57 protein-coding genes, 1 tRNA gene and 1 pseudogene (1 of these 59 cut by a window edge) are annotated in these 46585 nt (G+C 69.8%); 41 read left to right on the top strand and 18 right to left on the bottom strand.

The features are described from left to right. The first annotated feature begins 321 nt into the window (after positions 1-321). The 24 genes and pseudogenes from NV401_RS11935 (at position 322) to NV401_RS11820 (ending at position 18555) form a co-directional block, all read left to right on the top strand. Positions 322-665, top strand: a pseudogene (locus tag NV401_RS11935) (GIY-YIG nuclease family protein). 291 nt (positions 666-956) lie between these two features. Then, entirely contained in the window at positions 957-1196 is a 240-nt protein-coding gene (locus tag NV401_RS11930; RefSeq protein WP_261294645.1) for a hypothetical protein, read from the top strand. A gap of 178 nt (positions 1197-1374) precedes the next feature. After that, the gene (locus tag NV401_RS11925) at positions 1375-1917 is read left to right on the top strand and encodes a hypothetical protein (protein ID WP_261294644.1); all 543 of its coding nucleotides are present in this window, start codon (positions 1375-1377) and stop codon (positions 1915-1917) included. Positions 1918-1961: 44 nt separating this feature from the next. After that, positions 1962-3254 carry a DNA-packaging protein gene (locus NV401_RS11920; protein ID WP_261294656.1) on the top strand — a complete coding sequence of 431 codons (1293 nt, stop codon included), beginning with the start codon at positions 1962-1964 and terminating at the stop codon, positions 3252-3254. A 48-nt stretch (positions 3255-3302) separates the two neighbouring features. Next, the gene (locus NV401_RS11915) at positions 3303-3488 is read left to right on the top strand and encodes a hypothetical protein (protein WP_261294643.1); all 186 of its coding nucleotides are present in this window, start codon (positions 3303-3305) and stop codon (positions 3486-3488) included. Beyond that, the gene (locus NV401_RS11910) at positions 3488-3694 is read left to right on the top strand and encodes a hypothetical protein (protein WP_261294642.1); all 207 of its coding nucleotides are present in this window, start codon (positions 3488-3490) and stop codon (positions 3692-3694) included. Before NV401_RS11915 ends, NV401_RS11910 begins: the two co-directional genes overlap by 1 nt. Positions 3695-3763: 69 nt before the next feature. Continuing rightward, a complete protein-coding gene (locus NV401_RS11905; protein ID WP_261294641.1) occupies positions 3764-4462 on the top strand; it encodes a spermidine synthase in 699 nt (232 codons plus the stop codon). Between the two features lie 221 nt (positions 4463-4683). Next, positions 4684-5790, top strand: a complete 1107-nt coding sequence (locus NV401_RS11900) for a phage portal protein (RefSeq protein ID WP_261294640.1) — start codon at positions 4684-4686, stop codon at positions 5788-5790. Further along, positions 5787-6104 carry a DUF6127 family protein gene (locus NV401_RS11895; protein WP_380817326.1) on the top strand — a complete coding sequence of 106 codons (318 nt, stop codon included), beginning with the start codon at positions 5787-5789 and terminating at the stop codon, positions 6102-6104. The genes NV401_RS11900 and NV401_RS11895 overlap by 4 nt, the downstream gene beginning before the upstream one ends. Continuing rightward, the gene (locus NV401_RS11890; RefSeq protein ID WP_261294639.1) at positions 6101-6496 is read left to right on the top strand and encodes an HK97 family phage prohead protease; all 396 of its coding nucleotides are present in this window, start codon (positions 6101-6103) and stop codon (positions 6494-6496) included. Before NV401_RS11895 ends, NV401_RS11890 begins: the two co-directional genes overlap by 4 nt. Before the next feature lie 176 nt (positions 6497-6672). Next, positions 6673-7716: a phage major capsid protein gene (locus NV401_RS11885; RefSeq protein ID WP_261294638.1), complete on the top strand. Its 1044-nt coding sequence runs from the start codon at positions 6673-6675 to the stop codon at positions 7714-7716. A 214-nt stretch (positions 7717-7930) separates the two neighbouring features. Then, the gene (locus NV401_RS11880; protein ID WP_261294637.1) at positions 7931-8479 is read left to right on the top strand and encodes a head-tail connector protein; all 549 of its coding nucleotides are present in this window, start codon (positions 7931-7933) and stop codon (positions 8477-8479) included. Continuing rightward, entirely contained in the window at positions 8476-8682 is a 207-nt protein-coding gene (locus NV401_RS11875) for a hypothetical protein (RefSeq protein WP_261294636.1), read from the top strand. The genes NV401_RS11880 and NV401_RS11875 overlap by 4 nt, the downstream gene beginning before the upstream one ends. Continuing rightward, positions 8679-9074: a DUF3168 domain-containing protein gene (locus NV401_RS11870; protein WP_261294635.1), complete on the top strand. Its 396-nt coding sequence runs from the start codon at positions 8679-8681 to the stop codon at positions 9072-9074. The genes NV401_RS11875 and NV401_RS11870 overlap by 4 nt, the downstream gene beginning before the upstream one ends. A 105-nt stretch (positions 9075-9179) precedes the next feature. Continuing rightward, the gene (locus NV401_RS11865; RefSeq protein ID WP_261294634.1) at positions 9180-9587 is read left to right on the top strand and encodes a phage tail protein; all 408 of its coding nucleotides are present in this window, start codon (positions 9180-9182) and stop codon (positions 9585-9587) included. Then, positions 9584-9895: a gene transfer agent family protein gene (locus NV401_RS11860; RefSeq protein WP_261294633.1), complete on the top strand. Its 312-nt coding sequence runs from the start codon at positions 9584-9586 to the stop codon at positions 9893-9895. The genes NV401_RS11865 and NV401_RS11860 overlap by 4 nt, the downstream gene beginning before the upstream one ends. A gap of 185 nt (positions 9896-10080) precedes the next feature. Then, positions 10081-10224, top strand: a complete 144-nt coding sequence (locus NV401_RS18785; protein ID WP_380817329.1) for a phage tail assembly chaperone — start codon at positions 10081-10083, stop codon at positions 10222-10224. After that, complete coding sequence (locus tag NV401_RS11850; RefSeq protein WP_261294632.1) at positions 10217-10789, top strand: tail tape measure protein; 573 nt, start codon at positions 10217-10219, stop codon at positions 10787-10789. The genes NV401_RS18785 and NV401_RS11850 overlap by 8 nt, the downstream gene beginning before the upstream one ends. A gap of 151 nt (positions 10790-10940) precedes the next feature. After that, a complete protein-coding gene (locus NV401_RS11845; protein ID WP_261294631.1) occupies positions 10941-13229 on the top strand; it encodes a DUF2460 domain-containing protein in 2289 nt (762 codons plus the stop codon). A 152-nt stretch (positions 13230-13381) separates the two neighbouring features. Next, positions 13382-14191, top strand: a complete 810-nt coding sequence (locus tag NV401_RS11840) for a DUF2163 domain-containing protein (protein ID WP_261294630.1) — start codon at positions 13382-13384, stop codon at positions 14189-14191. Beyond that, a complete protein-coding gene (locus NV401_RS11835; RefSeq protein ID WP_261294629.1) occupies positions 14188-14622 on the top strand; it encodes an NlpC/P60 family protein in 435 nt (144 codons plus the stop codon). Before NV401_RS11840 ends, NV401_RS11835 begins: the two co-directional genes overlap by 4 nt. Beyond that, positions 14623-16779: a phage tail protein gene (locus tag NV401_RS11830; protein WP_261294628.1), complete on the top strand. Its 2157-nt coding sequence runs from the start codon at positions 14623-14625 to the stop codon at positions 16777-16779. Positions 16780-16789: 10 nt separating this feature from the next. Continuing rightward, the gene (locus tag NV401_RS11825) at positions 16790-17290 is read left to right on the top strand and encodes a DUF2793 domain-containing protein (protein ID WP_261294627.1); all 501 of its coding nucleotides are present in this window, start codon (positions 16790-16792) and stop codon (positions 17288-17290) included. Positions 17291-17421: 131 nt separating this feature from the next. After that, positions 17422-18555, top strand: coding sequence for an OmpA family protein (locus tag NV401_RS11820; protein WP_261294626.1), 1134 nt, complete (start codon positions 17422-17424; stop codon positions 18553-18555). Between the two features lie 293 nt (positions 18556-18848). Here the strand turns inward: NV401_RS11820 and ygfZ are convergent, their stop codons facing one another. Beyond that, complete coding sequence (gene ygfZ / locus NV401_RS11815; RefSeq protein ID WP_261294625.1) at positions 18849-19550, bottom strand: CAF17-like 4Fe-4S cluster assembly/insertion protein YgfZ; 702 nt, start codon at positions 19548-19550, stop codon at positions 18849-18851. A gap of 79 nt (positions 19551-19629) precedes the next feature. Here ygfZ and pyrC point away from each other — a divergent pair, with 79 nt between their 5' ends. Further along, positions 19630-20667 carry a dihydroorotase gene (pyrC, locus tag NV401_RS11810; protein ID WP_261294624.1) on the top strand — a complete coding sequence of 346 codons (1038 nt, stop codon included), beginning with the start codon at positions 19630-19632 and terminating at the stop codon, positions 20665-20667. A 9-nt stretch (positions 20668-20676) separates the two neighbouring features. On the opposite strand, the gene NV401_RS11805 is transcribed toward pyrC, so the two are convergent. Beyond that, the gene (locus NV401_RS11805; RefSeq protein WP_261294623.1) at positions 20677-21108 is read right to left on the bottom strand and encodes a DoxX family protein; all 432 of its coding nucleotides are present in this window, start codon (positions 21106-21108) and stop codon (positions 20677-20679) included. A 115-nt stretch (positions 21109-21223) separates the two neighbouring features. Further along, complete coding sequence (locus NV401_RS11800; protein ID WP_380817335.1) at positions 21224-21997, bottom strand: DUF1134 domain-containing protein; 774 nt, start codon at positions 21995-21997, stop codon at positions 21224-21226. Positions 21998-22168: 171 nt separating this feature from the next. On the opposite strand from NV401_RS11800, the gene NV401_RS11795 reads away from it, so the two are divergent. The 3 genes from NV401_RS11795 (at position 22169) to NV401_RS11785 (ending at position 23446) form a co-directional block, all read left to right on the top strand. Then, a tRNA-Ser gene (locus NV401_RS11795) sits at positions 22169-22260 on the top strand. Positions 22261-22343: 83 nt separating this feature from the next. Then, positions 22344-22961 carry a hypothetical protein gene (locus NV401_RS11790; protein WP_261294622.1) on the top strand — a complete coding sequence of 206 codons (618 nt, stop codon included), beginning with the start codon at positions 22344-22346 and terminating at the stop codon, positions 22959-22961. Further along, complete coding sequence (locus tag NV401_RS11785) at positions 22958-23446, top strand: hypothetical protein (protein ID WP_261294621.1); 489 nt, start codon at positions 22958-22960, stop codon at positions 23444-23446. Before NV401_RS11790 ends, NV401_RS11785 begins: the two co-directional genes overlap by 4 nt. A 22-nt stretch (positions 23447-23468) precedes the next feature. Here the strand turns inward: NV401_RS11785 and NV401_RS11780 are convergent, their stop codons facing one another. Further along, the gene (locus NV401_RS11780) at positions 23469-23966 is read right to left on the bottom strand and encodes a hypothetical protein (RefSeq protein WP_261294620.1); all 498 of its coding nucleotides are present in this window, start codon (positions 23964-23966) and stop codon (positions 23469-23471) included. Between the two features lie 170 nt (positions 23967-24136). Here NV401_RS11780 and NV401_RS11775 point away from each other — a divergent pair, with 170 nt between their 5' ends. Next, positions 24137-24910: a DUF1206 domain-containing protein gene (locus NV401_RS11775; RefSeq protein WP_261294619.1), complete on the top strand. Its 774-nt coding sequence runs from the start codon at positions 24137-24139 to the stop codon at positions 24908-24910. A 77-nt stretch (positions 24911-24987) separates the two neighbouring features. Here the strand turns inward: NV401_RS11775 and NV401_RS11770 are convergent, their stop codons facing one another. Then, positions 24988-25761 (bottom strand): SDR family oxidoreductase, encoded by a 774-nt coding sequence (locus NV401_RS11770; protein WP_261294618.1) that lies wholly within the window; start codon positions 25759-25761, stop codon positions 24988-24990. A gap of 161 nt (positions 25762-25922) precedes the next feature. Between NV401_RS11770 and NV401_RS11765 the strand changes: the two genes are divergently transcribed. Beyond that, entirely contained in the window at positions 25923-26744 is an 822-nt protein-coding gene (locus NV401_RS11765; protein ID WP_261294617.1) for a helix-turn-helix domain-containing protein, read from the top strand. A 115-nt stretch (positions 26745-26859) separates the two neighbouring features. Here the strand turns inward: NV401_RS11765 and NV401_RS11760 are convergent, their stop codons facing one another. Further along, on the bottom strand, positions 26860-28512 hold the full coding sequence (locus tag NV401_RS11760) for a sulfatase-like hydrolase/transferase (RefSeq protein ID WP_261294616.1): 1653 nt from the start codon (positions 28510-28512) through the stop codon (positions 26860-26862). A 290-nt stretch (positions 28513-28802) separates the two neighbouring features. Between NV401_RS11760 and NV401_RS11755 the strand changes: the two genes are divergently transcribed. From NV401_RS11755 to NV401_RS11735, 5 genes are all read left to right on the top strand, one after another. Next, entirely contained in the window at positions 28803-29105 is a 303-nt protein-coding gene (locus tag NV401_RS11755) for an SCP2 sterol-binding domain-containing protein (RefSeq protein WP_261294615.1), read from the top strand. A gap of 118 nt (positions 29106-29223) precedes the next feature. Then, positions 29224-30123: a formylglycine-generating enzyme family protein gene (locus tag NV401_RS11750; protein WP_261294614.1), complete on the top strand. Its 900-nt coding sequence runs from the start codon at positions 29224-29226 to the stop codon at positions 30121-30123. A 49-nt stretch (positions 30124-30172) separates the two neighbouring features. Next, positions 30173-31087 carry a haloalkane dehalogenase gene (locus NV401_RS11745; RefSeq protein ID WP_261294613.1) on the top strand — a complete coding sequence of 305 codons (915 nt, stop codon included), beginning with the start codon at positions 30173-30175 and terminating at the stop codon, positions 31085-31087. Continuing rightward, entirely contained in the window at positions 31084-31494 is a 411-nt protein-coding gene (locus tag NV401_RS11740) for a DUF1330 domain-containing protein (RefSeq protein ID WP_261294612.1), read from the top strand. The genes NV401_RS11745 and NV401_RS11740 overlap by 4 nt, the downstream gene beginning before the upstream one ends. Further along, on the top strand, positions 31491-32141 hold the full coding sequence (locus tag NV401_RS11735) for a 2-hydroxychromene-2-carboxylate isomerase (protein WP_261294611.1): 651 nt from the start codon (positions 31491-31493) through the stop codon (positions 32139-32141). Before NV401_RS11740 ends, NV401_RS11735 begins: the two co-directional genes overlap by 4 nt. Positions 32142-32183: 42 nt before the next feature. Here the strand turns inward: NV401_RS11735 and NV401_RS11730 are convergent, their stop codons facing one another. Both NV401_RS11730 and NV401_RS11725 read right to left on the bottom strand, forming a co-directional pair. Beyond that, positions 32184-33959: a sulfatase-like hydrolase/transferase gene (locus NV401_RS11730; RefSeq protein ID WP_261294610.1), complete on the bottom strand. Its 1776-nt coding sequence runs from the start codon at positions 33957-33959 to the stop codon at positions 32184-32186. Further along, a complete protein-coding gene (locus NV401_RS11725; RefSeq protein ID WP_261294609.1) occupies positions 33956-35005 on the bottom strand; it encodes an MBL fold metallo-hydrolase in 1050 nt (349 codons plus the stop codon). Before NV401_RS11725 ends, NV401_RS11730 begins: the two co-directional genes overlap by 4 nt. Positions 35006-35140: 135 nt before the next feature. Here NV401_RS11725 and NV401_RS11720 point away from each other — a divergent pair, with 135 nt between their 5' ends. Continuing rightward, positions 35141-35572 carry a DUF4345 family protein gene (locus NV401_RS11720; protein ID WP_261294608.1) on the top strand — a complete coding sequence of 144 codons (432 nt, stop codon included), beginning with the start codon at positions 35141-35143 and terminating at the stop codon, positions 35570-35572. Positions 35573-35582: 10 nt separating this feature from the next. Here the strand turns inward: NV401_RS11720 and NV401_RS11715 are convergent, their stop codons facing one another. Next, the gene (locus NV401_RS11715) at positions 35583-35825 is read right to left on the bottom strand and encodes a hypothetical protein (RefSeq protein ID WP_261294607.1); all 243 of its coding nucleotides are present in this window, start codon (positions 35823-35825) and stop codon (positions 35583-35585) included. Between the two features lie 173 nt (positions 35826-35998). Here NV401_RS11715 and NV401_RS11710 point away from each other — a divergent pair, with 173 nt between their 5' ends. Continuing rightward, a complete protein-coding gene (locus NV401_RS11710; protein ID WP_261294606.1) occupies positions 35999-36634 on the top strand; it encodes a TetR/AcrR family transcriptional regulator in 636 nt (211 codons plus the stop codon). Between the two features lie 45 nt (positions 36635-36679). Here the strand turns inward: NV401_RS11710 and NV401_RS11705 are convergent, their stop codons facing one another. The 6 genes from NV401_RS11705 to NV401_RS11680 form a co-directional block, all read right to left on the bottom strand. After that, positions 36680-37825 carry a DUF1501 domain-containing protein gene (locus NV401_RS11705; protein WP_261294605.1) on the bottom strand — a complete coding sequence of 382 codons (1146 nt, stop codon included), beginning with the start codon at positions 37823-37825 and terminating at the stop codon, positions 36680-36682. Between the two features lie 4 nt (positions 37826-37829). Further along, positions 37830-39227, bottom strand: coding sequence for a DUF1800 domain-containing protein (locus NV401_RS11700; RefSeq protein WP_261294604.1), 1398 nt, complete (start codon positions 39225-39227; stop codon positions 37830-37832). A gap of 70 nt (positions 39228-39297) precedes the next feature. Next, positions 39298-39744 carry a periplasmic heavy metal sensor gene (locus tag NV401_RS11695; RefSeq protein WP_261294603.1) on the bottom strand — a complete coding sequence of 149 codons (447 nt, stop codon included), beginning with the start codon at positions 39742-39744 and terminating at the stop codon, positions 39298-39300. A gap of 3 nt (positions 39745-39747) precedes the next feature. Next, positions 39748-40155, bottom strand: a complete 408-nt coding sequence (locus tag NV401_RS11690; RefSeq protein WP_261294602.1) for a hypothetical protein — start codon at positions 40153-40155, stop codon at positions 39748-39750. Further along, positions 40152-40703 (bottom strand): RNA polymerase sigma factor, encoded by a 552-nt coding sequence (locus NV401_RS11685; RefSeq protein ID WP_261294601.1) that lies wholly within the window; start codon positions 40701-40703, stop codon positions 40152-40154. The genes NV401_RS11690 and NV401_RS11685 overlap by 4 nt, the downstream gene beginning before the upstream one ends. Before the next feature lie 84 nt (positions 40704-40787). Then, positions 40788-41039, bottom strand: a complete 252-nt coding sequence (locus NV401_RS11680) for a GCG_CRPN prefix-to-repeats domain-containing protein (RefSeq protein WP_261294600.1) — start codon at positions 41037-41039, stop codon at positions 40788-40790. Between the two features lie 178 nt (positions 41040-41217). On the opposite strand from NV401_RS11680, the gene NV401_RS11675 reads away from it, so the two are divergent. From NV401_RS11675 to NV401_RS11660, 4 genes are read left to right on the top strand one after another with little or no spacing between them, the layout of a single operon-like run. Continuing rightward, positions 41218-41739 (top strand): DUF1993 domain-containing protein, encoded by a 522-nt coding sequence (locus NV401_RS11675; protein ID WP_261294599.1) that lies wholly within the window; start codon positions 41218-41220, stop codon positions 41737-41739. A gap of 43 nt (positions 41740-41782) precedes the next feature. After that, the gene (locus NV401_RS11670; protein WP_261294598.1) at positions 41783-42169 is read left to right on the top strand and encodes a thiol-disulfide oxidoreductase DCC family protein; all 387 of its coding nucleotides are present in this window, start codon (positions 41783-41785) and stop codon (positions 42167-42169) included. Further along, a complete protein-coding gene (locus NV401_RS11665; RefSeq protein WP_261294597.1) occupies positions 42166-42660 on the top strand; it encodes a DUF427 domain-containing protein in 495 nt (164 codons plus the stop codon). Before NV401_RS11670 ends, NV401_RS11665 begins: the two co-directional genes overlap by 4 nt. 7 nt (positions 42661-42667) lie before the next feature. Beyond that, positions 42668-44002, top strand: a complete 1335-nt coding sequence (locus NV401_RS11660) for an ABC1 kinase family protein (RefSeq protein WP_261294596.1) — start codon at positions 42668-42670, stop codon at positions 44000-44002. A gap of 25 nt (positions 44003-44027) precedes the next feature. On the opposite strand, the gene NV401_RS11655 is transcribed toward NV401_RS11660, so the two are convergent. From NV401_RS11655 to nagA, 3 genes are all read right to left on the bottom strand, one after another. Beyond that, positions 44028-44600, bottom strand: a complete 573-nt coding sequence (locus NV401_RS11655; RefSeq protein WP_261294595.1) for a hypothetical protein — start codon at positions 44598-44600, stop codon at positions 44028-44030. A gap of 34 nt (positions 44601-44634) precedes the next feature. Then, positions 44635-45369, bottom strand: a complete 735-nt coding sequence (locus NV401_RS11650; protein WP_261294594.1) for a glycoside hydrolase family 16 protein — start codon at positions 45367-45369, stop codon at positions 44635-44637. A gap of 138 nt (positions 45370-45507) precedes the next feature. Beyond that, on the bottom strand, positions 45508-46585 hold the 3' portion of the coding sequence (gene nagA / locus NV401_RS11645) for an N-acetylglucosamine-6-phosphate deacetylase (protein ID WP_261294593.1). It continues 83 nt past the right edge of the window; only the last 1078 of its 1161 coding nucleotides appear in the window; the start codon falls outside the window, past its right edge — the gene reads right to left on this strand; its stop codon occupies positions 45508-45510.

Below are 46585 nucleotides of genomic sequence, written 5' to 3'. Positions count from 1 at the left end.
GCCGACCACACACCGTCGATCACCGATGCCATCGCACACGAGAAGCGGCTCAAACGCTGGCGGCGTGCGTGGACGTTCGCGCTGATTGAACGCGGCAATCCCGCGTGGCGGGATCTGTTCGACACGCTGGCTTAGGCCGGGAAGCGGGACCCCGGGTCAAGCCCGGGGTGACGGGAGGTTGGGGCGCTCGACGTCCGCAACTGGGCGAAGCGGAACGCACGCTCAGGTTGCGCGACCGACCATGCCGAATGTCCGAACGTGGGTAATTGGCTGCCTTTTCATTGATCGTCACCCCGGGCTTGACCCGGGGTCCCGCTTCTCATCTTCTGCCGCCATGGGCATCGTGGCGGGCGGATCTATATCGTGGCCGATCGTTATCGCGGCACCCTGTATGTCGGCGTTACCCCCGACCTGGCGGCACGCATCCGGCAGCACCGGAGCGGCGACGGATCGGACTTCTGCCGGGGCGCTATGGTCTGCATCGCCTGGTTTGGGCCGACCACACCCGGTCGATCACCGATGCCATCGCGCACGAGCAGCGGCTGAAACGCTGGCGGCGTGCGTGGACGTTCGCGCTGGTCGAACGCGGCAATCCCGCGTGGCGCGACCTGTTCGACACGCTGGCCAAGGCCGAGAAGCGGGACCCCGGGGCAAGCCCGGGGTGACGGACGGTCGGGGCGCACGATGACTGCTTGGGGCGACCGCCGTCGATCGCCGAGGCCATCGCTCATGAGAGGCGACCCAAACGATCGCTGAGGGCGGACGGTCGCACTGATCGAGCATGGCAATTCCGTGAGACGGGATCGGTTCGACACGCTGGCTCAGACCGGGAAGCGGGACCCCGGGTCGAGCCCGGGGTGACGGCGGGAGGGGCGTAGGGGAGCGTCGCCGGCATTGGCGTTGTACGCGGCGGCGATTGTCTGTCAGGGCCGGGCTCGTTTTCAAAAAGGGTCGTGATGCAGAAAATCGTTCAGGTCGTGTGTGTCGTGCTGGTGGGCGCCGTGGTGATGTTCGGCGGGCGCTGGTACATGTATGTCGCGCAGGGCGAGAGCCCGTATGACGAGGTCGGCATCGCGCTCAACGGCTATATGCCGGCACCGCTGCGGCGCTGGGGCTGCGGAAAGATGGAGCAGCGCTTTCCGGGGAAATTGCCGCCTTATGGCTGCGCCGGGCCGGATGGTCGCGGCTGGATGTGAGCGCGACAGATAACCAGATGGGATAAAATTCCTTGACAGCGTCACGCTGTTCGGGTACATATCAGGAACGATGACGGATTGCGAGTCGGGCGGTGCGGGGGCCGCTTCGCCGCGGACGGGATGGAAGAGAAGGGCCGGGGCGGGGACGCTTTCCGGCCCTTTTGCGTGGGAGAGCGATATGACCACCTCGGGGCCGGACGGGCGGATCATCGCGGCGGACCGACGCACCGCCTATACCGGGCGGAAATGGGTGCGCTGGAGCAAGCGCATGAAGAGCGATTTCCTCGATCATCTGGCCGCCACCGGCAGCATTGCCGGGGCGGCGGCGGCGATCGGCGTGGTGCCGAGCTCGGTCTATCAGCTGCGGCGGCGCGATGCGGCGTTCGCCGCGGCGTGGCGCGAGGCGGTGGTGCTGGCCTATGACGTGCTCGAGACGCTCGTGCTCGGCCATGTGCTCGGCGGGGGCGAAGGCGGGGGCGGGCGGGGCGAGCGCACGATCGTCGAGGGCGCGTACGGGCCGATCGATATCGACCAGGCGCTGCGGCTGCTCGCACGGCACCGTGCGGCGCTGCGCGGCACGAAGACCACCGGCGGCGCGCGGATCCGCTATGCCACGCGGGTCGAGACCGATGCGGCGATCCTCACGGCGCTGGACGCGCTGGCGCGGCGCCCGGCGGGTACCGGTTCGGCGCCGGGTGCGTCGCCGGGGGCGGGGGCGTGAGCGGGGCGGACGAGCCCGCGATCGGCAGCGCGGCGTGGCACGCGATGGTCGCGGCGCGGCTGGCGGCGCTGGACGAGGATGCGCGGCGCGCGCTGCTGCGGTCGCTCGGCGCGGCCGCGCGGCGCGAATATGACGCGCGCTGGCAGCGGCACGCGCATGACGGGCAATTGCCGCCGGTCGGCGACTGGCGCGTGTGGCTGATCCAGGCCGGACGCGGCTTCGGCAAGACGCGCGCCGGGGCGGAATGGGTCAGCGAGCTCGCGCGCGCCGTGCCCGAGGCGCGGATCGCCCTGGTCGGCGCGACCGCCGAGGACGTGCAGCGCGTGATGATCGAGGGGCAGTCCGGGCTGGGCGCGGTGGCGCGCGCGGGCGAACCGATCGTCTATCGCCGCACCTCGGGCGAAGTGACGTTCGCCTCGGGCGCCAAGGCCTATGTCTATTCGGCGGAAGCGCCGGAGAAATTGCGCGGGCCGGAACATCATGCGGCGTGGTGCGACGAACTGGCGAAATGGCGCTACGGCGATGCGGCGTGGGACAATCTGGTGCTCGGCCTGCGGCTGGGCGACCGGCCGCGCGTGCTGGTGACGACGACGCCCAGGCCGGTGCTGCTGCTGCGCCGCGTGCGGGCGCTGGCGGGCGAGCACGTCACCGGCGGGCGTACGGCGGACAATAAGCATCTGCCGGCGAGCTTCGTCGCCGACGTGACGGCGCTGTATGGCGGCACGCGGCTCGGGCGGCAGGAGCTGGACGGCGAGTTGATCGACGAGATCGACGGCGCGCTGTGGACGCGCGGGATGATCGAGGCCGGGCGGGTGGCGGCGGCGCCGGCGCTGGTGCGCGTGGTGGTGGCGGTGGATCCGCCGGCCGGGGTGGACGGCGATGCTTGCGGCATCGTGTGCGTTGCGCTCGGGGCGGACCAGCGCGGCTATGTCCTCGCCGATGCCAGCGTGGCGGGCCTGTCGCCCGAGCGCTGGGCGCGCGCGGTGGCCGAGTGCGCGGCGCGGCACGGCGCGGACCGGGTGGTGGCGGAGAAGAACCAGGGCGGCGAGATGGTGCGCAGCGTGCTGCTGGCGGCCGATGCCGGGCTGCCGCTCAGGCTGGTCCATGCCGCGCGCGGCAAGATCGCGCGCGCCGAGCCGGTGGCGGCCTTGTACGAGGCCGGGCGGGTCAGCCATGTCGGCGCGTTGCCGGCGCTGGAGGACGAATTGTGCGGGATGGTGGTCGGCGGGGTCTATCACGGCCCGGGACGCTCGCCGGACCGCGCCGACGCGCTGGTCTGGGGGCTGAGCGAGCTGATGCTGGGCCGCCAGCGACAGGCGGCGGTGCGCGGGCTGTGACCTTCCGCGCGCTGGTGCGTTGTGCCGCTGCCAGATCAGGAGAATGTGATGAGCGACCAACGCACCCCCCCTAAGGACCTGCCGGTCGGCGCCGTCGATGCGTCGGGTGAAGCGATCGACCCGGGGGCAAACGACCCGGGCGCGATCGACCCGGACGCAATCGACGATGCGGCCGAGCAACGCGATATCGACGAGACGTCGGTCGACGATCTCAGCGTGCAGGGCGGCGAATGATGGCGGAAGACCAGCGCGCGGCGCCCCGCCCGGATGTGTCGGGGCACGACTATGACGCGGCCGGCGAGGCCGAACAGCGCCGCGAGGCGGAACGGCAGGCGCTGGAGCGGGACGATGCGGCGCGCGACGCGCGCGCTGCAGACGATGGCGCACCGGGCGGTGATCGCAACGGCACCGCGACCGCGCCGCCACCGGCGGGGACGTGACGGCGCGCGCGACGGTAGCGTTCGGGCGGTGATCTGCGTATCGCGGCGGCGCTAGACAAGGACAGGCCGATGGTACCGCGTGAATTGATCGATGTGGCCGAGGTGCCGGGGGGCGAGCCCTTGCGGCTGTTCCGGCGCGGCGCGGATCATATGATCGTGCTCGAGCGCAACGAGCTGATGAACAGCCGGATGAGCGGATCGGAGGAGGCGCTGGCGGTGATGACGTGCGAACGCCTGCGCACGCGCGCCGGCGGGCTGCGCGGCGTGCGCATGCTGATCGGCGGCTATGGCATGGGCTTCACGCTGCGCGCGGCGCTGGCGGAGCTCGGGCCGGATGCGCGGATCGAGGTCGCCGAGCTGGTGCCCAAGATCATCGAATGGGCGGAGGGGCCGATGGCCGAGCTGACCGCCGGCTGCCTGGACGACCCGCGCGTGCGCCTCGTGATGGAAGATGTCGCGGCGCCGATCTTCGATGGCACGGAGACCTATGATGCGATCCTGCTCGACGTCGACAACGGCCCCGACGGGCTGGTGCGGCCGAGCAACGGGCGGCTCTATTCGGCGCGCGGCCTGGCGGCGGCGAAGAATGCCTTGTCGCCGGGCGGCGTGCTGGCGGTGTGGTCGGCGGCGTCGGACCCGAAATTCCTGAAGCGGCTGGGCGATGCCGGGTTCGTCGTGGACGAGGTGGCGGTGAAGGCGAGGAGCAACGGCAAGGGGCCGCGGCACGTGATCTGGTTCGCGACGAAGCGGGAGGATGATCGCAGGTGAGCGGCGGGGCCTGAGGTAGTGAAAGTACGGCACGCTATTCTTCGTCACCCCGGCCTTGAGCCGGGGTCCCGCTTTTCCTCGGGCTAGAAGCAAGAAGCGGGACCCCGGGTCAAGCCCGGGGTGACGGGCTAGGGGGGGGCATTTCCCCGGGCGTTCGAGGTTATGGGTCCCCGCCTGCGCGGGGATGACGGTTGGCGCGCGGCGCTTTTCAGGAGCACGACATGAAACTCTTCGGCTGGAAATCGGCCGGGCGCGAGGATTTGCGTCCGGCTTTGTCGCGTGTCGGCGGCGCGCGGGTGATCGGGGACTGGCCGGTGCGGTACGAGGCGCAGGTGCGCGAGGCGTATCTCGGCAACGCCATTGCGCAGCGTGCGGTGCGGGTGGTGGCGGACGCGATCGGCGAGGCGCCGCTCGCCGTGTCGTCACCGGAGCTGGCGCGGCTGGTGCGCGCGCGATCGGGCGGGCAGGCATTGCTGGCGACGGTGGCGGCGCAGCTGTTGCTGCACGGCAATGCCTATGTGCAATTGCTCACCGACGCCGACGGGGCGTTGCGCGAGCTGTTCGCGCTGCGCCCCGAGCGGGTGACGGTGGAGCCGGATGCCGGCGGGTGGCCGGCGGCCTATGCCTACCGCGTCGGCGAACGGGTGGCGCGGCTGCCGGCGGAGGATGGCGGCGGGCGACCGGCGGTGGTGCATATCAAGGCGTTCAACCCGGGCGATGATCATTATGGGCTGGGCTGCCTGGGCGCGGCGGCGGGGGCGGTGGCAGTGCACAATGCCGCCGCGCGCTGGAACAAGGCATTGCTCGACAATGCCGCGCGGCCGTCGGGCGCCTTGGTCTATGATGCGGGCGACGGATCGGCGCTGTCGGGCGAGCAGTTCGCGCGGCTGAAGGCGGAGATGGAGGCGGGGTTCGCTGGCGCAGGCAATGCCGGGCGGCCGATGCTGCTGGAAGGCGGGCTGACATGGCAATCCTTGTCGCTGTCGCCCGCCGACATGGATTTCGCCGCGACCAAGGCGGCGGCGGCGCGCGAGATCGCGATGGCGTTCGGCGTGCCGCCGATGCTGCTCGGGCTGCCGGGCGACGCGACCTATGCCAATTACCGCGAGGCGAGCCGGGCCTTGTGGCGGCTGACGATCCTGCCGCTGGCGGGATCGATCCTGGGCTCGCTGGCGCAGGGGCTGCGCGGCTGGTTTCCGGACGCGGCGCTCGCCATCGATCTCGACCGGGTGACCGCGCTGGCGGAGGATCGCGCGGCGCTCTGGTCCCTGGTCGCGGGGGCGGATTTCCTGAGCGCGGAGGAAAAGCGCAATATGGTGGGGCTATGATGGGCGGCGGGCAGAATGCGGTGCTGGCGCAGTTGCTGGCGCAGGCCGAGGGGCAGGCGGCGGACCTGATCGCGCTGCGCGCGATCGTCGAGGAAGCGGGCACGCTCGGCGCGACGCGCGCGCTGGCGCGGCTCGGGCTCGAGGATGCGCAGGCGAGCAAGGACATGGCCGAGCTGCGCGAATTGCTCGCCGCCTGGCGCGAGGCGAAGAAATCCTTGTGGAAGGCGGTGTTGGGCTGGATCGCCAAGACCGCGCTGGTGCTGATGCTGGCCGGGCTGGCGGTGAAACTGCGGCTGTGGGAGCTGCTCAAGTGAGCGTGCGCTTTGCCGGCTATGCCGCGGTGTTCGATGTCGCGGATCGCGGCGGCGACGTGGTGCGCAGCGGCGCGTTCGGGGCGGTGCGTGCGGGCGTGCCGTTGCTGTGGCAGCATCGCGGGTGCCCGGTCGGCGTGATCGAACGGGTGGCCGAGGATGCGCGGGGCCTGCGCGTGATCGGGCGGGTCGAGGAGCCGCACCTGGCCGGGCTGGTGGCGTCGGGCGCGGTGGCGGGCCTGTCGTTCGGCTATCGGGTGCGCGCGGCCAAGAGCGGGCGGGTGCGCGAACTGACGGCGCTCGAACTGGTCGAGATCAGCCTGGTGGCGCAGCCGATGCAGTGGCTGGCTGTGGTTCATGCGGTGGTGCCAGACCCGCCGGTGTCGTCATCCTGAACTGGGTTCAGGATCCACCGGGCGGCTGGGTCCAGCGCTTCGGGGTGAGCGTCTTCCTTGCGGCATGATGGATCCTGAATCGAATTCAGGATGACGGGTTTGGGGTGAGGGCAGGTGACTTTTTTGGGCGCGTCCTTGCCGGGCGCGCCTTTTCTTTTGGGGCGAAGGAGACGGACATGACGGACACGATGGATGCGCTCGAGGCGAGCTTCGAGACGGTGGAACTGGCGGCCGTTTCGCGGCCGATGCTGGAGGGCGCGCGGCCGGGCGGGGCGGCGTTCGAGGGGTTTCTGCGCAGCGGCGCCAGCGTCGAGATGAAGTCGTTTACGGGCCTCACCGGCGACGCCGGCGGCTATGCCGTGCCGCGCGAGATCGATGCGGTGATCGATGCGACGCTGAAATCGGTGTCGCCGATCCGCTCGGTGGCCAATGTCGTCAATGTCGGCAGCGCCGGTTATCGCAAGCTGGTGACGACCGGGGGCACGCCGTCGGGCTGGGCGGCGGAGACGGCGGCGCGGCCCGAGACGGCGACGCCGGTGTTCACCGAACTGGTGCCGCCGATGGGCGAGCTCTACGCCAATCCGAGCGCGAGCCAGGCGATGCTCGACGATGCCGCATTCGATGTCGAGCAATGGCTGGCGGGGGAGATCGCGACCGAATTCGCCAAGGCGGAAGGGAGCGCGTTCATCAACGGCAGCGGCGTCAACCGGCCCAGGGGCTTCCTGACCTATACCACCGCGGCGACCGCGGATGCGACGCGCGCGTTCGGGCAGTTGCAGCATCTCGCCAGCGGCGTGGCGGGGGATTTCGGGACCAGCCCGCAGGACAAGTTGATCGACCTCGTGCAGGCACTGCGCGCGCCGTACCGCCAGGGCGCGGTGTTCGTGATGAACGCGGCGACGGTATCGCGGATCCGCAAGTTCAAGACGACGGACGGGCAATTCCTGTGGACGCCGTCGATGAGCGCGGGCGTGCCGGCAACCTTGCTCGGCTATCCGGTGATCGAGGCCGAGGACATGCCGGATATCGCGGCGAACGCGCTGGCGATCGCGTTCGGCAACTTCAAGGCGGGCTATCTGATTGCCGAGCGCAGCGAGACCGCGATCCTGCGCGATCCGTACAGCAACAAGCCGTTCGTCAATTTCTACGCGACCAAGCGGATCGGCGGCTGCGTGTCGAATTCGGAGGCGATCAAGCTGCTGAAGTTCGCCGTCAGCTGAGCCTCGCGGATGTGTTCGGGGATCCTACGGCTTGGACACTTCGTCATCCCCGCGACGGCGGGGATCCATACACTCGGACGTCAAGGCTCGAGCCGTGACGCTCGCCGGTATGGATCCCCGCCTGCGCGGGGATGGCGAATCGAGTTCGACGGTGCAGCGACCACGTCCGGGGTGACGGCGGGGGCCGTTGGGTGAACAGGTAAGGGGAAACGACATGGCTCCTGGCTTTCCGGCGCAGGTGATCGCCGACGCGCGCGTGGCGGCGAAGGACTATGCGCGGGTGTCGCTCGGCAGCGAGGATGCGCTGTTCGACGATCTTGCCGCGGCGGCGCTGGCGATGGCGGAGACGTTCCTGCGCACCAGCCTGATCGTGCGGGCGCACCGCGTGGTGCTGCCGGCGGCGGGCGGGTGGCAGCTGCTGCCGGTCGGGCCGGTGACGGCGATCGTCGCGGTCCTGGGCGTACCGGCGGAAGGGGCGGCGTTCGCGCTGCCGGTGGATGCCTATGCGATCGACGTGGATGCGGCGGGCGACGGCTGGGTACGGGTGACCGCGCCGGGCGCGGCGGGGCGCGTGGCGGTGACGGTGGAGGCCGGGCTGGCGCTGGACTGGGCCGGGTTGCCGGGGCCGATCGCACAGGGCGTGGTGCGACTGATCGGGCATCTCCATGCCGCACGCGACGGCGATGGCGGGGCGCCGCCGGCGGCGGTGACCGCGCTGTGGCGGCCGTATCGCCGGCTGCTGCTGGCGGAGCGCGGGCGATGATGGCGCGGCTGGTGGAGCGTGGGCGGGCGCTTGGCGATCGGCGCGCGGCGCGGGTGCGCGGGGAGGTCGCGGCGTTGCTGGGAGACGTGCCGGACGTCGCGGTGATGGTGGAGGGCGAGGAGGTGATCGTGGCCGGGCGCGGTGTGCGCTGGCGTGCGGTGTCCGAACCGGCGCTGCGCTGGATCGGGAGTGTGCTGCGATGAGCGCGGAGAGCGTGTTGCAGGCGGCGCTGCTGGCGGCGCTGCGCGGGGATGCGGCGCTGACGGCGGGGCTCAACGGCGTGTTCGAGGGACCGGCGGTGAAGGCATCGCCGCCCTTTGCCGAGCTGGGCGAGCTGCTGTCGGTCGACTGGGGCACCAAGACTGTGGCCGGGCGCGAGCTGCGCGTGGCCGTCACGGTGCGCGGGGCCGGGGATACGGGCGCGGCGGTGGCGGCGCTGGCCGGCATGGTCGGCGCGGCGATCGAGGCGGTGCCGCGCGACCTGGCCGGGTGGCGCGTGGCGAGCGTGGCGTTGCTGCGCACGCGGCTGCTGCGCGGCGCGCCGGGGGTCTGGGCGGCGGTGGTCGAGTATCGCGTGCGGATGATGGCGGTGTGAGGGCGCATGCCGCTGCCTTTGGAGACAGAAGAAGCGGGATCCCGGGTCAAGCCCGGGATGACGGTGAGAAGAGGGATCAACCATCGCAAGAGACAGGAGACGATCATGGGCGTGGAACGCGGTAGTGCCTTCTTGCTGAAGGTCGGGAACGGGGCGACGCCGGTCGCCTGGCAGACGGTGGCGGGGCTGCGCACGACGCAGCTCAGCGTCAATGGCGAGATGGTCGGGACGACTTCGAAGGATTCGGGCGGGTGGCGCGATCTGCTGTCGGGGGCGGGCGTGCGATCGGTATCGGTGAGCGGGGCCGGCGTGTTCACCGGATCGGCGGCGGAGCTGCGCGTGAAGGGCAATGCGCTGGCCGGGGTGCTCGACGAGTATCGGCTGAGCTTCGAGAGCGGCGAGACGATGACGGGCACGTTCCTCGTCACGCGGCTCGATTATGCCGGGGATTATAACGGCGAGCGATCCTACACGCTAAGCCTGGAGAGTAGCGGGCCGGTGGTGTCGGCGTGAGCGGGGCTAATCCCGCACGGGGCGAGGCTTCGGTGCGGATCAACGGCGAACTGCTGGTGCTGCGGCCGAGCTTTGCCGCGTTGGTCGCGGCCGAGCAGGAGATCGGGCCGCTGTTCGCGCTGGTCGAGCGGGCGGCCGAGGGGCGGCTGGGGCTGGGCGAGTTGGTCGCCTTGTTCTGGCATTGCCTGCGCGCGCGGCCCGCGGGGCTGACGCGCGAGGCGTTCGGCGAGGGCGTGGCGGCGGGCGGGCTGGCGGCGACGACGCCGGCGCTGCGCGTGCTGCTCGGGCAGATCCTGGCGGGGCGGTGATGGCGGGGGATATCCTCCCCGGGACGGGGAGGGGGACCAGCGAAGCTGGTGGAGGGGGCGGGCCGGCAACGCAGCGGTTGTGTTGCCGGCCCACCCCCTCCGTCGCGCTGCGCGCGCCACCTCCCCGTGCCGGGGAGGAGTTTTGCGACAGCGCCTCGCGGCTGGCGGGGTTTGCCGGGGCGTTTTTGGGCTGGACGCCGGCGGCGTTCTGGCGCGCCACGCCGGCGGAGCTGCTGGCGGTGGTCACCGCGTTGCGGGGCGATAGCGGCGACGTGCCGCCGGATGCGGCGACGATCGCGCGGTTGAGGGAGGCGTTTCCCGATGGATGAGGAAATCGAACGGCTGGTGATCAGCGTGCGCGCGGACACGCAGGGGTTCGCGCGCGATGTCGGCGAGATGCGGGCGAGCCTGGACGGGCCGTTGCAGGCGGGCGCCGACCGCGCCGGGCAGGCGATCGAGCGCGGGCTGCTAAGCGCGGTGCGCAGCGGCAAGATCGGGTTCGAGGAACTGCGCGGCGTGGCGCTGTCGGTGCTGGGCGAGATCGCCGCGGCGGCGGTGCAGGGCGGGCTACAGTCGCTGTTCGGCGGCGGCGGCGGCGGATCGGGCGGGGCGAACGGGCTCCTGTCGCTGGCCACCAGCCTGTTCGCCGGCGCGCCGGGGCGGGCGACGGGCGGACCGGTCTCGCCCGGGCGAGCCTACCGCGTCGGCGAGCGCGGGCCGGAACTGTTCGTGCCGACCGGCGCGGGGCGCGTCGAGGCGGCGGGCGGTGGAGGTGTGCGAGAGGTGCGCGTGTCGATCGCGGTCCATGCGCGCGACGGCGAAGCGCCGGCGACGCTGGCGCGATCGAGCCGGCAGGTGGCGCGCGCGGTGCGCGCCGCACTGGAGGCGGAATAGCGCGCGCTGCCTCGGGCGGTTTACTTGCCCGGCGAGCGACGGGGTCCGGGGGCGATCGCCGAAAATAGGATGCGCGACGCGTTGCTACTGTTGTGTCCCGACTGGGCCCCGGCGTCCGCCGGGGAAGCATTGCAGAGAGGGGAGCCGGGTGATGGCATTCTGGCTGGCGTCCGAACGGACGGTGCAGAATGAGGGCGTGATCACGCGCTTCGATCCGCGCTTCTGGACGGTCAACTTTCCGCGGCCGATGATGGCGTCGGTGACGACGACCGGGCCTGCGGCGCTGCGCGTCGATGCGCACTTCTACCGCACGAACGATCTCGCCGGGCTGATCTGGGAGGCGGAAGACCGGCACGATCATCCGCTGCTGGCCTATGAGACGGCGCGCGATTTTCGCGGCTGCCGGCTGCGGTTTCGCTGGCGGTCCGCGGGCGTGCTGGCGCTGGACGCGATCAACGGCCCGGTGCTGACGATCGAGGGGCGCGACGCGGCGGGCAGCCCGCGCGCCTGGTATGTGCGGTTGTGGAATTATGCCGCGGGCAGCCCGACCGATGCGCTGGTCTCGCTCGATTTCGCGCAGCTGAGTGGCGGGTTCCTGCTGCCCGGCGAGGCGGATCCGGTATGGGCGGGGGATATCGACCGGATGTTCGTGTCGATCGTGCCGCCGGGCTTTACCGGCGCGGATGCGGCGCTGGCGGCGCCGGGCACCGGCTGGATCGAACTGAGCGAGATCGCCTGCGACGGGCCGGGGGCGGTGCTGGCGATCGGCGACGTGGTGGTGCCCGAACATGGGCTGGGCGTGGCGAGCGGCTATGACGACAGCTATCACCTGACCCCGGCGCGGCTGCTGCGGGGCGCGCTGTTGCTCGGCTATCGCGGCAGCATCGTCCATTATGTCGGGATGAGCCATTATTTCCGGCTCGATGCGGCGTCCGGCGGCTATTTCGTCAGCACGTCGGGCGAGGTGATGAACGTCGCGGCGCTGGCCTGGCACCGCGCCTTCGCCGCCGAGGCCAAGCGGCTCGGCTTCGGGATCATCTGGTCGGTGTCGTACGAACTGCTCGACCGGCATTGCTGGGCGGCATGGAAGCAGCGTGCCGCGGACGGATCGCCGGGGCTGACCGGCTGGGACCCGCCGTCGGCGCTGCTGTCGCCGGCGCATAACGGGGCAATGCGCTATCTGCGCAATGTGGCGACCGCGCTGATGGGAATTGCCACGACGGCCGGGCTGGCGCCGAAATTCCAGATCGGCGAGCCGTGGTGGTGGGTGATGCCCGACGGGCGACCATGCCTGTACGACGATGCGGCGAAGGCGGCGCTGGGCGGAAGCCCGGTGGCGATCGCCAGCGTGCGCGCGCCGCTCGGCGCGCCGCAGACGGCGCTGCTCGATGCGGCGGGGGCGCTGCTGGCGGGATCGACCGCGGTGCTGGCGGCGGCGGCAAAGGCCGCGGCGCCGGGGTGCCAGACGCATCTGCTGGCCTATCTGCCGACCGTGCTGGATGCGGCGGCGCCGGAGCTCCAGCGGGCCAATTTGCCGCTCGGCTGGGCGAAGCCGGCGTTCGACGTGCTGCAGCTCGAGGATTACGACTGGGTGGTGGCGGGCGACAACGCCTCGACCGCCAAAGGCGTGGCGCTGGCGGAAGAGCGGCTCGGCTATGCGCCGCACGAGCAGCATTATCTGGCCGGTTTCGTGCTGCGGCCCGATCCGGCGGGGCAGTGGCGCGCGATCGCCGCAGCGGCGGATGCGGCGATCGCGCGGGGGGCGGCGCGGGCGTTCGTCTGGGCGCTGCCGCAGGTGCTGCGCGACGGGTTCGTTCAGTTCGAGACGGAGAGCGAGATGCAGGCGTTCGACGACGTGCAGTTTCCGATCGCGCTGGGACGCGAGGCGGAGGTGATGCCGGAATTCTCGACCGCGATCCTGACCAGCGCCGGCGGCCATGAGACGCGCAACGCGCGCTGGGCGGGCGGGCGGACGCGCTACGATGCCGGGCCGGGGATCCGCTCCGAGGCGGATATCGCCGCGCTGCTGGGCTTCTTCCGCGCGCGGCTGGGGCCGGCGCGGGGCTTCCGGCTGCGCGATCCGTTCGATGCGAGCTCGGGGGCGGGGAGCCCGGTCGACCAGCGGCTGGGGGTGGGCGACGGCGCCGCGACGCGGTTCGCGCTGGTGAAGCATTATGGCGAGGGCGTGCGGCGGATCACGCGGCCCGTGGCCGGGAGCGTTCGGGTGGCGATCGACGGGGTGGAGACGGCGGCCTTTTCCGTCCTGTCGGGCGGGGTGGTGGCGCTGGACGTCGCGCCAGCGGCGGGCGCGGTGGTGAGCGCGGGGTTCGCGTTCGACGTGCCAGTGCGGTTCGCTGAGGACCGGCTGGCGGTCAGCCGGGCGACGTTCCTGGCTGGCGCGGCGGCGAGCGTGCCGCTGATCGAGGTGCGGGAGGAATAGAAGTTGGTTCGCGCTGAGGCGCGGAGGACGCGGAGGCGCGGAACCTGCGTCGCCAAAGGTTCGACTGTGCCGCGCGACACCATGCGTGGCGCTTGGGGTGGGATGGATCCGGGATCACGTCCGGAATGACGGTTAGCAGCGGGGGTAACGCGATGACTTTCCTCGAAGGGCAGCTGACGACGATCGCCTTGTGCTGGCGGATCGAGCGGCGCGACGGGGTGGCGATCGGGCTGACCGATCACGACCGCGACCTGACGGTCGACGGGCTGGTGCATCGCGCCGCGCCGGGGATGGTGCCGTCGGCGATCCAGCGCAGCGACGGTCTGGAGGCGGACACGATGGATGTCGCGGGCGCGCTGACCAGTGCGGCGATCGGCGCAGACGATCTGCTGGCCGGGCGCTGGGACGGTGCGCGCGTGATGGTGTTCGCGGTCGACTGGAGCGGCGCGGCGGGGCGGGTCGATCTGGGCGACGGCGTGATCGGCGCGGTCGAGACCCGCAATGGCGGTTTTTCGGCGGAGTTGCGCGGGGTGAGCGCGGCGCTCGACCGGCCGGTGGCGGAGGAGACCTCGCCGGAATGCCGCGCTGCGCTGGGCGACAAACGCTGCCGCGTGGCGCTGGCGGGGCGGCGACGGTTCGCACGGGTGACGTCGTGGACCGCGCGGAGCGTGACCGTCGATGCGGCGGAGCCGCTGGCCGATGCCTATGGCGGCGGGTTGCTGCGCTGGATCGGGGGGGAGAATTCCGGGCTGGAGAGCGCGATCGCCGCATCGGCCGGCACGATGCTGACGCTGCGCGCCGAGCCGGTGCGAGCGCCGGCGGCGGGCGATCTGGTCGAGCTGATCGAGGGCTGCGACAAAAGCCTGGCGACGTGCGGCGCACGGTTCGGCAACGTGGCGAACTTCCGCGGCGAGCCGTATCTGCCGGGGATCGACCTGCTGACGCGCTATCCCGGGGCATGAGCGCGCGGGCAAGGGCCGTGGCGGCGGCGCGCGGCGCGGTGGGCGCCCGATATCGCCTGCACGGGCGCGATCCGCGGTTCGGGCTGGATTGCGTCGGGCTCGCAGGCCTGGCGCTGCGCGCGGGCGGCTGCACGGATTCGATTCCGGCAGGCTATGCGCTGCGCGGCGGGACGGCGGGCGGCATGCTGGACCTGATCGATCGCGCCGCGCTGCTGCGCACCGACCGGCCGCAGCCCGGCGACCTGCTGTTGTTCGCGGTCGGGCCGGCGCAGTTCCATCTCGCGATCAAGAGCGCGGACGGCATCTACCACGCCGATGCGCTGCTGCGCCGCGTGGTCGAGCGGCCGGGCGTGCCGCCTTGGCCGCTGCTCGCGGCCTGGGCGCTGATCGACGACGGGCCGGTCCGGGGCATCGTGCTGGGGGAGGGATAGATGGCGACCTTGGTGCTGAGCGTGGTCGGCGGGATCGTCGGCGGCCCGGTGGGCGCGTCGATCGGCGCGCTGGTCGGGCAGCAGATCGACCGCAACCTGCTGTTCGCGCCGAAGGCGCGGCAGGGGGCACGGCTGACCGAGCTGGCGCTGCAGACGTCGAGCTATGGCACGTCGATCGCGCAGGTCTTCGGCACGATGCGGATCGGCGGCTGCGTGATCTGGTCGACCGACCTGATCGAAAGCCGATCGACCAGCAGCGCGGGCAAGGGCCAGCCCAAAGTGACCAATTACAGCTATGCGGCGTCGTTCGCGGTGGCGCTGTCAGGCCGGCCGATCGCCGGCGTCGGGCGGATCTGGGCGGACGGCAAGTTGCTGCGCGGTGCGGCGGGGGATTTCAAGGCGGCGACCGGGTTCCGGCTGCACCGGGGCGGCGAGGACCAGGCGGTGGATCCGCTGATCGCCGCGGCGGAGGGCGCGCTGGCGCCGGCGCATCGCGGGATCGCCTATGCGGTGTTCGAGCATCTGCAGCTGGCGGATTACGGCAATCGCATTCCATCGCTGACCTTCGAGGTGATCGCCGATGCCGCGCCGGTGCCGGTGGGGGTGATCGCCGCGGCGGTATCGGACGGGCTGGTCGGCGGGACGGTCGCGCTCAGCCTGCCGGGGTTCGCCGCGCACGGCGATGCGCGCGGCGTGCTCGAGTTGTTGGGGGCGGCGAGCGGCGCGTGGTTCGTGCCGGCGGGGCGGACGCTGGTGCTGCGCGACGGGCGGGCGGTGGAGGCGACGCTCGATGATGCCGGCTGTGGCGCGGGGGAGCGGCCGGGCGCGCAAGCGGTGCGTGCGTTCGGCGCGCTCGACGGCGTGGCGCAGACCGTGACGGTGGCGCATTACGATGCGGCGCGGGACTATCAGACCGGGCTGCAGCAGGCGCGGCGGCCGGGCGCGGGGCAGCGCGTGGCGCGGATCGAGCTGCCGGCGTCGGTCTCCGCCGACACCGCCAAGACGATCGCCGCGGCCGAGCTGGCGCGCGGCGAGGCGGGGCGCGAGCGGCGCACGCTGGCGCTCGGCTGGGCCGCGCTCGGCGTGACGCCGGGGGCGTGCGTGGCGATCGCCGGGGCACCGGGCGTGTACCGCGTCGCTTCCTGGTCGTTCGAGCACGATGTGCTGACGCTGGACTGTGTGCGGCTGGCGGCGGCGACCGCACCGGCGAGCGCGAGCCCGGGGCGCGTGCTGCCGGCGCCGGACGCGGTGGCGGGGACGACGATCCTGCACGCCGCGGAGCTGCCGCCGCTCGACGATAGCTTGCCGAGCGCACCGCGGCTGACCGTGGCGGCGGCGGGGACGGAGGCTGGCTGGCGCGGCGCGGCATTGCTCTACAGCCTGGACGATGGCGCGCGCTGGCTGCCGGCCGGGGCGACCACCGGCGTGGCGACATTGGGCGTGCTGGCGTCGGTGCCCGGGATCGGGCCGCGCGACCTGATCGACCGGATCAACACGATCGAGGTCGATCTGGCGCAGGAGGGGATGAGCCTGGCCGGCGCCGACGCGGCGGCGCTGGATGCCGGGGCGAACATCGCGCTGGTCGGTGACGAACTGCTGCAGTTCGGGCAGGCGACACAGATCGGAGCGCGGCGCTGGCGGATCAGCGAGCTGCTGCGCGGGCGGCGCGGGACGGAAGGCGCGATGGCCCTGCAGGCGGCCGGCGATCGCTTCGTGCTGCTCGAGGCGGCGACGGCCGGCGTGATCGAGCTGCCGCTGTCAAGCATCGGCGCGACGGTCCGGCTGCTGGCGTCGGGCATCGGCGACGTTGCGGGGCCGGTTGCCGTCACGGCCACGGTGCCGGGCCGATCGCTGCTGCCACTGGCACCGGTACATCTCGCGCTGGAGTCGATCGGCGACGGCGATGTGCGGTTGCGCTGGGTGCGACGCAGCCGCGCCGGGTGGCGCTGGATCGACGGCGTCGACGCGCCGCTCGGCGAGGAACGCGAAGCCTATCGCGTGACGCTCATCGGCGGCGCCGGGCGGGCGATCGAGACGACCGTGCCGGAGCTGACCGTGACCGCAGCGGACCGCGCGGCGGCGGTCGCGCTGCAGGTCCGCCAAATTGGGTCATTCGGCGAATCGCCGGCAGCCGAGATCGCGCTGCCGGCCTTGTGAGGAGAGCGAGATGAGCGACACCACCGCGCGGCTGCGGCTGCCGACGCTGCGCGCCGGACAGGCACAGAAGGAACTGACGCACAACGAGGCGCTCGCGCTGATCGACCTGCTGCTCCACCCGGCGGTGACCGGCTTTGCGGTCGACAGTCCGCCGGCGGCACCCGAGCCCGGCGCCAGTTGGGTGGTCGGCCCGGCGCCGACCGGTGACTGGGCGGGGCATGCCGATTCCCTCGCCGGCTGGACCGAGGGCGGCTGGCGGTTCGTCGCGCCGATCGAGGGGATGACCGTGTGGATACGGGAACGGGCGATCGCCGCGTGTTATGCGGGCGGCACGTGGCGGATCGGCGAGATCGCCGCGACTCGGGTATCGGTCGATGGTGCGCGCGTGCTGGGACCCCGCCAGGCAGGCGTGCCCGACCCCGCGGGGGGCGATGTGATCGATATTGAGGCGCGTGCGGCGCTTTCGGCGCTGCTCGCCGCGCTGCGCAATCACGGGCTTATTTTCCCCTGAAACCGGACCGTTTCAGCCCCATTTCTGTTGCGTTTGGGCAACAGCCCGCAGAATTTGTGCGCTTGCGTGGAAACCAACTGTTAGGTAGTGAGTTTGCGCTGTCCGAGTGACAACGACGAAAGGGGATTTTTATGCGGAAGCTTGCCATCGCAATGGCGCTTGCCTCCACTGCACTGGCCACACCTGCCCTCGCACGCGATAATTCGTGGTACGTGGGCGTCGAGGGTGGCGCAATGATCGTGGAAGACATCGACTACGACATCACCGGTACCACTGCCGCTGCCACGGGCACCGGCACGGTCAACCATGACTATGGCTATGACGTCGACGGCGTGATCGGCTACGATTTCGGGGCGTTCCGCCTCGAGGCAGAAGTCGGCTATCGCAGCGCGACTCTTGACGGTTACAGCTCGACGGCAACCACGCCGGAATATCTTGCCAGTGGTGCGGTAGTGTCGCGGCCGGCAAACACGTACAATGTCGCCGGGGGCCGTACGTCGGCGCTCAGCTTCATGACCAATGCTCTGCTCGACTTCGGCGACGATGACGGCATCCAGGGCTTTGTCGGCGGCGGCGTCGGCGTCGCGCGCGTCAAGGCGCGTGTCGGCCTCAGCGACCGTGGCGATTTCCTGAACGATTCCGACACGCGCTTCGCGTGGCAGGGTCTGGCAGGCATTCGTGCACCGCTCAGCAGCCGCATCGACGCAACGCTCAAGTATCGCTTCTTCAACGTCGACGACGTTGCATTGGTCGATGTTACGGGTCGTGCGTACGAAGGTCGTTTCCGCTCGCACAGCATCCTGGGTGGCCTGACCTACAACTTCGGCGAACCGGCAGCACCGCCGCCGCCGCCGCCGCCGCCGCCCCCGCCTCCTCCCCCTCCTCCGCCGCCGCCGCCGGTTGCGGAAGTGGTCTGCGCTCCTGGACCGTACATCGTGTTCTTCGAGTGGGATAAGTCGGACATCACGGCACAGGCAGCTACGCTGCTCGACGGCGCGATCTCGCAGTACCAGAATTGCGGCAACACGCAGGTCATGCTGGCCGGCCACGCCGATAAGTCGGGTTCGGCAAGCTACAACGTCGGTCTGTCGCAGCGTCGCGCGGATTCGGTGAAGTCGTACCTCACGGCTCGCTCGATCCCGGAAGCAGTGATCAGCACGTCGGCATTCGGCGAAAGCCGTCCCCGCGTCGAGACCGCCGATGGCGTTCGCGAGCTGGAAAACCGTCGTGTGGAAATCCAGTACGGTCCGGGTTCGGGGCAGTAAGCTCCAAACCTAGCCTGGCTAGAACGATGGGGAGGTCGGCGAAAGCCGGCCTCCCTTTTGTTTGTCCAGTGTTGGCGGAAGACACTGTCGGCAGCGGCGACCGGGGGCGCTGAACAGACGTCGTCCTCCTGCTCAAGCAGGAGTTCATCGCCGAGGCGCTGCGCTGGCGCCCCTGGGCCCCTGCTTTCGCAGGGGAACGATGCGAGAATATCGATGCTTTCGATGATGGTCCGTGGCGGACTGTACGTGATGGTGCAGCCGTCGTGCGTGGCACCATGATCCCGACACGCCGGCTACAGCGCGGCGGCGAGCCAATCGGGGACCAGTGCATCGCCCAGCGCCTCGACTCGGCGATGCTCGACCATCAGGCCAAGCTCGGGATAAGTCGCCCGCGTGCGGTCGCCGGACTCAGCGAGCGGCGCGACGACGAGGCGGCGGTTGACCTTGCTGCGGTGATGCATCCGCGCGGTATTTTCCTGTCCGACATAACAGCCCTTGGTGAAGCTCACCCCGCCCAGCTCGCGCGCATTGCATTCGAGCCACAGCGTCTTGTCGCTCCCGAGCTCCGCGACGCCTTCGGTGACGCCGAGCGACAGGCGATGCGCTTGCCAGCCGCTGGCCGGCGCGGTCGCCGGCGCAAGCCAGCGCCAGCCGAGTTCGGGCAGGCGCGGATCGGGGACGCCCTGGCCGGGGTCGCGCGACCAGTGCACCGCCAGCGTTTCGTCGCGCGCGATGGTGATCGGGCGGCGCAGGCGATAGAGTGACAGGCGGCGCGCGAGCGCATCGGCCTGATCGGCCTCGCCATCGATCAGCACGTCGTCACCATCGGCCCACAGGATGAAATCGAACAAAGCCTTCCCCTGCGGGCTGAGCAGAGCGGACCAGGCCGGGAACGGCCCGTTGGCGTCGGCGGTGAGCAGGCCCTGCAGGAAGCCGCGAACGTCCTCGCCGGACAGTCGCAGCAGGGCTCGATCGGTGAGGGTGGTGGCGTTCATGCCCTTTGAGGTAGGGGGGGCGGGGGGCAGCGGCAATACGCGACTGGCGATTTGCGCCGCCGCACGCTAGGCCCGGCCCATGACCGAGCGCCTGACGATCCGCCGCCCCGACGACTGGCATGTCCACCTGCGCGACGGCGCGATGCTGAGCGCGGTGGCGCGCTATACCGCGCGCCAGTTCGCCCGCGCGATCATCATGCCCAACCTGTCCCCGCCGGTGACCGATGTGGCGGCGGCCGCGGCCTATCGCGACCGCATTCTGGCGGCGCTCCCGGCGGGCAGCGACTTCACCCCGCTGATGACCTGCTACCTGACCGATGCGGCCGACGCGCAGGAGATCGCGCGCGGGTTTGAAACCGGCGTGTGGGCGGCATGCAAGCTCTATCCCGCCAATGCGACGACCAATTCGGCGCACGGCGTGACCGACATTCGCGCGCTTGGCCCGGTGCTGGAGACGCTGCAGCGGATCGGCATGCCGCTGCTGATCCACGGCGAGGTCACCGATCCAGAGGTGGATTTCTTCGATCGTGAAAAGGTGTTCATCGATCGCACGCTCGGGCACCTGGTTCGCGATTTTCCGGCGCTCAAGATCGTGCTCGAGCATATCACCACCGCCGAAGCGGTCGATTTCGTGACCGCCGCCGGGCCGACCGTCGCGGCGACGATCACGCCACAGCATCTCCATCTCAACCGCAACGCGCTGTTCGCCGGCGGGCTGCAGCCGCACGCTTTCTGCCTGCCGGTGGTCAAGCGCGAGCGCCATCGCCTTGCAGTGCGCGCGGCGGCGGTATCGGGATCGGCCAAATTCTTCCTCGGCACCGACACCGCGCCGCACGTCCGCGAGCGCAAGGAGATGGCGTGCGGTTGTGCCGGCATCTTCAACGCGCCCTATGCGCTGGAAAGCTATCTCGCCGTGTTCGAGGAAGAAGGCGCGCTCGAGCGGTTCGAGGGCTTCGCCTCCGAACATGGCGCGCGTTTCTACGGCCTGCCGCTCAATGAGGGCACGGTGACGCTCGAGCGGCGCGCCGTGACGGTGCCCGATCTGCTCGGCGCGGGCGAGACGGCAGTGGTGCCGTTCCATGCCGGGCAGACACTCGCCTGGCAGCTGGTCGACTGAACGCCGCGGCTAGGCGCCGGCGCGGCGGCGAGCGAGCGGCCAGTCGATCACGCATCCGGCGAACAGCGCCCACCACACGATCACCGGCTGCGCGGCCAGGCGCGGGACGTGATACCACAGGCTGCGCAGGTTGCCGGCGACCAGCACCTGGTCGATCGCGTGCTTCACGTTGGCCGGATAGACGCACACCGCATAGGCGGCGAGCAGGACGCCGGCCCACCAGCGCAGCCGCGGGGTGAGCAATGCGAGCGCGCCGGCGAGTTCGCAGACGCCGGTGAACAGGATGACCTGTGCGGGGTAGGGCACCCAGGCCGGAGTGATGCCGAGAAACGGGCGTGGGATCGCAATGTGCGCGATGCCGGCGACGAGGTACGCGGCGGCAAGCACCCAACGGAGGATCGTGCGGGTGCGTTCGGCGCGGCGGGCGGGGGATGGGGGCATGCGGTTAGTGTACGCGCCGGGCGGGCGTGGGCAAAGCCCACGCCGTCGGCCGGGCTGACGCCCGCCGCCCGCGCTTGCGCGAGTCAGGCGCGCGTTGCCGCCTGCCGCGCTGCGCTCAGAACGGGAACCACTTCGATTTGTGGCTGAACTTCATATAGCCGATGTTCACGCCCTGCCGCCAGCCGACGCCGAGCCGGATCGGGATGACGACCTTGTCGCCCATGCGCAGATAGCTCGCCGCGACACCGCCGACGAAGAACAGGCGGCCCTCGCCCGCGGCGAAGCGCTTGCGGTACAGATCCTCGGTATCGTTGAGATTGTAGACCAGCACGAACACCTTGCTGGCATCGCCGCCGATATCGAAGCCGACCGACGGGCCGGTCCAATAGACCGGCTGCTGCCCCTCGATCTTGTGGAACATCTCGCCCTGGCCGTAGCGCAGCCCGACGACGAACGCGCCGCCGGCCTCGCGCCCGGCGATATAGGCATTGGGCTCGCCCTGTTCCTCGAGCACCTTTTCCAGCATGCCGGCCAGCCCGGCCGTACCCTTGCCGAGCGTACCTTCGGCGGCGCTGAGCAATTCGGTGCGGCTGAACGTCTCGCCGCGCGCGGCTTCGACCGTGGCGCCTTCGCGTGCGACATCCTGCTGCTGCGTATCGAGCGTCGCGGCCGGAGTCGTGGCGGGTACGCGCGGGCCTTGCGGATCATAAGGCGGATAGGCCGGGCTCTGCGGCGCCGCCGCGGGCGGCCGATAATCGGGCGATCGCGGCGTCGAGAGGTCGGCGTCGATCGCCTGGTTGGGATCGATCGTGCGTACCTCCTGCGCCGTGCCGGGGCCGGCACAGATCATCAGTCCAGTCATCACGATCGTCGAAAACAGTCTGCCCATGGTCTACTCCCCCGGCGCCCAGAACCAGCGACTAGCGCCTTCCTGGCTTGACCGGCAATGAACGATATTGCCCCGGGCGGCAGACAGAGTCGATTTTACGCCGGATGATGTGCAACCGACGGTTGATCACGCCCGCTGCGCTCGCTATAGCCGCCGCTTGCCGCCAGGTCCGGAGACGTGGGTGAGTGGCTGAAACCAACGCTTTGCTAAAGCGTCGTACCTCTTAAAGGGTACCGAGAGTTCGAATCTCTCCGTCTCCGCCACCATCTTCCTCAACATTGCCCGACGCCCCGCGGGTGCGCGGTACATCGTCTGGCTAATGCCGTTGACGAGGGTATGAGGGCGGATGGATTTTTTCTTTGCCCTGACGCTGGCCTTGGCCGTTCAGCATGCCGACGCCGCAGAGGACGGTCCGGCGCGGACGTCCGAACTCGATGCGATCAACTGCCGTCTCGATGTGCCGCACTATATGCAGTTCGCGCTCGCGCTCGACGGCGAGGAGAAGCTGGCGCGGAAACGCCGCTGGAAAGCGATCGCGTCGCGCAATGCGTTCATCAAGGAATATGAGCTGCCGGCCGCGATCACCGTCGCCGGCGCGTATCGCACGCGCCGCATCGGATTCACCGGTAATGCTATCCTTGCCATCCTCGACCTGCCCGACCCGGCGACGATCGCGCGCGCCGAACGGATCGACAACGCCATGTCCGCCGACCCGATGATCGCCGCGCTTGCTGCCACCGGCACGATGACCCGTCCGCAGGCCGAGGCGGCGCTGCCGTTCCGCAAGTTCATGGGCGAGCGCATCCTGACGGATGTCACCGAGCCGGCCGGAGCGGAGGACGGTTATGGCAGCCATTTCGTCGTCGCGCGGACGATCTCCAATGCGACGACGCATCCGGGCAAGACCTTCTACGGCTGCAGCTACCGGCTCGAGTTGCTCGACAAGGACGGGACGGCGCTGTGAGCCGGGGCGGGCCGCGCGGCATTGCCGGGTGCGTGGCATGCGGCATGCTCGCCGGTGCCGTGTCGCTGGGAACGGTGCAGGCGCAGGAGCTTCCGACCGACCGGCAACTGCAGGCCGCCTTCGGCGCGGTCTATAATCGTCTGGGGCTGATGGAATATTGCGCGGCCAAGCGGTTCGCCGACGCCGGGGATGTCGCCAACAGCCGTAGGTCCGTCACCGCCACGATCGCGGGGATGGCGGTGGCGGCCGAGGCCCGCGCGCAGCAGGCCGTCGGCCGGCGCGGTCATATCGTCGGGCCGCAGGTGATCGGCCTGATGAACTCGAGCAACCGCGACCGGCCCGAAGAGCTGGGCGAGGGGCAGACGATGTCGCTGGCCGACAATGCCCGGGCGCAGCAATCGACCGAACGGACGCTGTGCCGGCAGATGGCGGACCAGGGGGCGGCGGTGGTGGAGGCCGCATCGGGCGCGGCGGCCGCACACTGACGGCGATGGTCGCGCGCGGCGATCAGCCGGGGCCGCCCTCCAAATCGCCCACGCATTGCAGACCGGGGGCCGTCCTGGCCATGCGCCGCAACGTTTCGGTCCGGGCGACGAGGCCGGGGAAGATCGCGTCGGGCGTGGCGGTGTAGGTGCGGAGCAGCCGAGCTGCCCAGGCATAGTGGCGTGCGCCGACATCGCAGCTGTTGCTGCCGCCATCGCTCTCGCCCCAGATCTTGTGCCACGCACCTTGGCCGTCGCGCTGCAGCAGCGCCTGGAAGCTACCGACCGGGCCGTCGGCGCGCACATAGGCGATCGCCCGGGGCTCCGAGGCAAGAACGCGAAAGGCGCGGAACGTGAAGCGCGATCGGGGATTGGCGTCGCCGGAGTGTAGCGTCCTGACGATCGCGGTGCGCTCGGCGCTGCCGGGGGCGGGCGTATGGACGGCCGGCGGCGCGGCTGCCGCGGCGACGGTTACGGTAGCGGCAAGCAGCATCGCGACGCCGGATGGGAAGCACTGGATCATATCCCGTTCGCCATGCGGTATCGCGGCGTCGCGCGCCAGCCGGCGGCGGCGTGTCGGCCTCGATCGACATCGCCGACCTGGGTGGCGGGATGCGCGGATCATGGGCCGGGTCGACGGCTGAGGAACGTAATGCCGATACAGGCCGTTTGGGCGGGAAGGGGACCATTGCCATGAACGCCAGCGCTCGGCTGACCACACTTACCCGGATCGGCTTCGCCACGCGCGGCATCCTGTATCTCGTCATCGCCTTCCTGGTGATCCGCGCGGGCCGCGCGGAGGATCCGGCCGGCGCGCTGCAATATGTCGGCAACGGCGCCGGCCGCGTGCTGCTGTCGGTGATGGCGGTCGGCCTATGCGCCTATGGCATCTGGCGGCTGGCCGATGCCGCACTCGACATCGAACGCCACGGCACCGATCGCAAGGGCATCGTCGAGCGGATCGGCGCGGGGATCAGCGGGATGGTCCATCTGTTGCTCACTTGGCAGGCGGTGAATTTGATCCGCGGGCTCGGCACCGGCGGCGACGGGGCAGAGGCGGGCACGCAGGTCGCGCTCGATCTGCCCGGTGGCACCTTGCTGGTGATGATCGGCGCAGTCATGCTGTTCGGCGTCGGCGTGCTCCAGCTGGTCAAGGCGGCCAAGGGCAGCTTTCTCGATTATCTCGAACCACGGATCGCGTCACAGCCCTGGGCCCGGTGGAGCGGCCGGGCCGGCTATGCCGCGCGCGGCGTGGTCTTCATCATCTGCAGCTATCTGCTGCTCAAGGCCGGCATGAACGATCAGGCGAGCGAGGCCGGCGGCATGGCACAGGCGTTGTCCTGGCTGACCAGCCCGGCGGACATCGTGATCGGCGTCGGCCTGTTCGGCTTCGGCGTGTTCAGCCTGATCGAGGCGCGCTACCGCCGGCTGCACGATATTGCGGCGGCCGATCTCGCGCGGCGCTGAACTGCGCGACGCGCGGGCCGCCCCCCGATCACCGGGTCGTCGGCCAGCGCATCCTTTGCCGGCGATCGCGCCGGTGCTCAGCGGGCGATGAAGCCGCCGTTGATGAACAGCGTCTGCGCCGTCACCCAGCCGCCACCCGGGCCGACCAGGAATTCGATCAGCGGCGTAATCTCGTCGATTTCGCCGAGCCGGTTCTGGGGCGCCATATGCGACAGGAAAGCTTTCGAGTCGGCGGTTTCGACCGGATAGAAGAATGATGTGTTGAGCGGGCCGGGCGCCACGGTGTTTACCGTGATGCCGCGGTGGCCGATCTCCTTGGCGAGCGCACGGGTGAAGTGCTCGAGCGGCGCCTTGGACCCGGCATAGACCGCGTTGAGCCCGGTGGTCGCGGCCTGCAGCGTGGTTCCGATCGAGATGATGCGGCCATTGTCCTCGATCCGCTTGGCCGCTTCCTGCATGCAGAAGAAGGCCGCCTTGCCGTTGATCGCGAAGCTCTGGTCGAAATCCGCCTCGGTGATCTCGACGAACGGCTTTTTCACCACCTTGCCGACGGTGTTGACGACGATATCGAGCTGGCGGAATTTCTGCTCCACCGTATCGAACAGCCGAACGACGTCCGCCACCTGAGTCAGGTCGGCGCTGATCAGCAGGGGCTCCGCTCCGAGATGGGCGATCTCGGCCGCGGTTTCTTCCGCTTCGCCGCGCGAACCCTCGCCATGATAGTGGACCGCGACGCCGCGGCAGCCGTTGCGGGCGAGCATGACGGCATAGGCGCGGCCCTGGTTGCGCGTCGCGCCCATCACGATGGCGATCTTGCCGGCGAGGGGCTGGTGGAGGTCGGTGGTCGTCATCGTCATTCTCCTGGTTGGTGACCAAGGAGTAGGCGCCCGCGCCCGACGCGGCTTTCACGATACCCGCATCCCTGTTAGGAAAGCGGCATGCAGCGAGCAGGAACGCTTATGCCAGAGCCCAGCCTGCCGCATCGCCGCACATCGCCACCGCGGACGCGCCGGTGCCCAATTGGGGACGGCTGGTCAGTTCGGAGTTCGGCACGGCGGCGTGGAACCGGCGGGATGCCGACGAGATCAGCCAGACGATCCCACATCATCTCGTGCTCCTGTCGTTCAAGCCGTTCAGCAACCGCGAGTCCCGGCTCGGCGGCACGCGGGTCCGCAGCGCTTCGGCCGCCAGCGGCGCGTGCGAGATCGTTCCGGCGGGGGCAGACTATTGGTCGCGCTGGCACGAACCCAAGGAGGTCTCGGCGTTCGCGCTCTCGCAGGACTGGCTCGACCGCGTGGCCCAGTCCGACCTCGATCTGCCGGCCGCGACCGTCAACGCGGACGCCCTGCCGATCGTCGACCGTCGCGTCGCGCTGATCGGTGGCATGCTCCGCGACGAGCTTCGTTCGGGCACGCATGCGATGATGGCCGGCCTGGAGCTCGATTCGCTGCTCAACCTGCTCGGCATCCACCTCATCAAACATTATGGCATCGCTCGTCCGCAGAAGGATCTGGGCGGTCTTTCGGACCGGCAGTTGCGGCAGGTCCGCGACTATATGGTCGCGCACCTTGCCGAAAGCGTGAAGCTGGAGGCACTGGCCGCCGTGGTCGCGCTATCGGCGAGCCAGCTGATGCGGTCGTTCCGGCGCCGCACCGGCACCAGCCCGCACCAGTATCTGATGCGGCTGCGCCTCGATCAGGCACGGGCGCTGATCGTCGGTGGCGTGCTGCCGCTGGCCGATATCGCGCTTGCCTGCGGGTTTTCGAGCCAGAGCCATCTGACGGCGATCATGCGCCGCGAGGACGGGCTCACCCCGGGCGCGTTGCGGGCGTAACCCGCGGAGTGACCAAGGCCCGGTGCCGCCACACGTCCACCCCTCAGACATCCGGGGGCAGGATCGCCAAATGCCGGACGGTTTGCTGCGCCAGCGGCTTGCCGCGGGCGCCCGCCTAGTTGGTCCAGTAGACATAGTCCTGGCCGGGCGACCAGGGCATGTCGAGCGGGACGTCGATGCGCACCGGCGCTTCGACCAGACCGGGCCATAGCGGCTTCGCCATGTCCCGATCGTGCCGGTCGAGCGCGGCGCGCAACCGCGCGACCTGCGCGGGGTGCCGCGCGGCAAGGTTGACGCGCTCGGTCGGGTCGCTCGCGAGATCGTAGAGACGGACGCTGGCGGGCCGCGCCGTCACCTGCAGCTTCCAGTTACCGTCGCGCACCGCACGGTAGGCGCCCGAGCGCCAGAAAAGCGGCGCGGTTCGCGTGCTTGGCGACAGGCCGGGAACGACCCCGGCCAGCACGTCGGTCGTATCCATCACCCGATCCCGCGGTACCGGCGCCCCGGTCACCGCGGCGATCGTCGCGAACATGTCGAGATGGCTCGCGCGCGTCGCCGATCGCGTGCCCGGCGCGATCTTGCCCGGCCAGCGCATCAGCAGCGGCACGCGGATGCCGCCTTCGAAGAAAGTCGCTTTCCAGCCGCGATACGGCGCGTTGAGCGCGGGGATGCCGTGATACCAGGCGCCGCCATTGTCGCTGGTGAAGATGACGAGCGTCTCGTCGTCGATCCCCAGCGCCTTGAGCTTCGCCATCACGTCGCCGATCCTGCGGTCGAGCTGGCGGATCATCGCGCCGTAGACGCGGGTCTTGTGATCCTCGATCATCGGCAAGGCATCGTAATCGGCGCGTGTCGCCTGTAGCGGTGTGTGCGGCGCGTTGTACGCGAGATAGAGGAAGAACGGCCGGTTGCGGTTCGCCTCGATCGCGGCGAGCGCATTGTCGGTCAGATAGTCGGTCATGTGCGCGTTCGGCGCGAAGCGCTGGCCGTTATTAAACTGAACGGCATAGGGCAAATTGGGCCACAGGAAGCGGTCGATCGGATCCCAGGGCAGCGTGGCATTGACCACGCCAGGGTCGCGCTGGCGGAGATATTTGCTCCCGCCGGCGCGGAAGCCGAGCGTCTCGTCGAACCCGCGCGCGTGCGGCGCGAGCGCATCCGCCTCGCCCAGATGCCATTTGCCGAGATGGATCGTGTGATAGCCGCGCCGCTTGAGCTGTTGCGCGATGGTGATCTGGTCGGCGGGAACGCCCTGCTCGGCATAGTCGATCACGTCGTGGCTTAGTTCGTCATGGTAGATCGTCGGATAGGGCGACGTGCCTTGCGCGACATGCGCGACGGCGCCGGCGAAGGCGGGCGGGACCGCGGTGAATTCGAAACCGTAGCGGGTCGGGTAGCGCCCGGTCATCAGTGCCGCGCGCGACGGCGAGCAGGTCGCGTTGCCGGCATAGGCGGTGGGGAAGCTGACGCCCTCGCGGGCCAGCGCATCGATATGCGGCGTCTTGACGATTCCCCCGGCGACGCCGCCGCCATCGAGGCTGATATCGTTGATGCCGAGATCGTCGGCGACGATCAGGATGACGTTGGGTGGGCGTGCGGCAGCGGGCGTGGCTGGCCCGCGCGACCAGACGACCGGGTGATACCGTGCGATCGGGTTGCGCCACTCGCTGAGCAGCCCGGGCAGCGCGATCTTGTAGCGGTCGAACGCGCCATAGCCGGCGGCGACCACGCCCGCGACCAGCGCGAGCCATGCCAGCCGCGACCTCACGCCGCCGCTCCGGCGGCGCCGCGCCGCACGTGCGTGGAAACGCGCAACCAAGGTGCGATACCGGCCATACCCTCCTCCGATCCGGCTTTTGCCGGTATAGTATTGGCGTTAACTATGCCAATATCATCATGGCGGATGATCGGCTCTTGTCAAGCGGGCGTGTTCGCAGCGCGTGTCGCCGATGAACGGTAATCCCGCCGCTGTGTCAGCAGAGCAAGGCTCGATTGGATTGACGCTTTGCGGCACCCGAGATAGTTGCACGCTCAGTGTCGATAGATCGGAGCGATGCGATGCGCGATGTGGCAACGGTGACGCGGATCATGGCCGAGGCGATGGCGGTCGTGCCGGGCAAGCGGGTGCGGCTCGATTTCGGTGGCGATGGCCATATCCTGCTCGATGGGGTCGATCGTCGCGTGGGCGCCGACGACGCACCCGCCGATGCCACCGTCCGGATGTCGTTCGCCAACTTCCTGGCAATGGCCGATGGCAAGCTCAGCGGGACCATGGCGTTCATGCAGGGCAAATTGAAGGTTCAGGGCGATATGGGCGCGGCGATGCAGCTCCAAACCGTATTGGCGAAGATCAAGCCGTAACCTCGCCCCGGCTTCCGGGCATGATTGACGCGCGAGGCCGCTTGCCGGGCAGGCTGTCGCCGGCGATTGTCTTGTGGCGCGCGCTATGCCAATTCATGCAGCACGAAGGGGAGAGGCCATGCGAGGACGGGCGATCCTGCTACTGCTGCCGGTCGCTGCGTGCCAGCCGTCGCCGTCCGCCCCGCCCGTGTCGGTCTGTGCGGGCGCGGCCGGCGCGCCGATGCGCTGGATCCCGGCCGGTCGCTTCACGATCGGCGAGGATCCGCACTATCCCGAGGAAGGCCCACCACGCAGGGTGGCCGTACCGGGCTTCTGGATCGACGCGCACGAACTGACCAATGCGGAATTTGCGCGTTTCGTGCGCGCGACGGGCTACCGCACGCTGGCCGAACGCGCGCCGCCGGTTGCACCCGGGACGCCGGCCGATATGCGCATTCCGGGCTCGGCCGTATTTACGGTGCCGAACGAGGCCGATCCACGCTGGTGGCGCTGGGCCATCGGCGCGCAGTGGCGGCACCCGTCGGGCCCGAGCGAGACGATCGCCGGGCAGGCGCGCGTGCCCGTGGTGCAGATCGCTTATGACGATGCGCTCGCTTACGCGCGCTGGGCGGGGAAGGAATTGCCGAGCGAAGCGCAGTGGGAATATGCCGCGCGCGGCGGCCGCCCGACGCTGCCCGAATCCGTTGCTGCGGACGGCGGGCCGATCGGCAACGTCTATCAGGGCGTGTTCCCACGGCGCAATCTCGGCATTGACGGCTATATCGGGCGCGCGCCGGTCGGCTGCTTTCCGGCCAATCGCTACGGCCTGTACGACATGATCGGCAATGTGTGGGAATGGACGCGCAGCCCGGGCGGACCACAGCCGGACATGCGCGTCATCAAAGGCGGATCCTATCTGTGCGCCGCCAATTACTGCGCGCGCTATCGCCCGGCGGCGCGGCAGTTCCAGGAACGCGGGCTCGGCACCGACCATATCGGCGTGCGCTTCGTCGACAATCGCCGCGCACCACCCGATTGACCGTGTCGCAATATTATGGCACAGAGAGTGTCAATTGAACGGAGGTGCTATGCAGGTGTTGCGTACCCCGGACGAGCGGTTCGACGATCTGGCCGATTACCGCTTTGCCCCACATTACACGCTCGTTCCGTCGGGCAATGGCGGCGAACTGCGTATCCACGCGATCGACGAGGGGCCGCGCGATGCCGCACCAGTGCTGCTGCTGCACGGCGAACCGAGTTGGTCCTATCTCTATCGCAGCTTCGTCGCGCCGTTGGTTGCGGCGGGGCACCGCGTGGTTGCACCGGATCTGATCGGCTTCGGCAAATCAGACAAGCCCGCCGCCCGCGAGGATTATAGCTACGAGCGCCATGTCGACTGGATGCTGGCGTGGCTCGAGGCGCTCGATCTGCGCGACATCACCTTGTTTTGCCAGGATTGGGGCGGGCTGATCGGGTTGCGGCTGGTCGCCGAACGACCCGATCGCTTCGCCCGGCTGGTGATCGCCAATACCGGGCTGCCGACCGGCGAGGGCAGCAGCGATGGGTTCGACGCCTGGCTCGCGTTCAGCCAGTCGAGCCCGACCTTTCCGATCGGCCATATCGTCAGCGGCGGCACGGTGCGCGGTCTGAGCGCCGCGGAGATCGCCGCCTATGACGCGCCGTTTCCCGACGATCGCTACAAGGCTGGCGCGCGGCAGTTCCCGGCGCTGGTGCCGATCACGCCCGATCATCCGTCGGTCGCCGAGAACAAGGCGGCCTGGGCGGTGCTCGAGACCTTTGGCAGGCCGGTGCTGACCTGCTTCAGCGATCGCGACCCAGTCACCGCGGGCGGTGATCGCCCGTTCCAGCATCGCATCCCCGGTGCCGCCGGCCAGCCGCATGTGACGATCGCCGATGCCGGGCATTTCCTGCAGGAAGACAAGCCCGAGGAGATCGTTTCGCTGATCCTGTCCTTCATTGCCGCAACGGGAGCCACCGCATGAACGTCGTCAACGCCGTGCTGCCGAGCGCGCAGCAGGTGACCGATTTCTTCGGCGCCCCCGAGGGGCCGTTCGTGATGATCAACCTCCTGAAGTTCAAGGCAAAGGCCGACTATCCCGATGGCCGCGATGCGCATCTGACCGGCGCCGAAGCCTATATGCGCTATGCCGTCGCGGTGCGCGCGGAGCTTGCGCGGGTCGGCGCGCGGCCGGGCCATGCCGGTGCCGTCACCGGGCTGCTGATCGGCGAGGTCGGTGAATTGTGGGACATGGTCGCGCTGGCGCATTATCCCTCGCTCGCGGCGATGCGCGCGATGGTCGAGCATCCCGATTATCAGGCGATCGCCGTCCATCGCCTCGCGGGACTGGCGGGGCAGCTCAATATCAAGACGCAGGCGCCGCTGCCGTGACGCTGGCTTACGATCTCTACTGGTCGTTCCGCTCGCCTTATTCGTATCTGGTGACGCAGCGTCTGGTAGCGTTGGAGGCGGAATACGACGTGCGCTGCGCCGTCCGCGTGGTCTATCCGATCGCGGTGCGGCAGGCCGATTTCTTCGCGCACGTCGATCCGCTGTGGTTCGGCTATCTGCTGCGCGACGTGGCGCGCAGCGGCGCCTATCTCGGCATACCGGTCCGCTGGCCGGTGCCCGATCCCGTGGTGATGGATTTCGCCACGCGCACCTATCCGGCCGAGCAGCCCTATATCTACCGCCTCAGCCAGCTGGGGCAGCTCGCAGCGGAGCGCGGGCGCGGGCTCGCCTTTCTCGATGCGGTCAGCCGGCTGTTATGGGACGGTTCGGTCGATGGCTGGCACGCGGGGGATCACCTCGCGCGCGCTGTCGGGAGCGCCGGGCTCGACCTGGCCGAAATGGATTCGGTCGTCGCCGCCGAGCGCGACCGGCTCGATGCGGCGATCATCGCCAACCAAGCGGCGCAACGCGTCGGCGGCCATTACGGCGTCCCGCTGATGGTGTTCGAGGGTGAGCCGTTCTTCGGGCAGGATCGGTTCGATCAACTGCAATGGCGCATGCGCCAAAAGGGGCTGGCGCGCCGCTGATCGTCGCTGCCATCGTGCGCCGCCAGCCGCCGCGCTCGCCGCTTATCGCCGCTCCGCACGCGCGCGCCGCCAGACGAGCCAGCCGATCACCAGCAGTAGTGACAGCGCGGTTATCGCCGCGGCGCGCTTCAATTGCGGCAGGGCGACGGTGGCGAAGGCGTTGGCATTGATCTGCTCGTCCGCGGTATAGCCGGGGGGCATCGGCAGCACGCCGTCGCGTCGGGCAAAGACGGCATAATCGGCGCGCATCGCGCGCGCGCGCGCCGGATCGCGAGCGGTCAGGTCGCGCGTCTCGCCGGGATCGGCGACGATGTCGTACAGCCGCCAGTTGCCGTCACCGGTCGGCGGGAGGTTCTTGACCAGCTTGTAGCGGCCCTTGAACAAGGCCGCGTTGCCCGACAGTTCGTAGCCGATCGGCTGGTCGTCGGGGTGGACCTGCGCCGCCTTGCGCTCGAGTAGCGGGACGAGGCTGGCACCGGTCATCGGTTCGACCGCGCGGCCGCGATAGCGCGCGCGCGGCGGCGCCAGGCCGGCCAGCGCGAGCAGCGTTGGCGCGACATCGGTGACGTCGGTATAGGCGCTGGCGATATGCCCGGCGGCGATCGCCGGGTTGCCCGGCCAGGCCAGCACCAGGGGAACGCGCAGTCCGCCCTCGTCGGCGGTGAATTTGTAGCCGCGCAAGGGGGCGGCGGCGGCGCTCGCCCAGCTCGGGCCGATCGCGGTCAACGTGCCGCGCTGCCCGGCGCGAGCGGGTGTGAAATCGTAATGGGCACCGAGGTACAGGCGGTTGAGCAGGCGGTTACGCGGGTTGGTCGGCTCGGGGCCGTTGTCCGACAGGAACACGAAGATCGTGTTGTTGTAGGCGCCGATCGCCCTGAGATGCGCGACCAACCGGCCGATCTCGCGGTCCGCCGCATCGGCCATCGCGGCATAGGCGCTCATTGCGGTAGCCGCCTCGGGCGACGCTGGCCACGCCGTGGTCGTTCCCATCCGGACCATCGCGCTCCCGTCGGGGACGATCCCGAGCGCGATCGCCCGCGCGCGCCGGGCGCGGCGCGTCGCGTCCCAGCCGGCGCGATAATGGTCGCGGTAGCGCGCGAGATCGGCGTCGGGCGCCTGCACCGGGATGTGATTGGCGAGAAAGTTGATCGAGGCAAAGAACGGGCGCCCGCGCGCGCCGCTGTCGATATAGGCGATCGCCTTGTCGACGATGAAGGTCGAGGAATAATAATCGGCGGGGAGCGCGGCCGGGCGGCCGTTCTCGCTCCAGTCGGCCTTGTCATTCAGTCCGATGATCGGCTTCTGCTCGAAATTGTCGGCACCGGCATCGGCCAGCGCGAACGCACGGTCGTAGCCGCGCGCGTGCGGCAGCTTGGCTGGCGTCTTGCCAAGGTGCCATTTGCCGGTGAAATAGGTGTGATAGCCCTGATCGCGCAGCACTTGCGCGAGCGTGACGACGCGGTCGTTGAGGACGGTGTCATAGCCTGGCTTGCCGACATGCTCGGCCGGGATCGTCTCGGGCATGTTGCCGAGGCCGGCGCGGTGGTTGCGCACCCCCGTCTGCAGCATGGCGCGCGTCGGCGAGCAGGACCCGGCGACATGGAAGTTGGTGAAGCGCACGCCGCGCGCCGCCAGCGCATCGATATGGGGGGTACGGATCTCGCTGCCGAACGCGCCGACGTCGCTGAATCCCCAATCGTCGACGAGCAGCACGACGATATTCGGCCGGGTCGGTGGGGCGGGGCGGGGGTCGCCTGCAACCGGGGCGGCGGCGGACAGCGCCGCGAGCAGCAGCGCGCATCGGACGCCGCGGTTCACAGCAGCGCTTTCCGGGTGATCGTCGTGCTGCCGGCCGGAAGGCTGAACAGCATGCCATCCTCGCCGACAGTAATCGGGCCGGGGAAATGACGGTGCGCATCGCCCAGAAAGGCGGGATAGGCGAAACCGAGCGGCATTGGCGGGACGATGTGATTGAGCACCAGATGCCGCACGCCCGCGCGCCGGGCAGTATCGGCTGCCTGTTCGGGCGTGGCGTGATAGTTGCGGATGTCACGCGTGATCTGCGCGGTATTGGCCTGCCCTGTCACGGCAAGTCGATCGGTCAGCCGCACGAGCAGCCTGGGCTGGAGCGCTTCGTGCACGAGCAGGTCGCTGCCGCGGGCCGCACGCACCAGCGCGGGCGACCAGGTCGTATCGCCGCTCAGCGTTACCGATCTGCCGCGATAGGTGAAGCGATAGCCGACGGCGGGCGCGACCGGCGCATGGTTCACCCGGATGGCGGTGACCGAGACGCCGTCGCGCTGGTAGACCAGCGCGGCATCGTCCGCCGGCAGCGCGAACGGCCGCGCAATCGCTCCGGCGCCGCTGGGCGGGACAATGTCGGCGCCGTGATGGGCGATACGGTAACGATTGTCGGTGGCATAAGCCGCATTGAAACCGGCGACGATCGCCGCGACGCCGGGCGGGCCGGCGACCGGCAGCGGGGCTGTCGCGGCGCTGCCGGTCCAGCGCATCAGCATCAGCGGGCCGAGCCCGTCGATATGGTCGGAATGGAAATGGGTGAGGAAGACGCGCTCGATCCGTCCCAGCGGCACGCCCATCAGTGCGAGTTTGCGCGCGCCGCCGTCACCGGCATCGACGACGAACAGGTGGCGGCCGGCAAGCACGGCGGTACAAGCCTCGGCGCGGGTCGGATCTGGTAGCGGCGAGCCGGTGCCGCAGAGCAGGACGTGCAGGCCGTCCGGCAGATCCGCCAGCACGTCGCGCCCGACGCGCCGATCGACCATCCGCTCGAGCAGCATTGCGCCGAGTTGCGGCTGGAACGCTTTGACGAGGCCGAAGCAGAGGGCGGCCGTGAGAACCACAGCCGCCGCAACGATGCGTCGCTTGCCCCGCCTCATGCAATGCGCTCCTGCCATTGTGTCGGCACTCGAAGTGTCATAACATTGTTCGCATGTCGGCGCCAGCGAGCGGCTGCCGGGTGTTACAGGGGAACCACGATGACATTGCTGCTGCGCATCCTGGTGTTCGTCGTCGCGGCGTTCAATCTCGCGCTCGGGCTCGTCTTCCTGCTCGCGCCGGTGCGCATTGCCCCGTCGTTCAATGTGATGCCGAACGGCGTGCAGGGGATCGCGACGCTCCGTGCCGATTTCTCCGCCTTCTTTCTGTGCGGCGGCTTGTTTGCGTTCATCGGCGCATGGCAGGCCCGGCGCGCGCCGCTACGCGTGCCGTTGCTCTTGCTGGGAATCGCGCTCGGCGGCCGGTCGATCGGGGTGGCGATGGACGGCATGGTTGCGACGACAGTCACCCCGATGGCGGCGGAATTTGCGATGATCGTGATTCTGGCCCTGGCTTATCGACAATTCGCGATCGGGGAACGGACCGCTGAGTGCGCCCGGCGCCCGCATTCCGGCGCGACCGGCGCGGCATAGGTGCGCCGCGCTATTCCTTCTTCGCGTCCTGCCTTTCCGCGATCGCCGCGCGGCAATTTTCGGACAATCGATCCTTGTTGCTCATCAGGCAGGATTTGACCCGGTCGCGGTTGCGTGCGGCGAGCTCGACGGCGCACAGCTGCCGGATTTCGGGCATGCACGCCTGGCGTACGGTGGGCCCGGCCGCGGCGGCCGAGGCGTGCGCCAGACCGATCAGGGCCAGGGAGGCGAGCGGGATATCGATCGGTCGCATGAACGTCTTCTCCGATATATCTGTTGGCTGCTCGATATGCGTATTAATCGGCAGTGATGCTGTCAAATGATTCGGGGGCTGGAACAATCCTTATCAAGAAAATATTTGGGCAGGGCGTCCCCAACTAGGTAAGGCGCATCGGCGCGGACCCTGGCGCCTGGGACAAAGATGGCATGGCAAAACCACGATCGATCAAGCGGATCACGCCCAGCGCCGATGCGGCGCCGGACGGCCGGCGCGAACGAAGCAAGGCCAGTCGCGCGGCGATCATCGATGCCATGGTGGAACTGATCCAGAACGGCAATCTGTCGCCCACTGCCGATCAGGTCGCGGTGTTCGCCGGAGTCGGCCAGCGCACCGTGTTTCGCCAGTTCGGCGATATGGAGGAAATCTACCGCGAGGTGAGCGAGCGGGTCGAGGATCGCGTCATGCCGATCCTGATCCGTCCGCTCGAAGCGACCGACTGGCAGGGCCGGGTGCGCGAGATCGCCGACCGGCGCTGGAAGATCTACGAGGAATTGCTGCCGTTCCGTGCCGCCGCCGATCTGCGGCGGTTCAATTCCGACGTGTTGATGAAGGACTATCGCCGCCAGCTGAAGCTCGAATGGACGACGTTGGCGGCGATCCTGCCCGATGCGGTGAAGGCCGACCAGCCGCTCGCCATCGCGCTGCACCTAGCACTGAGTTTCCATTGCTGGCGGCGCTTGCGCGAGGATGAGGATCTCGATCGCGACGCCGCGCGCGCCGTGATCATGCGAATGGTCGATGCGGTGCTGTGCACGGTCGATGCGGCGGGGATCGACGCCTAGCCGACGCCGGGTGTCGCTCCGCCGCGCAGGCGCCACAACGGGCGGTCAGCTGCGGATCAATCCGGTGATCGGCGTGACCGCGCCACTCTTGGCGAACAGCGTCCGCCCGACGCGCGCCGGATCGAGCCCCAGGCTTTCCGCCGCCGCACCGGCGATCAGCGCGTCGAGCGCGGCGGTCGGCCGCAGGTCGCGGGCGTCGTAGAGCCGGCCGGGCGCCAGCCCGGGCCAGTCCGCGACGACGCGCCCGCCCTGCACCGCGCCGCCGAGCAGCATCGCGACCGATCCGGTGCCGTGATCGGTTCCGCCCGTGCCGTTCACCGCCACGGTGCGGCCGAACTCGGTCGCCACCAGCACCGTGGTGGTCGCCCATGCCGCGCCGAGCCCGTCGCGCAGCGCGGCGAGCATCGCGTCGAGATTCCTGAGCTGGTTGGCCAGCCGCCCGGCCTGCGCATTGTGCGTGTCCCAGCCGAGGGTCTCGAGCATCGCGATGCGCGGGCCGTTCGGCTTGGTCAGGAAGCCGGCGGTCAGCGTGCCGAGGCTTGCCGGATCCTGCCGCGCACCGACGTCGGTGGCCAGACCCCTGGTTTCGAGCGCCGATGCCCAGAGCGGATGCAGCTGCGGATCGGCCTCGTACAAGGCGGTGACGCGCGTCATCAGATCGTCCGCGGCATGCGGCAGCGCGGAGGGCGCATAGGAGGCGACCTGCACCGATCCGCGCAGCGCGGTGGGCACGGTCGCGGCGATCGCGATCGCGTCGTCGCTGGCGCGCGGCAGCATCGCGACCAGCCGGTTGAGCCAGCCGTCGCGCACGACATAGGGTTGCGCGCCGCCTGTCTCGAGCACGTTCTGCCCGTCGAAATGCGAACGATCGCGATACGGCGAGGCGACGGCATGGACGAACAGCGCCTGTTGCCGCGCGTACATCTTGCCGATCTCGACCAGCGCGGGATGCAGGCTGAACATCGCATCGAGCTTGATCCCCGGCGTCTCGCCGATCAGCCTGGCGCGCAAGCCGGCAAACGCCGGGTCGCCGGTCGGGCGCAGCACGTCCAGCCCGTCCGCCGCGCCGCGCTGGATGATGAACACGAAGCGGCGCTCGGTTGCCGCAGTGGCCAGCGCGATGCCGGGGGAAACGAACAGCGCACCGGCGCCGAGCGCGGCGGCGGAGAGCAAGTGGCGGCGGGCGATCATCGGATCATCTCCTCAGGAAATCGGGGGCGACGAGCATCAGCGCGAGCGCCCCGGCCGGGCTTTCCGCACGCGATATCTGGTCGGCGGTGGCAGCGCCGAGCGACGCCGGCAGCAGTTTGGGCGCGAGCGTGCGGGCATCGAGCCGCTCGCCGAGCGGCGCCGCGAGGCGCTGCGCGACCTCGACCCGGCGCAGCAGCGCATCGGGCCCGGCCCAGCTCGCCGCGATATCGTCCCAGCCCGCCGGGGCGCCGGGCTTCCACACGCGCTGCCCGAGTTGCGTCTGCAGCGTCGCGATCTGCATCCGGCCGGCCTGCCGGTAGCCGAGACCGCGCAGGCTGGAGATGGTCCATTCCCACGGCGTCTTGAACTTGGTCGGGGTCGGCACCCATGCCTCGGGCGCGGCAATCAGCGTGGCGTAGAGCGTGGGCAGATCGCCCTTGCTGCGCGTGAAGCTGTCGGCGAGCCGCGCGATCAGCGCGCGGGGCGGATCGTCGCCGGCAAAGTGGCGCGCAAGCTTGGTGGCGATATGCGTCGCGGTGGCGGGGGCGGCGGCGAAATCGAGCAGAGCGGCGCGGCCCTGCGCGTCGCCCGGCTGCGCATAACGCTTGCCGAGGATGGTGCGTTCGCCGGGCTCGTGCTGGCGCGCGCGGAAGGCGAACGCGTTGGGATCGCCCTGCCGCGCGCCGGGCCCCAGGCCCTCGACGCTCCAGCCGGTCAGCGCGCGCGCGAATTCGGTGACGTCCGCCTGGGTATAGCCCGAGCGTACGCCGAGCGTGTGCAACTCCATGATCTCGCGCGCGAGATTCTCGTTCAGCCCGCGCTTGCGGTCCGGATTGCGCGCCGCCGCGGGGCTGCCGGGGCCGATCGACTGGACCTGGTTGAGATAGAGCAGCATCGCCGGGTGGCGCTCCGCCGCCAGCGCCATGTCGGCAAAGCTGCCGAGCACGTGCGGGCGGATCGCATCGCGCTCGAACGCGCCGGCGAAGGCGGTGACCGGCGGGGTATCGACCGAGACGCAGAAATGGTTCGCCCAGAAATGCACCATCCGTTCGACGAACGGCGCCGCGGTGGCGAGCGCGCTATCGGCGCGCGCCTGCACCCCGGCACGATACAGTGCCTGCAGATCCTGGCGGGAATCCTTGCGCGCCGCCTTCATGTCGGTCGCGTCGGTGGCGGCCTCCTGCCGGGCCATCTGCCGCACGGCCTGTTGCGCCTCGCGATAGCGCTGTGCCGCCAGCCCGGCATCGTCGAGCGCGGCGAACCCCGCCGGGCGGACCTCGAAGCGGCCGAACTGATCGGTCAGCCAGCGTTTTGGATCTGCGGGGGCGGCATCGTCCGAGCGCGCGCCGAGCCCGAAGCGGTTGAGCGCGATCGCCGCGGGCGACAGGGATGGGGACGGCATGACGGCGGGCACCTCGCTGGGTATTCGATGCCTCTTCAACGCACGAGCAGGGTCTTTCCGTCGCGGCCGGTTATCTGGCGGGGCGGTTCGGCGCGGTGGCGCGGCGCTGCATCGCTTCGGCGAGTGCGCGGCGATCCGCCGGCGAAAGCGTTGCTGCAAACGCAACCGCGCGGCGCTCGACCGCGGCGCGCACCGCCATGTCCGCGGCCCGCGCACGATCGAGCGCGGCGTTGACGGCGGTCTGATCGACGGTCGGGCGGCGCAGCAAGGCGGCGGCCTCGGCCTTGGCATCGCGCCCTTCGGCGATCGTCGGCCGCATCGCGCGGCGCGCCTGGCGCAGCGCCTGGCGGAACGGCTTGCGCACTCCGGCGGGCAGCTCGGCGCCGGCGACGCGGAGCGCGCCGGCGTTGATCATGCGGTTGTCGGCGCGCAGCGAAACATATCCCGCAATCAGCGCGGCGGCGAGGAACAGGTTGAGGACGATCGAGACCGCCAGCACGATACGCATCTTTCCCATCGATCAACTCTCCTGTGCGCCGATATCGCCGAACGACGTGACCGCATCGGACGGCGCGTCGATCGGGCCAAGCATGGCGACCGCCGCGATCCCGGCGGTCGCGCCCGCCAGCGTGGCGGCGATACCGACGCCCGACCACCACAGCCGCGCGCTGCGGACGATCGTTCGATCGGGCGTGCGATCGGGGGCGCGGGCCAACACGGCGTCACGTAGCCGGGCCGGCGGCGCCGCAAGCTGCCAGGCATCCAGCGTCTCATCGAGCAACAATGCCTGGGCGAGGATCGCGGCGGCGACGGGGTGCATCGCGGTGACGCGCGCAGCGTCGCGAACCGCCGCCGGCCAGCGCGCAATCACGCCGCCATAGGCATCCGCCAGTTCCTGGAATCTCGGCAGGGGCAAGGGCGTCGTCATGGATCACCTTTCTGCGATTGAAGTTGGCCCCGCAGCGTGCGCCGCCCCCGGGCCAGCAACGATTCGAGCGCCTCGATGCTGATGTCCAGCGCAGTGGCCGCTTCGACGCCGGACAGATCCTGGTAATGGACCAACAGGATCGCCTCGCGCTGGCGCGCCGGCAAGGCCGCAATCGCCGCCGCCACGTCGCGCCCGCGCTGCGCGGCGATCAATTGTGCCTCGGCATCGGGCGCGGGATCGGGATGGTCGGGCACCGCCGCGCCGCTGGCCTCGCGGTGCCGCCGCAGTCGGTCGCGGCACAGGTTGAGCACCACGGTGTGCAGCCAGGTGTCGAACCGCGCGCGGCCCGGCTGCCACTTGCCGGCGTTGCGCCACACGCGCACGAACGCGTCCTGCGCGACGTCCTCGGCCGCCATGGTGTCGTGCAGCATCCGCGTCGCAAGATTCAGGACACGCGGCAATTTGGCCGCGACGAGCAGGCGCATCGCCGCCGGCTCGCCCTGGCCGACCCGCTCGATCAGCTGCGTATCGGGATCGTCTACGCTCAACCGTCACCCATTGCTGCGCCAACCCCGTCGCGCCCGACATGGAGAATGGCGGGGGCGCCGTGTGCCAGCGCCCCCGCCAGATCCTCAGCGATAGCGCCATCCACCACGGACGCGATAGCGATGGCCCCAATAGCGCCGGCCATCCCAATAGCCGCGCCCGTGATAGAAATATCCGACCCGCCGGGCGGGCACCACAACGACGCGACCGCGATTGGGGCGGCAATAGCCGTTCGGGCCGCGATGCGCGCCGACGCCGCAGCCCTGTCGCGCCTCGGCTGGCGGGGCGGCCACGAAGGCGGCGCCTGCCGCAAGTGCGGCCAGCAGCAATGTTCGCATGATAGTCTCCTTCTGCTCGCCGGCAGCGCGCTCCCGGCTGCCGGATACCGCTTCAACGCAGCCGCCGCGCCGTTCCGTCGCCGAAAAATCACCGGACGCGACGAGCATGGACACTGTGCCCGTGGACCTGAGGACCGCGACATCGCATAAGGCCGGCACACCGGATGGAGCATAAGACATGTCGTTCTCGCTATATGACGCCGTGATACCGTCGAACCTCCAGATCCTCGGCGCGATCGATGCGCTGCTCGACAAGGCGGAGGCGTTTTGCGGCGCGCAGGGGATGGCCGAGGCCGACCTCATCGATGCGCGTCTTGCGCCCGACATGCTGCCGTTCGGCTATCAGGTGAAATCCTGCGCGGCGCATTCGATCGGCGGCATCGAGGGCGTGCGCGCGGGCAGCTTCTCGCCCGACATGACGCCCTGGCCGACCACGTTCGCCGGGCTGCACGAGGTGCTGCAGTCGGCGATCGCCAGCCTCAAGGCGATCGATCGCGACACGTTCGATGCGCTGGCCGACAGCGACACGCAGTTCGCCATGGGCGAGACCCGGATGCCCTTCACCGGCGCCAATTTCCTGCTCTCCTTCTCGCAGCCAAACTTCTATTTTCACGCCACCGCGGCCTATGCGATCCTGCGCGCGCAGGGCGTGAAGCTGGGCAAGCGCGACTTCCTGGGCATGCCGCGGATGAAACGATAGGCCCGCGCGCCCGATCGCGCTTCCCCGGCGTTGTGCCCTTCGCATGATGTCCTCGACTCCTTCCGCGGCGCAACCGCTCACCGTCTGGTATGACGGCGGTTGCCCGCTGTGCCGGCGCGAGATTGCCGGTATGCGCCGGCTCGACCGCGCCGGGCGGATCGATTTCGTCGATCTCGCGTCGGGCGAGTCGAGTTCGTGCCCGGTCGATCGCGCGGCGCTGCTGGCGCGGTTCCACGCCCGCGAGGGGGATCGGATGCTGTCGGGCGCGGCCGCGTTCGGCGCGATGTGGCGGGCGATCCCGCTGCTCAGGCCTTTGGGGCTGCTGGCGCGCAACCGCTTGGTGCTGGCCGGGCTGGAGCAGGCGTATCGCGGGTTCCTGCGGCTGCGCCCGCGGTTGCAGCGGCTTGCCGTGCGGCTGGAACGGTCATGAGGCCGGAGCCGTTGCCGGTCGGCCCCGGGCAGGAAAGCGTATGGTCGTTTCCGCGCCCCGCCATCGCCGAGGCGACCCATGCCCATGTGGTGATCGAGCATCACGGCGTCGTGATCGCCGATAGTCGCGCGACCGTCCGCACGCTCGAGACGAGCCATCCGCCAAGCTATTACATCCCGCGCGCCGACATTCGCGAGGGCGTGCTGCGCCGCGCCGCGGGCAGCTCGTTCTGCGAGTGGAAGGGCGTTGCCGGCTATTGGGACGTCGTGCTCGGCGATCTGGTCCTGCCGCATGTCGGCTGGAGCTATGCCGCGCCGAGTGCGCCGTTCGCACTGCTCAAGGATCATGTCGCTTTCTATGCCGCGCCATTCGATCGCTGCAGCGTCGATGGCGAAACGGTCGTCCCGCAGCCGGGCGCATTTTATGGCGGGTGGATAACCGGCGCGCTGGCTGGCCCGTTCAAGGGCGTGCCGGGCAGTCGATATTGGTGAGGTTCGGATGACCGACGAGCGCGATTCCCGTGGCCGGGCCGTGCCGAGCGGGCGGCTGTCGCGGCTCGGCGTGTTCGGTCGCCTGGCCGGCGGCGTGGCGGGCGGGGTGATCGCCGAAGGCGCGCGGCGGCTGGCCGACGGGCAGCGCCCGCAGCTGCGCGATCTGCTACTGACGCCGGGCAATGTCGGGCGCGTGGCGGAGCAATTGTCGCACCTGCGCGGCGCGGCGATGAAGCTCGGCCAGATGATTTCGATGGATGCCGGCGACTTCCTGCCGGCCGAGCTGACGCAGATCCTCGCGCGGTTGCGCGATCGCGCGCATCATATGCCCCCGGCGCAGTTGCAGCAGGTGCTGGCGCAGGCCTGGGGCAAAGACTGGCGGCGGCGGTTCGCGCGGTTCGACGCCGGGCCGATGGCCGCCGCGTCGATCGGCCAGGTGCACCGCGCACGCACGCATGACGGCCGCGAGCTCGCGATCAAGGTGCAATATCCCGGTGTCCGCGAGAGTATCGACGCCGATGTCGACAATGTCGCGACGCTGCTGCGCGTCTCCGGCGCGCTGCCCAAGACGCTCGATATCGCGCCGTTGCTGGCCGAGGCGAAGCGGCAGCTGCACGAGGAAGCGGATTATGTCCGCGAGGGGGCGCAGCTGGCGCGCTTCCACAAGTTGCTGGCGGGCGACGATGCCTATGTCGTGCCGACGTTCGATGCCGAATTCAGCGGGCCCAGCGTGCTGGCGATGAGCTTCGTCGAGGGCGTGCCGATCGAGACGCTGGCGGAGGGCGCGCAGGACCGGCGCGATGCGGCGATGGCGTCGCTGATCGCGCTGGTGCTGCGCGAACTGTTCGAGTTCGGGGTGATGCAGACCGATCCCAACTTCGCCAATTACCGCTATCAGCCGGACACCGGGAAGCTGGTGCTGCTGGATTTCGGCGCGGCGCGCGCGGTCGCGCAATCGACCGTCGACGGCTATCGCCAACTGCTGCGCGCCGGCCTGTCGGGCAGCCGGGACGCCGTGCGCCAGGCGGCGATCAGCGTCGGCTTTCTCGGCGACGCCGCGGTCGCGCGGCACGGCGCGCTGATCGACCGGATGATCGACGTGATCCTGGTCGAACTGAACCGCACCGGGCCGTTCGATTTCGGCGATCGCGCGTTCGTCGGCGTGCTGCGCGATCAGGGCATGGCGATGGCCGCCGATCGCGACACCTGGCACGTGCCGCCGGTCGACACGCTGTTCGTCCAGCGCAAGATCAGCGGCACCGCCCTGCTGGCGGCGCGGCTGAAGGCGCGGGTCGATGTTCGCGCGATGGTCCTGCAGGCGTTGCCCGGCGAGAACGCGTAGCGCCATCCTGCACCACGACGCGGGTTCATGGTTCCGCGCGCTTGAAGAACAGCGCGTACCGACTGCCGCCCCGGGATTGAGTGGTGACGGCGGGTCCACCGACCAGATTGCTGTCGGGCAAGGCGGCGCGCATCTCCTTGCCCTGCAGGGCCTGCAACAGCGCACTGACCTCCCCGGCGCCAAACGACTCCGGCAGCGACCCGACGATCGCGCACATCGTTTCACGGCATTCTACCGCCGCCGGGACCGCGCCATAGGGCATGATCCGGGCCAGCAACGGTCGCAATTGCGCTTCGCTGCGGTCTGCCCAGGCCCCATCCCGCTTCTCGGTGTGCGCCTGTGCCGCGAGCATGCCGAGCATGGCACGCGCATCGTCACGCGCGCCGATCCCCGACTTGAGCGACGGCCCTGCCGGCGGGGCATCGTCCCGGCGCGGCGCTGTGCGTACCGGCTCGGGCACGACCGCTCCGCCGGCCGGTGCCGCCGCGACGACCTGGACCGGACGGTCCCGTAAACCGGCGGGCCGGCGCCCGGTGCCGGCCAGCAGGATCGCGGCGCCCGCTACCACGCCACCGCAGATCACGCCGATCGTCTTCATGTCGCTCGCCTCGATGCCCCGCCGCCGCCCGATCTCAGCCCGGCGTGAACTTGAACGACGAGATGACGATCTCGACCGGCAGGCCATTGGTCGGCGCGGCCGTCATCCAGATGTTCATGAACACCGGGATCGGGGTCGATCCGATCCGCTGGGCATAATCGGCCGGGGCATAGGTCCAGTCGGCGATCGGCAGCGGATTGTTGTCGTAATGCCCGTTGGTCGATTGGAAGCGGATCGACTGCCGCTTCCAGATGAAGCGATGCGTGCTGAAATCGCCGTTCATCGCGATCGGGAAGTTCTGTGTCGTGTACGGCACGCCGGTGACGGCGGGATAGATCGTGTAGTTCAGCGCATTCGCGCCGGCGATGCCCCATTTGGTGAACTCGATATCGATCTCGTTGGTCTCGTCGGGCGCGACATTGCTCGGGGGATAGTTGAACAGCCCGACGACGACGTTCTTGTCCAGATTGTCCACCCGGCTGCGCAGCTGCCACTGATAGGTGCCAAAGCCCATGCTGTCGGTCGACGAGACCTGCGCGGCACACCAGGCGCCGTTCTTGTTGGTCAGCTTGAGGTGGAGATAGCCGCTGGCATCGACAAAGGCATTGTCCTCGCACCAGGCATTGTTGCGCGGCGCGCCGACGCCATTGGCCCGAACCGTCCAGGTGTGACCGGCAAATTGCAGCGTCTTGGCCGCAGCCGGCAGCGCCGCCGTCGCGAGCGAGGTCGCCAGGCAGGCAGCCGCAATCCGGTAAGAAGGCCGTCGCATCATCTCATCTCTCCCTAAACGTTCGAGTCGTTCTATATAGGAAGCAGAATGGTATCATTCCTTTGAAGCTTGTCAAAGGGCCGGGTCAGTGCTCGATCCTTCCGTGACGGCAGAGCATCTAGCCGGGCCTCGCGGGCGTCACCCGGCCGCTGCATCCCAGACCAGCGTGCCGTCGATCCAGGTCCGGCGCACGGCGCCATCGGGCGCGAGTTCGACGAGGTTCGCCGCGAGCCCCGGTGCCAGCGTGCCGAACCGGTCGTCCAATCCGAGGTAGCGGGCAGGATTGGCGCTGGCCATGCCGATCGCTTCGGCGCGGTCGACGCCCAGCAGGGCAACGGTCTTGGCCACCGCCTGCGCCATGTCGAGGTCCGATCCGGCCAGCGTGCCGCCGCTATTCTGGCACACGCCGCCATGCGCGGTGATCGTTTCGCCGTTGAGCACGAATTCCTTCACCGCCTGGCCGACCGTCGGCATGGCATCGGTGACGAGGATGAAGCGCTCCGACGATCCCTTGACGCGCAGTGCCAGTTGCAGCGCGGCGGGATGGACGTGCTCGCCATCGACGATGATGCAGCACCAGCACTCGGGCGACAGCAAGGCCGCGCCCACCGCGCCCGGCTCGCGCGCGCGCAGCGGCGACATCGCGTTGAACAGATGGGTAACGCCGGAAACACCGCTGGCGAAGGCCTGCATCGTCTGTTCGAACGTCGCGTTGGTGTGGCCGGCGCAGATCAGCACCGCGGCGTCGCGCAGCCGGCCCAGCTGGTCGGGCGGGGCGAGCTCGGGCGCCAGCGTAACGAGCGTCGTCGCCGGGCGGTCGGCCAGGATGACATCGACATCGGCGGCGGTCAGCGGGCGGATTTTGGCGGAATCGTGGATCCCCTTGCGTTCCGTGTTCAGGAACGGCCCTTCGAGATGGATGCCGACGATCCCCGGCACGCCGGCCGCCATCGCCTCGTTCACCGCGAGCAGCGCGCGCTGCATGGTCGGCAGGTCGTCGCTGATCAGCGTCGGCAGGAACGCGGTCGTCCCGAACCGGCTATGCGCGGCGGAGATCGCGCGCAACGCCGCGACCGACGGATCGTCGTTGAACAGCACGCCGCCGCCGCCATTGCATTGCAGATCGACGAACCCCGGCGCGAGCAGGTTGCCCCCGAGGTCGACCGTGATTGCCCCCGCCGGCACGTCGCCAGCACGCACGATACCCGCAATGCGG

This window comes from Sphingomonas hylomeconis, assembly GCF_025370105.1.
GTDB classification, from domain to species: Bacteria; Pseudomonadota; Alphaproteobacteria; order Sphingomonadales; family Sphingomonadaceae; genus Sphingomonas; species Sphingomonas hylomeconis.
Note: the sequence above shows the minus strand (reverse complement) of the source record. Positions and strands in the feature narration are given on the sequence as shown.

Bases quoted from the DNA above. Each gene is read 5' to 3' on its own strand.
- ygfZ (WP_261294625.1), bottom strand. From the start codon at position 19,550: ATGAACGCCACCACCCTCACCGATCGAGCCCTGCTGCGACTGTCCGGC.
- NV401_RS11830 (WP_261294628.1), top strand. From the start codon at position 14,623: ATGGCGACCTTGGTGCTGAGCGTGGTCGGCGGGATCGTCGGCGGCCCG.
- NV401_RS11665 (WP_261294597.1), top strand. From the start codon at position 42,166: ATGAGGCCGGAGCCGTTGCCGGTCGGCCCCGGGCAGGAAAGCGTATGG.
- NV401_RS11790 (WP_261294622.1), top strand. From the start codon at position 22,344: ATGGATTTTTTCTTTGCCCTGACGCTGGCCTTGGCCGTTCAGCATGCC.
- NV401_RS11900 (WP_261294640.1), top strand. From the start codon at position 4,684: ATGAAACTCTTCGGCTGGAAATCGGCCGGGCGCGAGGATTTGCGTCCG.
- NV401_RS11865 (WP_261294634.1), top strand. From the start codon at position 9,180: ATGGGCGTGGAACGCGGTAGTGCCTTCTTGCTGAAGGTCGGGAACGGG.
- NV401_RS11870 (WP_261294635.1), top strand. From the start codon at position 8,679: ATGAGCGCGGAGAGCGTGTTGCAGGCGGCGCTGCTGGCGGCGCTGCGC.
- NV401_RS11840 (WP_261294630.1), top strand. From the start codon at position 13,382: ATGACTTTCCTCGAAGGGCAGCTGACGACGATCGCCTTGTGCTGGCGG.
- NV401_RS11925 (WP_261294644.1), top strand. From the start codon at position 1,375: ATGACCACCTCGGGGCCGGACGGGCGGATCATCGCGGCGGACCGACGC.
- NV401_RS11680 (WP_261294600.1), bottom strand. From the start codon at position 41,039: ATGCGAACATTGCTGCTGGCCGCACTTGCGGCAGGCGCCGCCTTCGTG.
- NV401_RS11740 (WP_261294612.1), top strand. From the start codon at position 31,084: ATGAACGTCGTCAACGCCGTGCTGCCGAGCGCGCAGCAGGTGACCGAT.
- NV401_RS11800 (WP_380817335.1), bottom strand. From the start codon at position 21,997: ATGGGCAGACTGTTTTCGACGATCGTGATGACTGGACTGATGATCTGT.
- NV401_RS11705 (WP_261294605.1), bottom strand. From the start codon at position 37,825: ATGATCGCCCGCCGCCACTTGCTCTCCGCCGCCGCGCTCGGCGCCGGT.
- NV401_RS11835 (WP_261294629.1), top strand. From the start codon at position 14,188: ATGAGCGCGCGGGCAAGGGCCGTGGCGGCGGCGCGCGGCGCGGTGGGC.
- NV401_RS11690 (WP_261294602.1), bottom strand. From the start codon at position 40,155: ATGACGACGCCCTTGCCCCTGCCGAGATTCCAGGAACTGGCGGATGCC.
- NV401_RS11920 (WP_261294656.1), top strand. From the start codon at position 1,962: ATGGTCGCGGCGCGGCTGGCGGCGCTGGACGAGGATGCGCGGCGCGCG.
- NV401_RS11780 (WP_261294620.1), bottom strand. From the start codon at position 23,966: ATGATCCAGTGCTTCCCATCCGGCGTCGCGATGCTGCTTGCCGCTACC.
- NV401_RS11875 (WP_261294636.1), top strand. From the start codon at position 8,476: ATGATGGCGCGGCTGGTGGAGCGTGGGCGGGCGCTTGGCGATCGGCGC.
- NV401_RS11905 (WP_261294641.1), top strand. From the start codon at position 3,764: ATGGTACCGCGTGAATTGATCGATGTGGCCGAGGTGCCGGGGGGCGAG.
- NV401_RS11745 (WP_261294613.1), top strand. From the start codon at position 30,173: ATGCAGGTGTTGCGTACCCCGGACGAGCGGTTCGACGATCTGGCCGAT.
- pyrC (WP_261294624.1), top strand. From the start codon at position 19,630: ATGACCGAGCGCCTGACGATCCGCCGCCCCGACGACTGGCATGTCCAC.
- NV401_RS11910 (WP_261294642.1), top strand. From the start codon at position 3,488: ATGGCGGAAGACCAGCGCGCGGCGCCCCGCCCGGATGTGTCGGGGCAC.
- NV401_RS11710 (WP_261294606.1), top strand. From the start codon at position 35,999: ATGGCAAAACCACGATCGATCAAGCGGATCACGCCCAGCGCCGATGCG.
- NV401_RS11720 (WP_261294608.1), top strand. From the start codon at position 35,141: ATGACATTGCTGCTGCGCATCCTGGTGTTCGTCGTCGCGGCGTTCAAT.
- NV401_RS11670 (WP_261294598.1), top strand. From the start codon at position 41,783: ATGATGTCCTCGACTCCTTCCGCGGCGCAACCGCTCACCGTCTGGTAT.
- NV401_RS11825 (WP_261294627.1), top strand. From the start codon at position 16,790: ATGAGCGACACCACCGCGCGGCTGCGGCTGCCGACGCTGCGCGCCGGA.
- NV401_RS11650 (WP_261294594.1), bottom strand. From the start codon at position 45,369: ATGCGACGGCCTTCTTACCGGATTGCGGCTGCCTGCCTGGCGACCTCG.
- NV401_RS11805 (WP_261294623.1), bottom strand. From the start codon at position 21,108: ATGCCCCCATCCCCCGCCCGCCGCGCCGAACGCACCCGCACGATCCTC.
- NV401_RS11930 (WP_261294645.1), top strand. From the start codon at position 957: ATGCAGAAAATCGTTCAGGTCGTGTGTGTCGTGCTGGTGGGCGCCGTG.
- NV401_RS11915 (WP_261294643.1), top strand. From the start codon at position 3,303: ATGAGCGACCAACGCACCCCCCCTAAGGACCTGCCGGTCGGCGCCGTC.
- NV401_RS11820 (WP_261294626.1), top strand. From the start codon at position 17,422: ATGCGGAAGCTTGCCATCGCAATGGCGCTTGCCTCCACTGCACTGGCC.
- NV401_RS11755 (WP_261294615.1), top strand. From the start codon at position 28,803: ATGCGCGATGTGGCAACGGTGACGCGGATCATGGCCGAGGCGATGGCG.
- NV401_RS11770 (WP_261294618.1), bottom strand. From the start codon at position 25,761: ATGACGACCACCGACCTCCACCAGCCCCTCGCCGGCAAGATCGCCATC.
- NV401_RS11895 (WP_380817326.1), top strand. From the start codon at position 5,787: ATGATGGGCGGCGGGCAGAATGCGGTGCTGGCGCAGTTGCTGGCGCAG.
- NV401_RS11845 (WP_261294631.1), top strand. From the start codon at position 10,941: ATGGCATTCTGGCTGGCGTCCGAACGGACGGTGCAGAATGAGGGCGTG.
- NV401_RS11715 (WP_261294607.1), bottom strand. From the start codon at position 35,825: ATGCGACCGATCGATATCCCGCTCGCCTCCCTGGCCCTGATCGGTCTG.
- NV401_RS11850 (WP_261294632.1), top strand. From the start codon at position 10,217: ATGGATGAGGAAATCGAACGGCTGGTGATCAGCGTGCGCGCGGACACG.
- NV401_RS11885 (WP_261294638.1), top strand. From the start codon at position 6,673: ATGACGGACACGATGGATGCGCTCGAGGCGAGCTTCGAGACGGTGGAA.
- NV401_RS11775 (WP_261294619.1), top strand. From the start codon at position 24,137: ATGAACGCCAGCGCTCGGCTGACCACACTTACCCGGATCGGCTTCGCC.
- NV401_RS11750 (WP_261294614.1), top strand. From the start codon at position 29,224: ATGCGAGGACGGGCGATCCTGCTACTGCTGCCGGTCGCTGCGTGCCAG.
- NV401_RS11655 (WP_261294595.1), bottom strand. From the start codon at position 44,600: ATGAAGACGATCGGCGTGATCTGCGGTGGCGTGGTAGCGGGCGCCGCG.
- NV401_RS11675 (WP_261294599.1), top strand. From the start codon at position 41,218: ATGTCGTTCTCGCTATATGACGCCGTGATACCGTCGAACCTCCAGATC.
- NV401_RS11660 (WP_261294596.1), top strand. From the start codon at position 42,668: ATGACCGACGAGCGCGATTCCCGTGGCCGGGCCGTGCCGAGCGGGCGG.
- NV401_RS11880 (WP_261294637.1), top strand. From the start codon at position 7,931: ATGGCTCCTGGCTTTCCGGCGCAGGTGATCGCCGACGCGCGCGTGGCG.
- NV401_RS11695 (WP_261294603.1), bottom strand. From the start codon at position 39,744: ATGGGAAAGATGCGTATCGTGCTGGCGGTCTCGATCGTCCTCAACCTG.
- NV401_RS11700 (WP_261294604.1), bottom strand. From the start codon at position 39,227: ATGCCGTCCCCATCCCTGTCGCCCGCGGCGATCGCGCTCAACCGCTTC.